The following is a 52,800-nucleotide window of genomic DNA, read 5'->3' on the forward strand; positions in this document are numbered from 1 at the left end:
ATGAGGCGGATAACTGCACGGCTTCCCCGGTGGTAGCTTTTGTGAGTGATGTGAGTGATGGGAATACTTGTCCGGAGCTTATCACGCGGACCTATAGTGTGACCGATGATTGTGGTAACCAGATCCTGGTTACCCAGACCATCACCGTCGATGATGATACACCTCCGGATTTAACATGCCCATCCGATATAACTCAAGAATGTGGTGATAAGGATCCAGTTATTAAGATCCCGGTTGCAACGGATAATTGTGATGAAGATGTGAAAGTGACCTGGACCAGATCTGATGGATTGTCCTCTGCTGCACTTGATGACATAAATTCAACATTTGAAGTAGGTGAAACTACGATTACCTTCATTGCTAATGATGATTGTGGAAACAAATCTACATGTACAATACTGGTGACAGTTATCCCTTGTGATGCTTCGTATTGTACATATACGCAAGGATTTTATGGAAATGAGGGAGGTTTAACCTGCGATGGAATGACAGCTCAGGACTTAATGGAGAATGCTTTCGATATGTGGACAGATGATTTTGTAGAATTTGGAGATGCTGATAACGATAAAGTGTTCACCTTGACACTTGATGATATTTTGAATGGGAACATATTCAAAATGCTACCGGGTGAAGGACCTTCAGCTGCTTTAAAAGGCGATGCCACTTACAGCGATTCGAATACTTGGTTATATGTACCGATATCGAACAAAGGGACCATCAAGAATAATCTTCTTGCACAAACCATGACATTGTGGTTTAGCTTAGCGAATGATCCGGCTCTAGGTAATCTAGAGATTGATGACAGATATATCATTACTGCCGAAAGTGAAACCTGTGGGTCCGAAATTCCTGTGATAGGGACGGAATGGTATACGGAGATACCTCAGAGTATTTTTGAATACTTTGGTGAGGAGGAATTTACGGTGAATGAACTGCTCGAGCTGGCAAATCAGGCTCTTGGAGATGTGATCAGTAAGGATGACATTTCATTCGCGGATATTACGGAAGCGTTGGATGCAATTAATAATGCCTTTGATGAGTGCAGAATTCTTATGAGCTTTGAAGAGGCTGAGCCTCTTGATATTCCAAGGACAGGTTCTGATCTTGAGGAGGATTTAAGTTTTGTGACCCAGTTGCCATTGTACGGTACTCCGGTTATGGATATTGATTACAAGGTCTATCCAAATCCATTCAAACATAAGGTATTCTTTGACATAAAAGCCAATGAAAATACCTCACTGAAGCTTGTGATCATTACTTCAACGGGTCAGCTTGTGGAGGTGCTCTATGATGGAGAAGTCTTGGATGGGACCGAATATAAATTCGTGTTTGATAGTAAGTCTTACACGGATGCCATGTTCCTTTTCAGGATCATCACTGATCACAGTGATTCAACTGGTCAACTGATAAAAGCGAGATAGATTAATTGATTTAAGTTGAAACGGGGTGCTTTTTTCGGGCACCCCGTTTCTTGTTTATTTAAGGTTAACCTTAGTTAAACCAATACGACAGCTTCAGCACGATGCCGCGGTTCTTGGTGCGCAGACCGGTGGGGTAGGCATTCTCGGTATAGACGATATAAAGGTCCGAAACCGGGGCGAAACGCCACTGGAAGCGCATGTTCACATTCAAATTGTCAATCTGGTTGTTGTACTGTACAAAGGTGGTGAAGAAGAGCTTCTCGGTGAAGGTGATGTCCAGTTTGGGTCCTACCAGGACCAGGTCCATGCTGGTGTAGGGCTCAGGGAGCAGCACCCTGTTGAAGGAGGTAACCAGGGAGAGGCTTCCGTAGGGCTGGACCCGGTAATTCATCTCGGTCTCCAAACTGGCCCGTGTGCCGCCAAAAAAGCCCCCGTAGCGTCCCTCCACAGTAAAGGTAAAAAGCCTTCTCATGGTGGAGAGATAGGAGAGGGAGACTTCGGTCCATTTAAATTCAGTGCCTTCCGGAATCATTTCACCTCCCGTGTTGGTGGGGTCAAAGGGATCCAGCAGTTTCAGGTAAGCAGATTCCACTCCGGCCCTGATCATACTGCGGTCCGCCCAGGTCAGGGAGTAACTCAGGTCCACCTCCCGGTCGGTTAGAGAAAGATCAGGTTCAAAAAAGAGATCTGTTTCGAGCGAGGGGCCATGACTGGTTATCCTTTTCGAATTGGGGTAAAACTGATAGCCGATGGACGGGGTGGTCTGGTGAAAGCCGGTACGCCTTACAAATCCCATTTCGGCCAGGTAGTTCCCTCCCACGTAAGCCTGGTTAAGACCGGCTGTAAACTTCCGGGTAGAATATTTGATCAACCCGGCTGTGGCAAAACGACTACCCTCCTGGACCGGGTTGAAACTCTGGTGATAAAAGACCTTCCCGGTCCAGTTGTTATCGGTGCTGGCAAAGTTAAATTCGGTTCCTGCCACACGGTTAAACTGGTTTCCGCTGTATTCGGGATTATCGGGGGTGGCAATGACCTCTTTGTTGGTCATGAATACACCAATGTTGGAACGGCTCAGGATTTTGCGCTGCAATACCGCCACACTGAAATTATCGGCCGAGTTCAGTCCATCCACGGCAGTCTGCATATTCATCAGTCCGATCCTCCAGTTCTCTCCTGCATTCCCACTGAGGCGGGCCCCTGCAATCACCGGAGAATTCAGTCCGATTCTCCGGGAGAAAAAGGGTCTGACGGTCTGGGTCCCCAGGTTGGCAAAGAGATCGCTGTTTTCCAGGAAGAACTTTCTCTTTTCGGGGAAGTAGAGTTCGAAGCGGTCCAGGTTAGTAACCTGCCGGTCCACCTCCACCTGCGAATAGTCGGGGTTGATGGTTACATCCAGGTTCATGGAGGTGGATAAGATAACCTTGGCATCCAATCCCGCATTCCCGGTGAAACCGATGGGGTCGCCGGCTTCCTTTTCATGGGTTGCCTGTCCCAGCACATAAGGGATCACAGAAAATCTGACCCCTGATTTAGGAAGAGGAGTTTCCCAGACCAGCGTTCCGGTGAAGGCCAGAGTGGCCGATGCGAACTGCCTGGGCACCGGGGCCCAGGATGATTTCTCATTGGTCTTGAGGTCCAGACGGCTGAAGTTAATGCCCCATTCGGTATCTCCTTCCTTGTATCTGATGGTCCTGAATGGGATCTTAAATTCTGCCACCCAGGCATCCTCGTTATTCTGAACAGCCGAATACCATTTTCCGTCCCACTCATTGGCCACCACGCCACCATTGGCCTGCATGCCGTCCCACTGGCCTCCTACGGCATTCACTCCAAAGGCAAAACCATTGGTCTGGTCGTTATAGGTATCAATGGCTGCAAAAAAGTTATCGTTCTTATTGAAGCTCCAGTCCCTGCGATAAGATTCAGCGGGACGTTTCCCGGGGCTTGGATCATAATTGATGATGCCCATGTATATATAGCTGTCATCATAGGCGACCATCACCTCGGTCTGTGCTTTGGCGTACCCCGTATCCACGGGTTGGATCCGGAAAAAGGGGGTGGTTTTTTCAGCCTTTGCCCAAATGGCCTCATCCAGAATACCATCGATGGTCACCGGCTGATCTGTTTTCGAAGCATGAAGCCTGTAACCGGCCCGGTTCACAGGTGTATTTTGTCCGTAGGACACAATAGAGATGGCGATTAGCAATAGCAGCAGGGTGGGGATTCTTGTATTCATCTTTCTTATTTTGAGCTTGGCCTAAGGGTCTCAGGATTCCAAGCTGCAAAGATAATCAAGAAACTGATACATTAATTCCTGGTTGCTTTCAAAGTAGCCCTGTTCGGCAAGAATCTCCTTTTCCGTCTGAATATGGGGGCCCTCCACCAGTTCGTCCCGGCAGTTTTCCACCAGTTCCTTTATCGCTTCCGGATTCATTTCCAGATGGAACTGAAGGGCTATTACCTGTTGGCCGTAAATGAAGCCCTGGTGGGGATAGGCCTGGGAGCTGGCTATCCGGATGGCCCCCGGGGAATGTCGAAGGTGTCGCCATGCCAGTGAAAGACCTTGTGTGCGGCAGGCAGGGCCTCGAATATTTTATAGTTACCCAGGGAGGGAAGGAACTGCAGGTTGTGCCAGCCGATCTCCCGGTGTGGACCCGGGTAAACCTCCTCACCCAGGGCAGAGGCGATGATCTGGGCCCCCAGGCAGATCCCCAGAACTGGTTTGCCGGTCTGAATATAATCCCTCACCCACTCAATTTCATCGCCCATCCAGGAGTGGATATGGTAATCAAAAACGTCCATGGGGCCACCCATAATAATCAGCATATCCGCCCTTGAAGCTTCCGGTAATTCATGGCCCAGGTAGAACCTGGTATAATGGAGTAGGTGTCCCTTTTGCCCGATCCAGTCCGCTATCACACCCGGCCCTTCGTAGGGCACGTGCATAAAGCATTCTATGTTTTTTACGGAGACCATTAACACTTCTCTTTGGTAAAGCGGCAGAGCATTTCCCGCACTATTTCCACGCTGTCTATATAGAACTTTGCCTTGGTGGTTTTTGTTCCCACCTTGATGGTGTAGGCTTCCTTAGGCATCGCTTCGAATGTAAATTCATCGGTCCAGTCATCACCCACAGCCAGGATGAAATCGAAGGAACCATCCCCCAGTTTATGGGAGGCAGCCCTTCCTTTGTTAATCCCGGAGTATTTAATCTCCAGCACCTTGTCGCCATCCATGATCTCCAGGTTCAGATTGGAGGTCAGGGTACGCAGTTCATCCTTCAGCTCCCAGGCACGCTGCATACCCAGGTCCGGGTCCGAATTACGGTAATGCCACACCAGGGAGAAGTTTTTGTACTCGATAAATGAACGGGGAGTCTGGTCCACATAGTATTCCAGCAAAGGCTCCACAGATTCCCTCCAATCGTTATTGATCTGTTCCATCATATGCCATTCCCCACCGGGCTCCCGGAACCAGACACCATGTTCGGCCACAAAATGGATGTCCCATTTTTCATCGAACCACTTGCCCAGGGTCTCTTTATCCCGGCCACTGATGATTACAACGGTATTTTTGGGATCGCCGGAGAGCCGTTGCAGGATCTCATATAGCTGTTCATCGGGTCTGGCATCTTCCGGATTCTTTGTAAACCAGGCCAGGGTCCCGTCATAGTCGAGAAAGAGGATCCGTTTCCCGGTTTCCTTGTAACAATCATTAATATAATGCAGGCGGGTGGTGTTGATCTTTTTGGTCAGGGTAAACTCCTGGATCTCTTTGACGCCCTCCAGGCTTTTGATAAACTCACTGGCCCAGCGTCCCACCGTGTAGCGGTGCAGGCGCATCATCATGACTTTATTCCTCCGGATCTGCTCTTCTTCAGGCATCTCAATGGCTTCCCTGATGGCCTCAGCGATAGCATCCAGGTCATTGGGGTTGACCAGCAGGGCCTCGTGCAGCTCTTTGGAAGCACCGGCAAGCTCGCTCAAAATCAGTACCCCGGTGCCATCGTGACGCGAGGCGACAAACTCTTTGGAGACCAGGTTCATGCCGTCCCGGAGGGGAAGGATCAGAGCGATGTCAGAGAGAGAATACAGATCGATCCGTTCATCCATGGTGAAGGTCTGGTTCAGGTATCTCACCGGGGTCCAGGTAATGGTTCCGTAATTGCCATTGATTCGTCCCACCAGTTCGTCCACCTGGCTTTTCAGGTTGAAGAACGATTCGCTGGTTTCGCCCGACGGAATGGCCTGCACAATCATACTGATGCGTCCATTGTATTCGGGGTAGGTCTGCAGAAAGCGCTCAAAGGCCCGGATGCGCTGTGGAATGCCTTTGGTATAGTCCAGTTTATCGATAGAGATAATAAGCTTCTCTGTTTGTCCCGACTTCTTGAATAACTTCATATCCTTCTGGATCTTCGAGGGCCTGGGATGATCGCTATGGATCTCAAGAGCCTTGTTTCGGAAGCGTTCATAATTGATCCCCTTGGGAAAGACATCCACCTTCAGAGTGCGTTCTCCGATGGAAATCCTGTTAAAGACCGAATCCACCCCGGTAAGACGACGCACCGAACTCATAAAGTGCCTTACGTTATCGTAGGTCTGGAACCCGATCAGATCGGCACCCAGCATTCCTTCGATAATCTCCAGTCTCCAGGGAAGCAGCCGGAACAGCTCAAACGAGGGGAAGGGAATATGAATGAACAAACCAATGGAAACACCCGGTTTTTCTTCCCGTATCATCTGCGGAAGCATTAAAAGATGATAGTCATGTACCCAGAGAATATCTCCTTCATTAATGGTATCCAGGATTTTCTCCGCATACAAACGGTTGATTTTCATGTAGGCTTTCCAGGCGACCTCGCTGTAGCTTACATGCTCGGTGAAATAATGAAACAGGGGCCAGAGGGTGTTACGGGCAAAACCATGAAGGTGCAGGTTCCCGTCCCGGGGCCGGGGAAATATGGGTATACAATTAAATGGTTTCAGCGCGGCTTCCAGGGAGCGGACCTCGTTGGCCTTGAATTCATGGTTCTCAAATCCGGTCATGCCCACCCATTCGGGTTCGAAACCGCCATAGAAGTTCTTCAGTCCTGAGATAGTGGTCTCTTCCGCTCTTTCAATCTGGTACTTGCCTTCCTTCCAGTTGATATGTACGGGGAGCAGATTGGAGGCGAGGATGAGACGTTTCATAGCAGAAATTTTTAGCAATAATGATTTGAACGCTTCTATAAATTTAGATACCTTGATCCTCATTACAAAATATATAAATACACATTATGACATTTCAACCCAAGTTTGATGCAGTGATTTTTGACCTGGATGGCGTGATTACAAAGACAGCTCTTGTTCATGCGGCTTCCTGGAAACGTATGTTTGATGAATACATGAGGAGCCGGGAGGAACGTTTCGGAGAAGCCTTCAGGGAATTTACTCATGCAGGGGACTACCTTCCCTACGTGGATGGAAAGCCACGTTATAAGGGTGTCCAATCTTTCCTGGAGTCCAGGGGAATCGATATTCCTATCGGAGATCCATCCGATGAACCGGATATGGAGACAGTCTGCGGACTGGGGAACAAGAAGAACATCATGTTCAACAAGGTGCTGGAGGACGAGGGCGTGGAAGTGTATGAAAGTTCGGTGGAAATGCTGGAGGGACTGAAGGCAGCCGGAGTCCGGATCGGGGTGGCATCATCCAGTAAGAATTGCAAAGCAGTGCTGGAAACGGCCGGACTTCTTCACTATTTTGAAACCCGTGTGGATGGGGTGGTGTCGGCCGAAATCGGACTGCAAGGGAAACCGGAACCTGATATTTTCACCACTGCCTGCGATAACCTGGGAGTGGAGTATCACCGGTCCGTGGTTGTGGAGGATGCCGTGTCCGGGGTGATGGCCGGGCACAAAGGAAATTTCGGATTGACCCTGGGGCTGGCCCGGGAAGATAACATCAGGGAGCTGCTGGCAGGGGGTGCCGATATTGTGGTGGAGGACCTGGATGAAATCGGACTGGAAGGAATCAATAAATGGTTCGAACGGGGAATGGAGGAGGATGCCTGGCTCTTGAAGTATCACGATTATAGCCAGGAGAAGGAACGATCCCGGGAGGCCCTTCTGGCGGTAGGGAACGGCTATTTTGGCACCCGTGGTGCCCTGGAAGAGAGCAGCGCCAATCAGGTCAACTATCCCGGCACCTACATGACAGGCCTGTTTAACAGGCTGACATCAAAAGTAGGGGAGAGGGACATTGAAAATGAAGATTTTGTCAATGCAAGTAACTGGCTCCCGGTCACTTTTCGGATCGACGGAGGGCCCTGGCTTGAATTTAAACCGGAGCCTACTTTTAGTATAATCGAAATGCACAGGACCCTGGATATGCGTTCCGGCGGATTGCATAAGGAGATGGTGGTGGAAGACCAGGAGGGGAGGCTGACCCGAGTTCATTCATCGCGCTTTGCCGGTATGGCCGATCCTCACCGGGCCGGATTACGCTACACGCTTTGTCCGCTAAATTATGAGGGGACCATTGAAATACGCTCCGGTTTGCACGGCGATCATCGCAACTCCGGGGTCGAACGATACAACTCCCTGGAGCAGAAGCACCTGGAAGCGGTCAGCGAGGGATCTTCGGGCAGGATTGTCGAACTGCTTGTTAAGACCACTCAGTCGGATATTCTCATCGCCATGTGTGCCTCCTTTACCCTGAACAGGGAGGCTGAAGAAAAGATTCTTTCCGGAGCGGGCCGGATCGACAAGCATTTTTCACTGGATGTGAAGAAGGATCAGGAGGTGGTCCTCGATAAGATGTTGAGTATCTTTACTTCCAGGGATCCGGAAGTGGAAGATCCCCTGGAGGAAGCACGCGATACTCTGGAGGCCATGTCTGGCTACCAGGAAGAGATGAAGCTCTCAGAGGGGCGATGGAAGGAGCTCTGGAACCGGATGGATGTAGTTATAAGGGGGGACAGGGAAGCTCAGAAGCTGGTCAGGCTCCATCTTTTCCATATGATGGTTTCTGCTTCACCGCACCATGCCGGACTGGATTCGGGTATTCCGCCACGCGGACTTCACGGGGAGGCCTATCGCGGCCATATTTTCTGGGACGAATTATATATTCTGCCTCTCTTCAATCTTCATTTTCCGGAGGTGGTTAAATCGGTGCTGATGTACCGTTACAGGAGGCTGGATGCTGCCAGGGCCTATGCCAGGGAATATGGCTATGAAGGGGCTATGTTTCCATGGCAGAGCGGGAGCGATGGCCGGGAAGAGACCCAGATCATCCACCTGAACCCTCTTTCCGGGGAGTGGGGGGATGATTACAGTTCCTTGCAGAGGCACATATCTCTTGCCATTGCCTATAATATCTGGAACTATTACCAGGTGACAGGCGACCGGGAATTTATGGAGCAGTATGGAGCTGAAATCTTGCTGGATATCTGTAAATTCTGGGTAAGTAAATCGGAGCCGGGCCAGGACGGAAGGTTTCATATCCACCAGGTGATGGGACCCGATGAATTTCATGAGACCCTGCCCGGATCGGGTGTGGGCGGACTGACCGACAATGCCTACACGAATATCATGGTCAGCTGGATGATAGAGAAGGCTTTCAGAATGCTCGAAGAAATTGATCCCCTGCAGAAGGACCGGATACTGGATGAGCTTGCTATCACTGGGGAGAAGCTGGAACGTTGGGAAAAAATCATGCATGGAGTAGCCCTGCATATTTCAAATGATGGAGTGGTGGAACAGTTTAAGGGTTACTTCGGGCTGGAGGAGCTGGATTGGGAACACTACCGCCGGAAATACGGGGATATTCACCGGCTCGACCGGATCCTGAAATCAGAAGGGAAGTCGCCCGATGACTACAAGCTGGCCAAGCAGGCCGATTTTTTGATGAGTTTCTATAATCTGGGGACAGCCGGTGTGAAGGAAACCCTGGCAGGATTGGGCTATACAGTTCCGGAGCATTTTGCCAGGCGGAACTTCGAGTATTACATCGCCCGGACCTCTCACGGCTCCACACTCAGCCGCCTGGTGCATGCCCGCCTGGCCTGGGAGATGGGAATGGCCGACACGGGATGGGAACTCTTCATGGATGCCCTGAGAAGCGACCTGGTCGACATTCAGGGGGGAACAACCGGGGAAGGAGTTCATTGTGGAGTTATGGCCGGTACTGTATACGATGTTCTGGTCAGTTATGCCGGGCTGGACCTCCGGGGAGATACTCCCGTGCTTCATCCGAAATTGCCTGCACACTGGAAAGGCCTGGATTTTCACTTTACCTTCAGGGGGACGGCATTTTTAGTCTCCATTATTGGTCAACAGATCAAAATCTCCGGGAAAAACATGGGAAAGGAGCAGATAAAATTTCATATTTGTGGAGAAGAATGCACACTCTCTGAAGGAAATGCAGCTTCAGCAACCCTAAAATAAAATTCAGATTCAATGCTAGGAGATATTCTGTTAATCAATGATATGCATAAGGAGGCCGCCCAGGCTATTTGTGAGAAGGTCATGGCCGACAGGGAGACCAAGGAGGAGCGTTACCGTTATATTGTGGGGATATCGGGTGAATCAGGGTCCGGAAAATCTGAACTGGCCCATGCCCTGGGCACCTGCCTGAAGCATCACCATATCCGGGTCAAGGTGATCCATACCGACAATTATTACCGGATACAGCCTCTCTTAAGAGAAGAGTGGCGCCGGAACAAGGGTTTTGATAAGATAGGGATCAATGAGTATGACTGGGTTAAGATCAGGAAGACTATCAGGGACTTCAGAGAAGAGCAGGAGTGTATGATCCCTTGTATTGATCTGATTCCGGAACAGGTGGATAAACTGATTACGGATTTCAGCAAGATTGATTTGCTTATTGTGGACGGACTTTATGCCATCAAGGCGGAGACTGTTGATATCAGGGTCTTTATAGACCTGACCTACCACGAAACCAAGATCAACCAGATTATCCGGATGAAAGAGGCCATGAGCGACTTCCGCCTTAGTATCCTGGAAAAGGAGCATCAGGCTGTGAGCACCCTGAAGCCTCTGGCCGATCTGATCGTTGATAAATCTTATCAGGTGGTGACCATGGAGGATTACCTGAAAGAATAGGGATCGCCACGTAAAAGATTTTCCAGATAGTTTATTTCCAGGGGAGTCTGAACTGTACTTGAACAAGAATTAAGGCTTTTTAATAAGCGAGATATCACGGATCAACACCTTTTTTTTGAGGTACTGGCCTTTATCTGGAAGTCCCTGGATAGCTCTGGCCACATCCATTCCGGAGACAAGCTTTCCAAATGCGGCGAAGCCCTGCAGGTCCGGATTCCTTTCACCCCCGTAATCGAGAGCCGGCTGATCGCCGATACAGATAAAGAATTCCGTGGAGGCGCTTCCGGGTTCATTTCTGGCCATGGAGATCACTCCGTCTGTATGCAGGATCCCGGTTTCCCTGGTGGATTCATGGATAATTGGACGGATGGAATCCACCACTTCATCATAGAACAAACCACCCTGGATCACTTCGATCTTCACCTGGTTCCGGCTTTGGTTATCCATACGAACCACCCGGTAAAACATACTGTTTTTGTAGTCTCCGTTTTCTACATGTCGAAGGAAATTAGCCGCAGTTACGGGTGCTTTCTCCGGGTATATCTCCACGGTCATATCGCCCAGGTCGGTGCAGATAAGCAACATGGTGGCCGGCCGGTCACAGGAGACCGGCCGGACCAGCATGATGATTATAAGCAAACAGAGCTTGTCAGGCCAGTTTATGTTTCTGAACAAATTCATCAAGTACACCATTCAAATCGGGTTCTCCGATTTCCTGCAGATCGTAGTATACCCGGGTATTTGGTTTCTGAATATCGATCAAGCGATTCAGATCAATGGGAGTCCCTATGATCACTGAATCGCAGTCAGAGTTATTAATGGTTGTTTCCAGATCCTTTAACTGCTGTTCTCCATAACCCATGGCCGGGAGAAGGGTCCCGATCTCCGGATAGATCTCGAAGGTCTCGGTCAGTTTGCCCACCGTAAAAGGTCGTGGGTCCACCAGTCCGGCAGCCCCGTATTTCCTGGCGGCCACTACTCCTGCACCAATCTTCATTTCTCCGTGGGTGAGCGTGGGCCCGTCTTCCACTACCAGAACTCTTTTCCCTTTAATCACCGCGGGATTATCCACCCGGATTGGTGAGGCTCCGTCGATCACCGTGGCAGAAGGGTTTACTTTCTCGATGCTCTCCCGGACCGTCTGGATACCCTCCGGCGAGGCAGAGTCCATTTTATTGATCACCACGACATCCGAGGTCCGCAGTACCACCTCTCCCGGGTAGTAGCCTAATTCATGTCCGGGCCTGTGCGGATCCACCACACCAATGGTCAGATCCGGCTTGTAAAATGAGAAGTCATTGTTACCCCCGTCCCAGAGAATCACATCACATGCGGCAGGATCCTCTTCCGCAGCACGTACTATGGCTTCATAATCGACCCCGGCATAGATCACATTCCCCCTGACTACATGGGGTTCGTATTCTTCCATTTCTTCGATCGTACATTTATGCTTTTTCAGGTCAGCCACGCTGGCAAAGCGTTGAACTTTCTGTGCTTCCAGGTCCCCATAAGGCATGGGATGTCTGATGGCAACCACTTTCAGACCTTTTTGCATCAGCAGTTCGATGACCCTTCGGGAGGTCTGACTTTTTCCGCACCCGGTTCTGACCGCACAGACGGAGATCACCGGCTTCTTGCTCTTGATCATGGTATCCCTGGTCCCCAGAAGCATAAAATTTGCTCCGGCTGAATTTACAAGGGCGCTGATGGCCATTACCTTCTCATAAGGGAGGTCGCTGTATGAAAATACACAGGTTTTGACCTGCAGTTCCTCAATCAGTTGAGGTAGCTGGTCCTCCGAATATATGGGGATTCCTTTCGGGTAGAGCTTTCCAGCCAGCCCGGCCGGGTATTTTCTTCCATCAATATCGGGGATTTGAGCAGCTGTAAATGCCACTACCTTGTATTCCTCCTGGTCCCTGAAACAGGTGTTAAAATTATGGAAATCCCTTCCTGCAGCTCCAATAATAATAATATTCTTTCTAGTCATTTGTAGTGTTGTTAAATGTTCAATCTGTTAAATGTATAGGATTATTTTGCTGGGTATACCGAATATGCTATATAATAGAAATTTGATGATCATAAATAGAACAACTTGCTTACAAATGTGTAATATTATATATTGGAATTTTTCGAATATTTTTTTCGAAATTCGAAAAAAGTTTAATGACAGATGAATTTTCTGGCCCATACCTACCTCTCCGGATGCAATGAGGAGATCATTGTAGGCAATTTTATGGGCGATTATGTGAAGGGTAAAAGCTACCTGGATTACCCCGAACAGGTCATGAAGGGGATCCTGATCCACCGGGATATAGACTCCTTCACCGATATGCACCAGATCACCAGGATCAGCAAACAAAGAGTTGCTTCCAGGTATCATAAGTATGCCGGCATTATCACGGATATTTTTTACGATCATTTCCTGGCCTCTCTCTGGGATAACTATTCCAATTTAGCCCTTCGCGATTTTGTGAACCGGACCTATGACCTTCTGAAAAGAAATTACAAAGTACTTCCCGATGCCATCAAAAGATGGTTCCCCACTTTCCTGGAGAATAACTGGATGATGGCATATACCACGGTGGATGGCATTGAGCTGGTTCTGGAGCGGATGTCGGCCAATACTTCCCTTCCGGACCATTCGGCTTTCGCAGTGGAGGTACTAAGGGACCAGTACTCTCTGTTTATGGATGATTTCCTGCAATTCTTTCCGCTGATTATTGAGTTCCTGGAGGAGAAGTATAAAATTGAGATCACCTCCGGCAGGGAAGATTATCCGAACAGCTAAGCGTACTGCTTATTATCCGTGGAGAGCCTGTGACCGGGAAGTTTATCTACCTTCAGGAGCTTTTTATATTCTTTTTCATAGAAAAACTCCTTCTCTCCGAAAGCCGGAACAAGGTCGTCCAGCCATTGTACTTCCGGATCGAAAGCGGCAAAGAAAGGCTGTCCCACCCATTTGGGATTGCGGCCCTGTAAAAAATCCAGCACGAATACTTTCTCCCCCCGGATTTCACTGATGCCTGCGATCCGCACTTTACCCGGACCGGCCGACATACTCGGCCCCCTGACGGTGCGGCCGATGCCGCTTATGTGCTGATAGGCCCCGTTAAAAATCTGGTGTGCACGTTCCAGGCTGAGCCCGAAATAGGCCTGTGCCCCGGTATCTCTTGCTACGAACATGTAGTAAGGAATAATTCCCAGGTTAAGCTGCAGCTTCCACATCCTGGTCCAGATGGCCGGATCGTCATTGATATGTTTCAGTACGGGAGACTGACTACGGATGATAGTTCCCGTTTCCCTGATCCGTGCTACAGCCTCCCTGACTGCATCTGTTTCCAGTTCCCGCGGATGATTTATATGGGCCATCAGCGCCACATGGATCCCTTTCTCGTTTACTTTCCGAAGGAGATCCAGCAGCTGGCCGGAATCCGGGTCAGTCAGGTACCGGTAAGGCCAGAAAGAGAGCGATTTTGTGCCAATACGGATGGTATTCAACTGTGGCAGATCCGCAGTCAAAAAGGCATCGATATATCTTTCCAGCACCTCCGTTTTCATGACCATGGGATCCCCCCCGGTGATCAGGATATCGGTGATCGAAGGATTTTCTTTCAGGTAGGCAACCACCAGGCTGGCCTGCTTCATGGCGAACTTAAGCTCATTCAGACCAGTGAACTGCGGCCACCTGAAACAGAAGGTGCAGTAAGCATGGCAGGTCTGTCCCTGGGTGGGAAAGAAGAGCATTGTTTCGCGGTATTTATGCTGAATTCCGGTCAAAACCCTGCCCTTGAGGGTGGGAACATTGTGTTCCAGCTGTCCGGCCGGATGGGGATTGAGGTCAAGCCTCATTTCATGGACATATTCGGCCAGATCGGCTTTACTGCTATTGCTTTCCACCATTTCAGTGAGAGCCCGGTACTGAGAAGGCCTGAGCATCTCTTTTTGTGGGAAATTCAATATATAGATGGGATCCTCCAGATAGTTATTCCAGTCGATCAGCTCCTTTACAACATAGTTGTTGGTCTTAAATGGGAGCACCTCGGAAACCACTCTGATGGATTGGACCTGCTCCTTGCTCAGCTTTCCGAAATGGGGTATTTTTTTTAGATTATGTCTCGCGTATACCTGATATTTCATGTTAGCTTATTCTGGGATTTGCCGGGGAAATATTCCCGTAAAACTACAAGTTACAAAAATTTGAGGAGAATTAAAAGTGAGCCCCGGGCGAAAGGCAGGTCATCATCCTGACAGCTTGCAGTTTACCTCAATAATTCGAGCCTGCTGGCATCCAGCCGGAGAAAGATAAACAGGAACATGGTAAAGGTCCACAGCGAGGATCCTCCGTAACTGAAAAAAGGTAAAGGGATCCCGATCACCGGAAGCAGGCCTATGGTCATCCCGATGTTGACTATGAAGTGCAGCATCAACACAGAGATAAAGCCATATCCGAATATTCTGCTGAATGAGGAGCGCTGTCGCTCTGCCAGGAAAATCATCCGTAAAAGGAACCCCACATAGAGCAGGATCACAAAGGAAGTACCCAGAAATCCCCACTCTTCTCCGACCGTACAGAAAATAAAATCGGTGCTCTGCTCAGGAACAAAATGGAGCTTGGTCTGTGTGCCATTCAGGTAACCTTTGCCGGAAAAGCCCCCCGATCCGATCGCAATTTTAGATTGGTTTACATTATATCCCACCCCCTGCGGGTCATCTTCTATTCCAATGGTCACATGGATCCTATGCTGCTGGTGCGGCTTCAGGACCTTGTTCATGGCAAAGTCCACCGATATAATAAAGAAGATGGAAATAAGAAATCCGGACAGGATTTTTATCTGGACGTATTCCCGCAGACGGAATCCCCTGACGATGATGATCAGCGTCACCGGAATCATGGCAGCCAGGCCTGTTTGAAACAGGGAGAATTCTGCTTTCAGGAGATAATTAATTCCATACAGGATCGCGAAAACCAGGGCAATGATCAGGCCCGGGACCGCTCCCTTCCTGAACGAACGGACAACCACCATGTAAATAATAAGGCTGAGGATTACCAGGATGAGAAGAATCCAGGATTTCTCAAGCAGAAGGGTGGCGAGAAACAGCAATCCCAGGGCAGCCAGCATCATCATACTGTTGGCCGAAAAGCCCTCCCTGAAAAGGACCAGGAGGAAGGCAGAGAAGATCAGTACAGAACCGAGATCGGGCTGAAGCAAAATAAGCAGAGGAGGAGCCGCAATAATGCCAAAGGCCACTGCCAGGTTCCGGAACTTTTTTATATTGTAATTGTGAGAACTAAGCAGGCTGGCAAGTGCCAGTGCGGTTACGGGTTTGGCAAATTCAGCCGGCTGAATTTGGAATCCCCCGATAACAAACCAGCTTTTGGCCCCGTTGATCTCCGTTCCAAACACGAGGACCCCAAGCAGAATTCCCAGCAACAACAGGTAAAGAAGATAGGAGAAGTAGATATAGAACTTTGCATCCAGTACCAGCAGCAGCAAGGCCAGAAGAAGGGAGGCACCGATCCAGATCAATTGTTTGCCAAATCGCTGAGAAAAGTCGAAAACCCCGCCATCGGCCTCCATGATATTTGCCGAATAGATATTCATCCAGCCGAAACCGATCATAATCAGCCAGAGCAGGAGAGAGAGCCAGTCCAGGTTTGCAAATACCCTATTCCTCTGTACCATCATCTCTTTGATTTATTGATACGGTATCGCTCACCGCAGTATCTGTGTTTCTGGAAGGGGCCACCGGTTGAACGAGCTGCATGACCCAGTTTTCGTACCAGGTTCTTTTCACTTCCCGGGTCAGGTATTTTTCAATCATCAGACTGGCTATAGGAGCGGCATAGGTAGTCCCAAAGCCCTGGTTTTCCACGTAGACGGCGATGGCAATCCTGGGGTTTTCCTTGGGCGCAAAGGCAATAAAAATGGAGTGGTCGTTGCCATGAGGATTCTCCGCAGTACCGGTTTTTCCACAAAGGGTAATTCCCTCTATTCTGGCGTTTCTGGCCGTGGATCCTTTATCACCGTTTACTACCAGATCCATACCATCTACAATGGGGCCGTAGTTCGAAGAGTCTATGGTGGTATAGTGTTTCTCCAGCAGGGCCTCATCTATATGCTCTTCTCCTTCTATTTTACGCACCAGATGTGGGGTGATGTAGTATCCGCGGTTGGCGATGGTGGCTGTCATATTTGCCATCTGGATGGGGGTCACCAGCAGCTCGCCCTGTCCGATTGCGAGGGAACGAACGGTGAGATAGTTCCAGTGGTTCTCCCCGTATATCTGATTGAAATAGCCCGAATTCGGCACATTACCGTCAAGTTCATTGGTCAATTCAATACCCAGGGGCGCCGAGAACCCCATGGAAAGCAGGTGCCTGCGCCAGTTTTCATAGGCTTCCGCCGTACTGGAAAACTTAACATCCTGCAGAATGCTTTTCAGCACATTGATAAAGTAGGTGTTGCAGGAATTCTGAATGGCTTCTATCAGGTTCAGAGGTGTCTCATGTAGGTGACATCCGGTATGAATATTTCCCACATAAAAGCCATAATAGCAGTGGTGTTCGGTGCGGGTAGAGATTACTTTCTCCTGCAGACCGATAAGCCCCATCAGAGTCTTAAAGGTGGACCCCGGCGGATACTGCGCCATCAGGGCCCTGTTAAACAGGGGGTTCAGTGTGTCTTCTGCCAGTTTTCCGAATTCAACTCCCAGGCTTCTGCCCACCAGTAAATCGGGAGAATAAGTGGGAGCACTCACCAGGGCAAGTACCTCCCCGGTGGAGGGTTCCAGGGCTACCACACTTCCCACATAAGGAGACATCAGCTTTTCCCCGTACTCCTGGAGCTCCATGTCGAGCGTGGAAGTCAGGTTTTGTCCCACTTCAACAGTCACATCCAGCCGGCCGGCCTGGTACGACTCAATGGTCTGGTTATGTACATCCTTCAGGAACACATTCTTGCCTTTATTTCCCCTCAGGTACTCTTCATAGGCTTTCTCAATACCGGAGACACCCATATAGTCACCCAGCTGGTAATAGGGGTCTTTATCCAGGATGTCCTGGCCCACCTCCCCCACATAGCCCAGTGCATGGGAGGCAATGGGACTGGCGTACTCGCGGAGGGTACGTGTCTGAACATAGAAACCGGGAAACTGAAACATCTTCTCCTGCAACAGGGCGGCATTTTCGTAACTAAGCTGTTTCATGAAGACTGAGGGGACCCGGCTGGAGTATGCCCTGGCCGATTCCAGCCTTTCCCTGACACTTTCACGGCTTATCTGCAGTATCCGGCACAACAGGGTGGTATCGAAGGGCTCCATCAGCCGGGGGGTAACCATGATATCGTAGGCAGCCTTATTATAGACCATGATTTCACCGTTCCGGTCATATATCAAACCTCTGGCCGGGTAAATGACCCTGACGCTCTGGGCATTGCTCAGGGCATACTGTTCATAGGATTTATCGATTATCTGTATATGGAAAAGACGGATCATAAACAGCAAACCAACAAGGATGATTGCTGCAGCAAAAACATACCTTCTGTCTGTATACTGGTTCATCTATTTTCGGAATACAAAATACTGACTGAGTACAATGGTTGAGGCGGAGAGAAGCGAACTCAGTATCACGCGCAGCAAGGTACTGAAAAAAGCCTGTATCTGGAACACTTCCAGGTAGAAGAGCGACAGATGATGAATCACCACAATGATCAGGGTATATTTCAGGAACCAGTTAAAGCCATTGTAATATATCCTTGGGAAGGTATCGGGTTCATAACCATCTCTCGGAGCCAGAAGGCCAAGCAGGTAAGGCCGGACAAATGCAGCCAGGACGGTGGCGGCAGTATGCATCCCGGCAGTGCCCGAGAACAGATCCATGGCCAGCCCAAGAGCAAAACCGGAAAGAAGCTGGATCCCTCTGGGTGTCTCGAAAGGCAATAAGAGGATGAAGAGAAGATAGATATATGGTATCATATATCCATGGATCATTACGTTGTCCATGACCAGGACCTGGAACAGGATCACCACAACAAAGCGGAAGATATTTCTGGCAATGATATACATTATCTGTTTTGATTTTCCAGGTTCAACTGCTCTTCCTGCCGGTAGTTACGGATCACATTCACATGATACAGGCGCTGAAAATCAGTAGACAGCTTCACTCTGATATCATAGAAGTTCCCTTTTTCCAGTGAAAAGGATTCAATAGAGCCCACTATAATTCCTTCCGGGAAGATGGAAGAAAAGCCGCTGCTTACGATGGTATCCCCCTCTGTCAGCCGGGCATGAAAGGGTATCTCGGTGAGCAGGGCGAACTGTGGAGAAGCACCATCCCACTGCAGAATTCCTGCATGGTTGCTGGATATGATCTTTGCACTTAATCTGAAGTCCAGGTTGATGACCGGGATGACCGTGGCATAATTTGCAGAGCTCTCGAGGATGATGCCTACCAGGCCCTGATCTGAAATCACCCCCATATCCCGGAATACACCCTGATTCTTTCCCTTGTTAATGGTCAGGTAGTTTAGCTGTTTGTATACGCTGTTGTGTACGATTCTGGCATGAACAAAAGAATAGCGGTATTCCCCCTTTACTTCGCTTACAACAGTAGCACTGTCCAGACTGGAGGAAATCAGATCAAGCCTGTTTCTTAAATCCTTATTCTCAAGCGCAAGTTGTTCGTTAGCCTCCTTCAGAGAGAAATACTCCCTGGCGCCATCCACTTTGTTATAGATGTAACCTGTCACCTGACGGTTCAGCCCCATGAGCCTGGATCTCTGATAACTGCTGTCCTGGATCATAAAGGCAATGGCGATTGCCTCCAGCAGCAGAAACAGGAGCAGGTTGGAATAGTTCTGAAAAAACCTTAGCAGTGTCCTCACTTCAAAATACGCAATCAATCGATGAATCCCCGCGGTAAGCAGCAGGGTGAATCAAATCCCAATTTTATCTCATCAGGAAGGGGTACTTGTCGACATTTCTGAGGGCGATCCCGGTTCCCCTTGCAACAGCCTGCAGTGGGTCTTCTGCCACATGGAAGGGGATGGATATCTTTTCTGCCAGTCTTTTGTCCAGACCCCTGAGCAATGCTCCGCCTCCTGCCAGATAGATACCTTTGGTAACGATGTCTGCATAGAGCTCCGGCGGAGTCTGTTCCAGGACGGACAGGATGGCAGTTTCGATTTTTGAGATAGATTTATCCAGGCAGTGCCCGATCTCCTGGTAAGAGATCGGAATCTCGATGGGCAGGGCGGTCATCAGGTTTGGCCCCCTGACATAAAAATCCTGTGGAGCATCATCCAGTTCAGGAAGGGCCGATCCCACATTAATTTTTATTTCTTCGGCAGTCCGTTCCCCGATCTTGATGTTATGCTGGTGTCTCATGTAAGTCTGGATATCGCTGGTAAATCCGTCTCCGGCCACCCGGATGGACTGGTTACAAACAATGCCCCCCAGTGCAATCACAGCAATCTCAGTGGTCCCTCCGCCGATATCCACGACCATACATCCTTCTGGAGCTTCCACGTCCAATCCGATACCAATGGCTGCCGCCATGGGCTCAAAGATCATGTAGACATCTCGCCCGCCGGCATGTTCAGCTGAATCGCGTACAGCACGGCGTTCCACCTCCGTACTTCCTGACGGAATGCAGACTACCATCTTCAGGGAAGGTGTAAATAGTCTGCGTTTGGTATTTATCATTTTTATCATCCCCCTGATCATCAACTCCGCAGCCTGGAAATCGGCAATGACACCATCCCGCAGGGGGCGTATGGTTTTGATATCATCATGGGTTTTTCCATGCATCTGCCTCGCTTTTTCACCGATGGCGATCAGTTTCCCGGTGTGTTGCTCAATGGCAACAATGGAGGGCTCATTCACAACAACTTTATCATTGTGAATAATTATCGTATTGGCAGTTCCCAGGTCTATGGCGAGTTCCTGCTGGAATGAAAACAATCCCATATATTTTCTCTATTAGTGGTTTAATGTTTAAAATGTCTGCTTCCGGTGAAAACCATGGCCATGCCATGAGCATCGCAATAGTCAATGGAATCCTGGTCACGCACGGAACCTCCTGGCTGGACCACGGCCTTAACTCCCGCTGCATCTGCAATTTCCACGCTATCAGCAAAAGGGAAGAAGGCATCGGAGGCCATCACAGCTCCCTCCAGGTCAAATTTAAAGTGCCGGGCTTTTTCAATACTCTGTTTCAGCGCATCCACCCGGGAAGTCTGTCCGACTCCCGAGGCCAGGAGCTGCTGGTTCCGGACCAGCACAATGGCATTTGATTTGGTATGTTTTACTATTTTATTTGCAAATATCAGGTCGGCCAGCTGTTCCAGACTTGCGGCAGTTTTCGTAACCTGCTTCATCTGGATCTCCTGCTCGGTTGAGAGATCGCGGTCCTGCACCAGTACTCCGTTAAGAACGGTACGTAAGGTTACATCCGCTGTTTTGCTGCTCTTCTGGATCAGAATAATCCTGTTTTTTTTCTGCTGAAGCACTTTCAGGGCTTCCGGCTTATAAGATGGCGCGATGGAGACCTCGAAAAAGATTTTGTTCATCTCTTCGGCAGTCTCCAGGTCAATTTCCCTGTTGGTAATCAATACTCCACCGAAGGCCGAGACGGGATCGCCCGCCAGGGCCTCCGTCCATGCATCGACCAGCTTATCCCTGCTGGCAAGTCCGCAGGCATTGTTATGCTTCATAATGGCGAAGCTGCACTGGTCAAATTCGCCGATCAATCCAACTGCCGCATCGATATCCAGCAGGTTGTTGTAAGAGATCTCTTTCCCGTGAAGCTGTTCGAACATCTTATCCAAATCTCCGAAGAAGAGACCCTTTTGGTGAGGATTTTCCCCGTAACGCAGCTTCCTGGAGGAAGGTTCACTTATTTTCAGAGCCCTCATTTCTCCTCCGTCGAAAAACTTAAAAATTTCCGAATCGTAATGGGATGAAACATGGAATGCCTGGCTTGCAAATGCTTTTCTGTCTTCCAGGCTGGTGATCCCCTGTTCCGCCTCCAGAAGGGTATAGAGCGGTTCGTACTCTTCCCGGGATGCCACCACCATCACATCCTGGTAATTTTTTGCAGCAGCCCTGATCAGCGAGATTCCCCCGATATCAATTTTTTCAATAATTTCTGGTTCCGGCGCACCAGAACGAAGCGTATCTTCAAAAGGATAGAGGTCCACGATAACCAGGTCAATTTCAGGAATCTGGTACTCCTCCAGTTGCTTCAGGTCACTTTCCAGGTTTCTACGGGCCAGGATCCCCCCGAAAACATTGGGATGAAGGGTTTTAACACGACCACCCAGGATAGATGGATAGGAGGTAAGCTCTTCCACTTTTATCACCGGAATACCAAACCCGGCTATAAATTTCTCAGTCCCCCCTGTGGAATAGATAGTTACTGAGAGATCGTGGAGTTTTTTAACGATACGATCCAGACCCTCTTTGGAGTACACTGAAATTAGCGCACTGCGGATTGGTTTATTGGTGCTCATTGGTTTTTATGGATAGTTCTTCCTACTTTTAACTTTCTTTGCAAAAGAAACAGTTTCCAATGACATAATGAAGTCAAAACGCAACAATTTATAAATGGTTATCATAAGGTTAGTGTGGGAGAGTTTAATCATGGCCATTCAGTCGGTTGTGGTAAACCGTTTAAGGGCCATGTTGTCCCTGCTTGGAATCACGATCGGCATATTTGCCATTATTGCTGTATTCACTATTGTGGACTCCCTGGAATCCAATATCAGGGAGAGTGTCAACAGCCTGGGGAGTGACCTGATCTATGTTGAGAAATGGCCCTGGGCACCTGATGAGAACGGGGAGTTTGCCTGGTGGAAATATATGAACAGGCCCCTGGCCACCCTGGATGAATTTGAATACATCAAGGAGCATGCAAAAGGGGCAAAAAATACATGTTTTGTGTCTTATGTGGGACGCAGGATCGAGTATGGCAATAACAATATCGAAGGAGCCGGTATTATTGGTGTCACCGAGCAGTTCAAAGATATCAGGTCCTTTGAACTGGAAGACGGGAGATATTTCTCTCCCATGGAACTCCGGGCCGGAAGGAATATTGCAGTAATCGGGTATACCATTGCGAAGGATCTGTTCGAGGGAGCGAACCCTTTGGGAAAGTATATCGAAGTTTTTGGACGTAAGGTCCTGGTGATTGGAGTGGTGGAAAAGGAGGGGAGGGGTACTTTCAGTGGACAAATTCTGGATGATGTGGCCATCATGCCACTGGGGTTTTATATGAACTTTGTGGATGTCCGGAGAGACTATGCCAGTCCACAAATCTGGGTGCAGGCCAAACCCCGGGTAGGCGTGGAGGAGCTTACCTACGAAATAACCCAGTTGCTTCGCTCATACAGGAGGCTTCAGCCCTTTGAAGAGGATAATTTTGCCCTAAATCAGACCAGCATCATTAACAACCAGCTGGATCAGTTATTTGCAGTACTGAAGATTGCCGGTTTTTTCATTGGGATATTTTCCATTATTGTTGGAGGATTCGGGATCGCTAACATCATGTTTGTTTCAGTCAAGGAACGGACTCATATTATCGGAATCCAGAAGGCTCTGGGAGCAAAGAAGTATTTCATACTGTTGCAGTTCCTTTTTGAATCGGTGATGTTGTCGGTGGCCGGAGGGATTATCGGACTGCTGATTGTATTTATAGGAGCCTCCCTGATTAGCATGTCGGGTGATTTTGCAGTTACCCTGACCCTGGATAATATCATCCTGGGGGTAGGTATTTCCAGCCTGATTGGCCTGATAAGCGGTATTTTCCCTGCATGGCAGGGTGCCAGAATGGATCCGGTAGTGGCAATAAACAGCTCTTTCTGATTGCGGTTCAGATAAATATACCATAGAGGAGCCTCCCCATCAGGAAATAGATAAAGAGCCCCATGATATCATTCATCGTGGTGATAAAGGGCCCGGTGGCCAGGGCGGGATCTATTTTCATACGGTGCAGTATCAGGGGAATCATGGTCCCGAACAGGGCGGCAAAAATAATCACTACAAACAGGGAGGAGCTCACCGTAAAGGTGAGGGCCAGGTTCTGACTGAAAAAGTAGTTGTAGAGAAAAAGGATTCCCGAAAGGATCAGTCCATTCATCAGCGACACAATCAGTTCTTTCCCCAGTTTTCTGACAGTGCTCTCCAGGCCGAGACTGTTGCTGGCGATGCCCTGCACAATGATGGCCGATGACTGGATTCCCACATTTCCTGCCATGGCAGCGATAAGCGGGATAAAAAAGGCCATTTCCGGATTGATCTGGATATCATTTTCGAAACGTCCGATCACTGCAGCCACTATAATTCCACCCAGGAGCCCGATAATCAGCCAGGGCAGCCTGGCCCGGGACATCCGTGCAGGCGAGTCGGTGGTTTCCACATCCGTGGTAATACCAGATGCCAGCTGGTAATCCTTTTCGGCTTCATCCCGGATCACATCCACCACATCGTCGATGGTTATCCGGCCCATCAGGCGGCCAATGGAATCGGTTACTGGCAGTACAATCAGGTCGTATTTTTCCATGATCTGGGCAACCTCCTCCGAGTCGGTATCTGTCTGAACACTTCGCACCTCTGCATCGTAAATATCCTTCACCTTGGTGGAGGCACTGGCCAGAAGAAGCGCTTTAAGCGAGAGTATTCCCAGCAGAACATTTTCATCGCTGACCACATAGATGTAGTAGATTTCATCGAGATCCTCGGCCTGTTTGCGCATTTCCCTGATACAGGTGGCCACCCCCCAGTTTTCATTTACGCGAATCAGCTCCTTGGCCATCAGTCCCCCTGCTGTATCTTCATGGTAACTGAGCAGATCCACAATGTCACCGGCCTGTTCCACATCGTCGATATGGAGCAGAACCTCTTGCTTTTTCTCCTCTTCCAGGTCACCAATCACATCGGCTGCATCGTCCGATTCCATATGATCGATAAACTGGCTGGCAATCACGTGAGAGGGAAGGGCTTTCAGGACGGATTCGCGCTCGTCCTCCTCCAGTTCCACCAGCACATCGGAGGCTTTCTCCGGATCCAGAAGCAGGAAGAGATAGGTAGCCTCCTCCAGGGAAAGGTTTTCGTACATCTCTGCGATATCGGCAGGGTGGAGCTGATCCAGCATCTCCAGTATAGCGCTTTCGTCCTTCCTTTCGAAGACGGACTTCAGGTTATTGATGTACTCGCGGGTCAGTTTATTACTCATTGCTCTGCCGTTTGCTGTGAATCAATCCAGTTCGTAAGCTCAATAAATTCCGAAACTCCAAGTTGTTCCGGTCGTTTGGTCAGAAGCTCAAAATCGCCTTCCAAATTTAACAAAATAGATTTGATTGAGTTTCTGATCATTTTCCGCCGTTGATTAAAGGTGGTTTTGACCACCTTGAAAAACAGCTGTTCACTGCAGGGCAGTATCCTGGTTTGGTTTCTGGATAGCTTAATGACCCCCGAGTTGACTTTGGGAGCAGGAAAGAACGATCCGGATTTTACAGTAAACAGGTAGGAGATCTCATAATAAGCCTGTAACAGGACACTCAGTATCCCGTATTCCCTGGAGCCAGGTGGAGAGGCGATACGCATGGCCACCTCCTTCTGTATCATACAGACCACCGAAGGAATTTGTTGCCGGTATTGAAGCACCCTGAAAAAGATCTGACTGGAGATGTTGTAAGGAAAGTTTCCAATCAGATGGAAGGGACCGGTCATATGATCTTCCATATTCATTTTCAGAAAATCCTCTTCAATTATCTGAGCAGCCAGTCCGGGCCAATGTTGCTTGAGGTATACCACCGACTCACCATCGATCTCGACAGGCAGCAGGCGGATATTTTTCTCCAAAAGCAAGCTGGTTAGGATTCCGGTGCCCGGACCAATCTCTACCACGGTGTCGCCCGGCCGGGTATGCAAGGCTTCAACAATTCTGGCTGCAATGGAGGGATCGGTCAAAAAATGCTGACCCAGATGTTTTTTAGGGCGTACCATCGTTATTCAAAGTTAAAATGATTTAGGTATTTTTGCCTATTAATCTCAAAAGGACATGATCAGACTTAAAAACCCCTATGCCGAATTTCCGGGGTACAGCTGTTTCGGATGCAGCCCTACCAATCCATCCGGTCTTCATATGGAGTTTTATAAGGAGGGGGAGGAACTTTTGTGCAGGTGGGATCCAAGTGAACATTATCAAGGATTTCACAATATTCTTCATGGAGGGATACAGGCCACCATGATGGATGAAATCGCCAGCTGGGTGGTTTTTATTATGCTCGATACGGCCGGAGTAACCTACCAGCTGAATTCACGGTTCCGCCAGCCGGTCCTGATCTCTAAAGGTGTTGTCACCCTTCGGGCAAGCCTGCTTAGCCAGCAGAAGCGGCTTGCTGAAATTGAGGCGCGCCTCTATGATGGAGAGGGAGTGCTCTGTGCGGAGAGCCAGGCCAGTTATTTTGTATTTCCGCGTGAAAAAGCAGTTAGTGAAATGCATTTCCCGGGCAGAGACGCCTTTTTGAATCAGGATTAAATGAAATACGATTTTGATACCATCATCGACCGGACAGGCACAAACAGTGTCAAATATGATCTGAGGGAGAAACTATTTGGCAGCAAGGATGTGCTTCCCTTTTGGGTGGCCGACATGGACTTCGCTGTTGCTGATTTTATTCTCGATGCCATCAGGGAACGGCTCGAACATCCTGTTTTGGGCTATACCTTTCGATCGGACAGTTTTTCACAAAGCGTGTCCTTATGGCTGGAGCGCAGGCATCGCTGGCAAATTAGCACACATGCCATTGGATTCAGCCCGGGAATCGTACCGGCTCTTAATATGTGTGTGATGGAATTTACCAGTCCGGGTGACCGGGTGGTGGTGCAGCCCCCTGTTTACTTCCCGTTTTTTTCCGCCGTTACCAATCATGACAGGGAGCTGGTATATAACCAGCTGGTAAAAAGAGACGGAAGGTATGAAATGGACCTGGATCATCTGGAGGAACTTTTCAAAAAAGGGGTGAAGCTCTTTTTACTCTGTAATCCGCATAATCCCGTTGGAAGGGCCTGGTCCATGGCTGAGCTTAAAAAGCTGGCCGGACTTTGTGTTAAATATGGCGTTCTTGTGATCAGTGATGAGATCCATTCCGATTTGCTTCTGTTCGGGCATTCTCATATACCCTTTGCCTCCCTGGGGGATGATGTAGCCGACCTGACCCTGACCTGTATGGCCCCCAGCAAAACATTTAACCTGGCCGGGCTTTATACCTCGGTTATGATTGTTACTAATCCAAGGCTGAAGAAGAGGTATGAAAAGATCCTGGATGTGGTGCATGTAGGAGGGGATAATATACTGGGACAAGTCGCGCTGGAAGCTGCCTATACTCATGGGGCTGACTGGCTGGACCAGCTGCTTGCTTACCTGGAAAATAATTACACAGCCTTCGTTTCTTACTTCCGGAAGGCCTTGCCGGATCTTCATATTTCTCCCCTGGAGGCGACCTATCTGGCCTGGCTCGATTTTTCCTTTCTGCAGCTGGACGACCAAGGCCTGAATCATTTTATAATTCAAAAGGCCGGACTTGGTCTGAACGATGGTCCCATGTTCGGTCCGGGCGGATCGCAGCATCAGCGTCTGAATCTGGCTACTCCCAAAAGTATCCTTTTGGAGGGAGCCGGCCGTTTGGCAGCAGCAGTGCAGAAGGCCTGATCTTTTTGTATATTTAGAAGTTAAAAGGGATCGTTAATTGCTTGCAGATGAGAGTCAGGTTTTCTTTCACTTTTAAAATCCTGATGCCATATTTGGTACTTGCTCTTATTTTCCTTCTGGTTTTTCTGGGGGCCAGTAAGAAGGGTCATTTGGCGGAACAGTGCTTATCTCTTTCCGGCATGGCAGTATCCATTGGCCTGGGGCTTGTTCATTTATGCTGGTTGATTAAAGCACTGAGTCGGCTCAATCATCTTGCAGAGCAGTTGATCAGGGGAAATATACCCGATTTCAAAGCCGTCAGGACAGGGATGAGATAGGCGATTTGGAAAGAAGCCTGGAGAAGCATGTTAGCAAGCTCAAAAATATTGCTGCGTTTTCAAGATCCATGGCCACCGGCGAATTTACCGGACAATATGAGAAGCTAAGCGGGGAGGACGAATTGGGGGATGCTATTAATAAGCTGAAAAAGAGCCTGATGAAAACCTTGGAGGAGAGCGAGTCCCGGCGGAGGGAAGAGGAGAACCGCATCTGGGCAGCTCAGGGCCTGGCCAAGTTCAGTTCGCTGTTCAGAGAAGTGGAGGATGATCTCCAGGAACTGGCCACCCTGCTGATGAAAGAACTGGTAGACTATACGGAGGCTGATATGGGAGCACTTTTTATCTCCGTAGAGAAGGAGGGTAAGGAAGAACCTTATCTCGAACTTGCAGGCAGTAATGCCTTTGACCGGCAGAGACAGATCGATGCCCCTTTCAGGTTCGGAGAGGGCCTCGTGGGGAGAACGGCCCTGGAGAAAGAGCTGATCTATCTGACGGAGCTGCCTTCCGATTATATAAAGGTTCGTTCCGGACTTGGAGAGGATAGCCCTTCATCCATCCTTCTGGTCCCCGTAATGCTGGATCAACAGGTGCTTGGTGTTATGGAGCTGGCTTCCCTGGGAGAGCTTCCGCCGCATCAGATCGATTTTGTCAGGCATCTGGCCGATGCCCTGGCAACCACCCTGGCCAAAGTTAAAGCCAGCCTGCGGAACAAGGTATTATATGAGCAGACCAGAAAACAGGCGGAAGCACTTTCCTCCCAGGAACAGGTGTACAGACAAGATATGGAGCGACTTGAAAAAGCGGTCGAGCGTTCCCGGAACAGAGAAGCAGAATTGATGGAAGCGATAGAGAAACTTCGAAAAGGATCGTCCTGATCCTCCCGCTATAAGCATATTGTCAGCTCCTTCGAAGAGAATAATGACATAATGACATGCTAATCCTGGGTGAAAGCGACAAAATGACATTATCCTGAATCATTTGAGCTTTGGTATATGCTTTGAACTATACGGGTCAGAATAATATACTCAAAAAATAACAAAACAAACAGGAGGAAAGAAAATGTTAGCAAGAATCAACAGAAACTATGCTCCCGCTTACTGGGACGATTTTTTCAACGACAATTTTTTCAAGCACTTGAACCAAACAAACTGTGACGAAAGCAGGCCGGCCGTTAATGTATCTGAGAACGACCATGGATACACCATTGAACTGGCTGCCCCCGGAATCGACAGGAAAGCGTTCAATCTTGAAATTGAGGATAATGTACTGACCATCTCTTCAGAGAACAAGGAGAGCAAGGATGAGCAGAAGAGGAATTACCTTCGGAGAGAATTCAGTTTTCAGTCATTTAAACGCAGTTTCCAGCTTCCTGAAACGGTCGACCAGGATCAGATTTCTGCCACTCATGAGGCTGGTATTCTGAAACTGACTCTGCCCAAAAAGGAGGAGATGATTCAAAAAGCTCCCAGGCAGATTGCTGTTAAATAGGATGTTGAGGTAAATCAGGCAGGGACCCGGACGGGTTCCTGCCTGATTTTTTGTATTTCATCTTCCCCCAGGTCATCACGATGACTCCCGCGATGGTCACCAGTCCCCCGATCAATTGAAGCATTTCAGGTAAAATGGACAGATAGATTAGTGAACCTGCCAGCACGAACAGGCTTCGTGTTGCCTGGATAATCATGGTCCGTGAAGCTTCAATGTATTTCAGAGCTGAATACTAGGCAAGTCCAGTGATAAAAGGTCCCAGCAATGAACCAATAGCCATGTTCATGGCTGCCGTTCCCGAAATGATAAAACTCTCCCTCCGGATGATCATGGCTCCCACTGCAAACAGGAAAAGGAAGGCAACCCGGTTCAGCGTAAGAATTCCCGGATGGATATCCTTGATCCTGCTCTTGGCAGTAATAATGCTGATGGATGAGAAGACTGAAGAAACCAGGATCCATCCGGAGCCTGAGCCAAAGAATTCGGCAATACTTGTATCCCTGGTATAGGTGATCAGGATCACCCCTCCGATGGTCAGTACGATTCCAATGGCCTCCACATTGTTAAATCGTTCACCCAGGAAGCGGATCCCCAGGATGGTTACAAAAATAGGGGTCAGGTTGGAGAGGAAGGAGATGGTGGTGGGATTCTCCGCCTGTTGAATGGCCAGAAAGAGCAAGCTGGCAGCCCCCAGTTCGAGGAAGCCGATAATGACCAGTGTTCTATTGGAAGCCCTGGTTAATCCGGGTATTTTCCTGATCATTCCTGTTATGGTCAGGAAAGGAAGGATCCATATCAGGGCGAAACCAAACCAGTAGAACTGGAACTGATAGTAGTTTACCTCAAGCAGGGCAGCTTTGGAGAAGACATATACATTGGCCATGCCAAGGGTTGCCAGGAAAGCCAGGGAAATGCCCTTTACCGTGGGATTGATCTTGGAGAAAATATCGTTCAAAAGTAATTATGGACGTTTCACAGGAATAAAAAAAACCGGGGGATTCCCCGGTCTTTTAACAGCAAATAGAATAAATTGTTTACAAGCTGGATTTAATCTGTTCTGTTTCCTTTTCGAAGCCTGGTTTTTCAAGCAGGGCAAACATGTTCTTTTTATAAGCTTCCACACCTGGCTGATTAAATGGATTTATACCCAGCATATAAGCGCTGATACCGCAGGCATTTTCGAAAAAATAGAGCAGCTGTCCCAGCCACCGTGCATTCAGTGCCGGCATGGAGATGCGAATATTGGGAACACCCCCGTCCAGGTGAGCCAGGATAGTGCCCAGCTCTGCCATTTTATTTACATGGTCGATATTCCTTCCTTCCAGATAGTTAAGCTGGTCCAGATTGGCAGGATCCCCGGGAATTTTTACCTGGTGATTTGTATGTTCCACACTGATCACAGTTTCGAAGAGGCTTCTTTCACCTTCCTGGATATATTGTCCCATGGAGTGAAGATCGGTGGAGTTATCCACAGCTGCAGGGAAAATTCCTTTCCCCTCTTTCCCTTCACTCTCTCCGTACAGTTGCTTCCACCATTCCGAAACATAATGGAGTTTATTATGATAGTTCACCAAAAGCTCAATTTTCTTACCGGAACGATAGAGTGCATTTCGTGTGGCAGCATAAAGGGCCGCAGGATTCTCTTCCAGGTCCAGGGAGGGATCGCAGCGACGGCTCATCTCCGCGGCACCTGAAATAAATTTTCTGATGTCCACCCCGCATATGGCCAGCGGGATCAGTCCCACCGGGGTAAATACCGAAAATCTTCCCCCCACATTATCCGGGATTACGTAGATGCGGTAGCCCTCTTCACCGGCCAGTTGCCTGAGGGCTCCCTTGCCGGAGTCGGTTACAGCAATAATGCGGTCACGGGCTTCCTTTTTTCCCACCTTGTTTTCCAGGTGATTTTTAAGGATCCGGAAGGCCAGGGCTGGCTCGGTAGTGGTTCCGGATTTGGAGATGACCACCATGGAGTAGCTCTTTTCATCCAACAGTTCCAACAACTCATACATATAATCCTCCCCGATGTTCTGCCCGGCAAAAAGCATATGAGGAGCTTTCTGGTCTTTCTTCAGATGTGCAAAATTATGGGCGAGGGCATCATAAACGGCACGAGCCCCCAGGTAGGAACCACCGATTCCCACAACCACCAGGATTTCGCTTTTCTCCTTTAAACCTGCGACAGCCTGTTCTATCTTTTCGATTTGCTCCTGGCTGATTTCCGAGGGAAGATGGAGCCATCCCAGGTAATCATTTCCCTTTCCATTTCCCTGGTAAAGAGTAAGTTGTGCTGATATTACTTCCGGGGAAAGCTGTTTGATCTCCTTTTCCGGGATAAATTTATAAACCCTTGAACTATCCAGATTGATTTGTTCCATGGTCTTTGCTTCTTGTATGAGTGTATAATATTGCTCAAAAGTAAGTAAAAAACTTTTTTACATCTTCATTTGATTCGTGAAGGATTTTTGGGTTACTTATATGATAAATGAAATGAAATGACAGAGATTGAAAAACTGGACAGAATTGCCATCAACGTCAGGTCGCGTAAATTGCTCTACCAGCTTCTGGACGAGAATCCGGAATTTGAGGGCATCCTCAGAAATTCCAAGAATGAAACCGAAGTGGTTGTGGGAGTGCGGGAATGGATCGAACGAAGCTTCAGGGACCGGGAGGATGCGTTCAGGTTTTATCATGCCAGGCATTCAGGAACAGAACTCTTTGACAATCTGGAATGGCGCGACTATGCTATCATACGGATACTCGATTACATTGATCATGCAAGTATCGAATACCCCGATCTGAATCTGCGTGGTGAGCTTGCAGTTAGCAATCCCCTGAGGTTGATCTGGCTGGCAGTTCATAAAGGCACCGGTGGAGCCAAGCCCGATTTTTTCATCGACATGATCATGTTGTTCAGGCAGCTTCGTGGAGAAAGTGAGCAACCGGTATTTTCGCCTGAAAATGTAGCCACCTGGATGGATCGTTATCCCTCGGGCCTGGATCAGCGAATAGTCAGACTCCGGGAAGAAAACAGACAGAGGATAATCCGGATCCTGGCGGAGCAGATTGACAGGGGAAAGATTATTAGCCAGAGGTATTACTTTGAACCCGGCCTGGATTTGTCCGGAAAGGTGAAAAAGATGGAAGTGTGGTGGCAGGATTACCGCTTCCACCTCCGTTTTTCCATTCGTTCCCCGGACCTGCTCAATGAGCTGCTGGATCATTCGCTTGATCCTGACACCATGAAGATCCTGAAGGATGCCGAGAAGGCCGGGATTCCTTTCTTTGTGAATCCCTACTACCTTTCCCTGCTGCATGTCAGGGTCCCCTATTTTGCTGTGGGAGCAGATCTTGCAATCAGGTATTATGTCTTGTACAGCAAGCAGCTTGTGGAAGAATTCGGGAAAATCGTTGCCTGGGAGAAGGAGGACCAGGTGAAGCCCGGCTTGCCAAATGCAGCAGGCTGGTTGCTTCCCGAGGGGCATAATATCCACCGGCGTTACCCGGAGGTGGCCATCCTGATACCTGATACCATGGGAAGGGCCTGTGGAGGATTGTGCTCATCCTGTCAGCGGATGTATGATTTTCAGGGTGGAAGGCTCAATTTTGATCTGGACAAACTGAAGCCCGGCGAAAAGTGGGGCGACAAGCTGAAAAAACTGATGGCCTATTTTGAGAAGGATGCGCAGCTGAGAGATATCCTGATTACCGGGGGTGACGGACTGATGAGTTCCGATAAGTCACTTCATCTGCTTCTGGATGAGATTTACAACATGGCACTCAGGAAAATCCACCGGAATGAATCGCTTCCCGAAGGAGAGAAACTGGCAGAGCTGGTCAGAATCAGGATCGGGACCCGCTTGCCGGTATATTTGCCACAGCGGATCAACCAGAATCTTATGACTATCCTCCGAGAGTTTAAGGAGAAAGCTGTAACTGCCGGGATCCAGCAGTTCCTGATCCAGACCCATTTTGTATCGCCAATGGAAGTAACACCGGAATCGAGCAAAGCTGTCCGGATGCTGATATCGGCCGGCTGGACGGTCACTAATCAGCTGGTTTTTACAGCGGCAGCTTCCCGGAGGGGCCATTCCGCGAAATTGCGAAAGGTGCTGAACGATATTGGGGTACTGCCTTATTATACGTTTACTGTGAAGGGATATATGGAGAATAATTCAGGATTTACACCCAATGCTCGGATCGTCCAGGAACAGCTTGAAGAAAAGGCAGCAGGAAAGATTTCCCCGGAACATGAGGATATCATCAGGAAGTTTCCCGAGGAGACCGGCACCATGGTCGAGAATATCGAGGCCCTCAGAAAATCTGCCGGTTTGCCTTTTCTGGCCACTGACCGGAACGTACTTAATCTTCCCGGGGTAGGTAAGAGCATGACGTATAGAGTGATAGGTATTACACGCTATGGTCGTAGAATCCTGGAATTCGATCATGATAAAACGAGGCGTCACAGTCCCATCATTGAGAAAATGGGTAAGGTCATTATTATCGAGTCGAAATCGATCCATGAATACCTCAGTCAATTGGAGGATCTGGGTGAGGACAGGGAGGACTATAAGGGATTATACGGGTATTCCCTGGGTCAGACCGAACAGCGTAGCCCGGTATATGAGTACCCGGAGTATACTCTTCAGATCACCGGCGAGATGACTAACCTGCAATTATAAGCAGACCCGGTTTAGCTAAATGTTGCTATCATACATGCTTTATCAAATTAGCCTAATGATGAAACAATTCCGATATGTCATTGCTTTCCTGTTTGTTATCTTTAGTGTTCAACCTTTGCGGGCCCAGAAGACTGGGCTGGAATCCATAAACATCAACGATCTGAAGCGGCATATGCAGTTTTTGGCTTCCGATGAACTGGAAGGACGCGAAACCGGTTCGCCAGGTCTGCAGGTGGCAGCGCGTTATCTGGCGGTGCAGGCAGAATCGCTGGGTCTCCTGCCCCTTGATAAAGATAAGGATTACATGCAGCCCTACCTGATCCGCGAGCGGGCTTATGATCGTGAAAACAGCAGCATCACCATCTCCGCAGCTGACAGTGTAAGTGTAAGCTGCACCGAACCTTTCTATTTCCTTCCTGCGCCCGGAGCGGACCATACTGTAATTGAAGGAGAGCTGGTCTTTGCTGGTTACGGAATCAATTCGGAGGAACATGGCTATAATGATTTTGCGAACATCGATATTCAGGACAAGGTGGTATTGATCATGAACCGGGCTCCAATGAACGAAGAGGGTACGGAGTCGCAGTTTGATCATGGCAAATGGACGGGGATGCAGAATTTTCAGTATAAAATGCCTTATATCTTTTCCCGGCAGCCCAGGGCTGTACTGATCGTGATGGACCCCAAGTCGGGAATGGAATCCATTGAAGATGTGAATCCTGCAGTGGCCAGGTATCTCAGCAAGTCAAGGGTGCTTTACACTGAAGATGTTGAGCAGGAGGGCACCAGTTCGGTGAACCGGCCGGGAATGGTAATGATTCATCGCCGGGTGGCCGATCAGCTTCTGGCTAAGGCAGGAAAGAATCTCGGGGACCTGCAAATGGAGATAGACCAGAATTTTTCCCCGCAATCATTTTACCTGGAAGGGACCAGGGTAAAGATCGAATTAAATATGGAGACCCGTGACCGGGAGGTGTTCAATGTATTTGGTCTGATCGAGGGGAGTAATCTGGTCCAGAAGGATGAGGTGGTGATTTATATGGCACATTACGACCATGTGGGAACCGATGGCCAGGGAGCCGTGTTTAATGGTGCCGACGATAATGCATCGGGAACTGTAGCGCTTCTTGAGATTGCTGAAGCTTTCCTGAAGGAAACGAAAAGACCTGGCAGGAGAATCGGGATTCTCTGGGTATCGGCCGAGGAGATTGGTCTTTATGGTTCACAGTATTTTGCAGAACATCCCCTGGTGCCAGGTGAGAAAATTGCCGCCGTGATTAATCTGGATATGGTGGGCAGGACCAAAATGAAAGAGGATGAGCTTAGCACCCGTTCAGGACTGACCATCCAGGGGGGCGATTCGGTGAAGGTTATCGGAGGCTTGCAGAGTAAAGTATTAATGAAGATCAACAGGCAGACACTGGCAGAAGCCGGACTGGTGGGCAATTATCAGTACAATAACCTGACCGATCCCAATCGCTATTTCTTCCGCAGCGACCATATTAGCTTTGCCCGGAAGGATATTCCTGTACTGTTCTATTCAACCGGAACCCAGAGGGATTATCATTTGATAAGCGATGTAGAGGAAGTCATCGATTACGAAAAATTCCTGAAAATGACCAAGTTTTGCTACCGGACAGGATTCAATGTGGCTCAGTACAAAGGACCCATAAAGGTCGACAATCCAATGACTTCGTGGTAAAGGCTTACAGCGGCTGCAAATAGATATTCCGGAATTGCATGGGGCCACCTTCCGACTGTATAGCGATATTACCCTCTGTCAGGCTCATGCCGGTTCCTTTATTTTGCAGAACGCCATTCACATATAATTCAAGGCTTCCATTCAGGGAGGTGATATCGTAACTGTTCCATTGGCCGGCAGCTTTTTCACTGCTCTCCTCGAATTTGGGAATTGCCAGGTAGCGGCGATCCTCAGAGGTGACAAGATAGGTGGAGTCCATGACGGTAATTGCAGCACCTTTGCCCATCAGTACGATGTCGCCCGCTTTGCCGTGCATTAACTGGGCTTCCACGCAATGGGGAAAGATAAGTTCCCTGCCCTGGACATTAATCAGCACGCCACTGTTGGAGGGTTCTTCGGTCCATCGCCATTCCAGGTGAAGTTTGTAATTACTGTAGGTTTCTTTGGTCCGGATATAGCCAAAGGGATCCCCAAGAGTATTCAACAGGCCATCTTCCACAAAGAAGAGATCCCCGGGTTCTCCATCGTCGCTATCCACAATGATATTCCAGTTGTCCAGGTCCTGTCCGTTAAACAGCTCGATCTTCTTTTCTGTGCTGCAGGATAGTATCCCCAGTGAGAGTGTCAGTAAGAGGGCTGACTTCAGTAATGTTTTCATAAGAGTTGATTTCGGATTATATGGGTTTAAGCAATCGCAAGTTATAAATTTTAAAATACCTCCGGAATAAAAGTCTGATCGGAAAGCGGAGGCCTGATATACCCCTCCTTGATGATGGGAGGGAGGTTGATTTTTTTATGCCTGATCTCCTCATAGGGGATCATGGTGAGCAGATGGTGAATGGTGTTCAGCCTGGCTCGCCGCTTGTCATCGGCGTTGACAACAAACCAGGGAGATGTTTTGGTGTCCGTGTAGGAGAACATCTCATCTTTGGCCTTACTGTACTCTATCCATCTGCTCCTTGACTGCAGGTCCATGGGGCTGAATTTCCAGCGCTTCAGGGGATCATTGATTCGTTCACGGAAACGGTGCTCCTGCTCTTCATCGCTTACGGAGAACCAGTATTTGACCAGGATGATTCCGGAGTGTATCAGCATTTCTTCAAAACGGGGACAGGAACGCAGGAAATCCCAGTACTCCTCTTCCGAACAGAACCCCATCACATGTTCCACCCCGGCCCGGTTGTACCAGCTGCGGTCAAAAAGAACAATTTCACCTTCAGCTGGAAGTTGGGCCACATATCGCTGGAAGTACCATTGGGTTTTTTCGCGCTCCGTGGGCACCCCCAGGGCTACTACCCGGCAGATTCTGGGATTCAGGCGCTGAGTAATACGCTTAATCACTCCTCCCTTACCGGCAGCATCGCGGCCTTCGAAAACAACGACCACCCGCAGGTTCTTTGCCTTTACCCACTCATGCATTTTTACCAGTTCCAGCTGCAGGCGCTCCAGTTCGCTGAAATATTTTTTTTTATTTAGTCTCTTTGCTTGGGAAGTCAGAACAGCATCCACGGACTGTTTCTGCTTGTGGCTTTTAGTCATATCGGACAGGGTGTATGGGTAAATTTAGCAAAAATAGCTAATACTATCACCCGCGTTCAGCAGTTCTGCAGCCTTTTCAGAGCCTTCATGTTCCACCTGGAAAATCATTGGTCCCGAACAGGCGGTCGCCCGCGTCTCCCAGACCGGGAACAATATACCCGAACTCATTCAGTCCATCATCCAGGGCAGCCAGGAATATTTCTACTTCGGGATGGTCCTTCGAGATCCGTTCAAGCCCTTCCGGAGCGCCTACAATGCAAACGAGTTTCAAATTGCCTGCTCCTTCTCTCTTTAATATGTCAAGAGTGGCACTGGCACTTCCCCCTGTTGCCAGCATGGGATCCAGGACCAGAACCACTGCCTTTTTCATCCGGTAGGGAAACTTGGCATAATAGCTCTTCGGTTCCAGGGTCTTATGATCACGGTACATGCCCACGTGGCCAATTTTTGCAGTGGGGATCAAGCCGGTGATGCCATCCACCATTCCAAGCCCTGCGCGGAGCACCGGTATGAGCACGATATCCCTGGAGAGTACACTGGTAACACATTTTTTCATCGGGGTTTCTGTTTCCGTTTTTCGTAATGGGATATCCCGGGTGATCTCATAGGCCATCAGCCCGGCAATCTCATTGAGGTTTTCACGGAACTCCTTGGTGCCGGTGTACTTATTTCTGATATGGGTCAGTTTATGCTGTATAAGGGGGTGATCAACGATATGATACATGGATCAGTTATTTAAAGACAGAGGGGTCTGTTTCTCTCTGATCGCCACGGAAAGCGGCTACAAATGCCTGGGCGAATCCTGAACTTAAACATTTATTTTTGAAATTATTTGCGTCTTTTACAGAGTCGAATGCACCCACTGTGATCCGGTATGAACCCTTGTAAAAATATTCAAAAGTCTGGTAGCTCTTACCGTCAATCAGAACGGTCGGAAAGCTATCCGGATTCAAACTGGAAATGATCTGTACCCGGAATACCACCCCGTTGGGGTCCGCTTGCACCCCGAGCACAGGTTCTGAAAGAATTTCGGGCTCCGGGGTAAATGCAGGCTCTGCCTGAATTAGGGATTCTGCGGCAACGGCGGGCCCGGCGATTTGCTGAATAACCAGGGAGATGTCTTTATTGGATGAGCTATCCGGGAGAGAAATTCTAATGGCTTTACCTTCAGGTCCCGACGACTCCGTCCGGGAGAAAAGTGCCGCCCGGTTCCGGGGATGTATGGACATTCCCAGTTCGTCCAGAGGACCATTGATTGATTTGCCCAGGTTCCTGGGGTGCTCCCAGTCTTTTCCGTTATAGGGACAGATAAAAATATCATAGCCTCCGTATCCTGAATGACCGCTGGAAGAATACCAGAGATTATTCCGGCCATCCAGAAAGGGGTACCATTCATGACCACTTGAGTTGATGGATCTGCCAAGATGAAGAGGTTCCGACCAGCCCTCAGCTGTTTTTCGCGTGACAAAGAGGTCCAGCCCACCACAGGTGGGAAGGCGATCTGAAGAAAAGACCATCATCGATCCGTCGGAAGAGATCGCCGGGTGCAGGTAACGGGATGAATCTCCGGCAAAGGGAAGTTGACGGATTTCGGAGACTTCATTATTGACAATGGACATTTCATATATCTTTTCCATGGCCGGATGATCGGTAAGCACTATTCTTTTGCTGTAATATCCCCTGCGCTTGTCACTGGAAAAAGAGAATGCAGCCGGGGAGCAGGAGAATTCCTTATTGGCAAAAAGTGGCCGGCTGATTTCCGGATCTGGGCGGTCCATCTCTGTCAGGTAAGCTGTTTCATCTCCGGTTTTAATGAAAATGATTCCATCCTGGTAAAAGGCTACATCGAAGCAGGGTCCGTTTATTTGAAGATCCAGGGTGTCGAACAATAAGCCCTCTGCAGTTTGTAAGGTTTCTGCCAGGGAAGTATGCGAAGGGGGGCAGGCCGGGTACAGGATCGAACAAATCGCAATCAGGTTAAAGGAAAGCAGGTTCATTTGAACAAGATAATTACTGTTGTGTTATCTGAAATAGAATGAAGGCATTATCAAAGATAGGAGATTTTATATTTTCCGATCAATTAAATAGTTAAGAAAGTGTATTTTTTATTCACTGCACTTTTTCCTAAATTGTAAGCCTAAATAAAAACAAATTAAATCCTTTCAACATGAAAAAGGCACTGTATCAACAATCAAAGTTTTTTGTAATCGGACTGATTACCACTACTTTGATTCTTTTCTCCGGATGTAAGCAAACTCAAAAAAAGCTGGAAAAGGAGACTCCGGCCGTTGAGGAACTAAAGCCCAGGGGGGATGTGGTAGAGGAGCTTTCCGGTTATGAGGTTCCCACTTCCTACGATATCACAAAAGGTATTTACCAGGCAGGAGCACCCTATATACTTTCTCTTTCCAACGGCCCTGAAAAAGCCAGTGAGTATATCACACAGCGGGATAAAGTGCTTAATCTGGGTGTTTATGCCACCGACCTGGCTTATGCGACCACCTATATGATGAAGCAGGGGACCATGAACTACCTGGAGGCATCAAAAACTTTAATCGACGATCTGGGGATTTCCACCACCTTTAATACTTCCTATGCCGAGCGTATTGAGAAGAATATTGATGATCGTGATTCCCTGATACAGATTGTCACAGAATCTTTTAATGACACATGGAATTATCTGGTTGAAAATGAGCAGGATGTTTTAGCAAGGCTGGTCGTTGTCGGCAGCTGGATCGAAGGGGTTTATATCACCACCAATGTAGCAAAGAAAGCCATTGACAATACCTCTTTGCTGGAGGCTCTGGCCAAGCAGAAGAAGTCACTGAATGAGCTGGTGGATCTGCTGGAGTCGGTCAAGAATGTGGACGAAGTTAAGGACTTGTATAAGAGCCTTTCTGAAATTCAGGAACTGTTTGAGGGAGTAGGAGATCTTATGACAGAGGAGCAGCTGAAAGTTATTTCAGAATCCATAGCTGCATTGCGGAACAGTATCGTGTAGTACAGAATCAGCCTCCACGGGTTGATCAGACATAATGAAAGAGGCCGTATTAAATGCGCTGTTACAGCTGTTTGCAATAATAGCTAACGTATCAGAAGATGGTGTTTCTTTCAAAGCCAGGGCAATCGTAAAGTCTTTTCTCAGGCAACACCTGAAAACCAACCTGATCAATAAGTATCTGGTTGTTTTTGATAATTACCTGGAAATACACCATCCCCTTCTGTTTGGCGGTGGTATCGTACATCAGCGACAGACCCATTCCGATACAGAGAAGCTGAGATATATTACCGGGGAGATCAATAGCAGCCTGCTGCAAAGAGAGAAATTCATTGTTTTCCTCAGGCTGGTTGAATTCATCAATGAAGATGATGTGATGACGGATAAGGAATTGGCCTTCATCAGGACTATTGCCGATTCATTCAATATCTCCAGGACGGAGCACGATAATACCAAGAATTTTGTGCTGAATACCTGTGATGCCATTGAAAAGGAAAGGATCTTGATCATCGACAGCATGAAGTCCCCCTTTATTGAGGGAATCAGACATTTAAGAGAGAAGGGTCTGGAGGGAAGGATTTCGATCCTGCACCATGTAAGTACTGATACCTTTGTGTTCCGCTACGTGGGAAATATGAATCTTTTCCTGAACAGCCAGCCTATCATTCCCGACAGGATCGAGCTGCTGGAACATGGATCCTTGATCACGGGATCCCTGATCAGCCCTGTTTATTACAGTGATATCTCCAGAAATTTCCATCATGCCAAGGAGTTCGCAAAAATCTCCTTTCAGGCTCAGAATATTGAGTACAGGTTTAAGAATAGCAGCAAAGGAATACGAAAATTCAGCTTCAGCAAAGAATCAGGCAACCTGATTGGAATTATGGGAGGAAGTGGGGCGGGGAAATCCACCCTGCTTAATATACTATGTGGAAAACTGAAACCGCAGTCGGGTACAATAGCCATCAATGGCTATGATATTCATAAAGATGTGTCTGACATAGAGGGGATCATCGGATTTGTCCCTCAGGATGACCTGCTCCTGGAAGAGCTGACCGTGTTTACTAACCTCTATCTGAATGCAAAACTCTGTTTAAGTAACCTTTCGGAAGTGGAGCTGCGCAAGAGGGTGAACCAGGTTTTGGTGGATCTGGATCTGGAGGAGATCAAACATCTGAAAGTTGGGAATCCATTAAATAAATATATCAGCGGGGGACAGAGAAAACGATTGAATATTGCCCTGGAGCTGATCAGGGAGCCAGCCGTGCTCTTTGTGGATGAACCAACTTCCGGCCTTTCATCCGTAGGATCAGAGAAGGTGATGTTTCTTTTGAAGGAGCAGGCTCTGAAAGGGAAACTGGTGATTGTGAATATCCATCAACCCCATTCTGAGATCTACAAGCTGTTCGACAGGTTTTTGGTGATAGATAAAGAGGGTCATGTTATATATAAAGGAAATCCCATTGATGCCATCACTTACTTTAAGGAGCTAAGTAATTATGTGAATGCCGATGTGGGTCATTGTGCAAGCTGCGGAAATGTAATGCCGGAGCAGATTCTTAAGATGGTAGAAGCCAAGCAGATCGATGAATATGGCAAGGTGACCAGCGAACGGAAGGTTTCTCCGGAGGAGTGGTATGATATTTATTTGGACAGGATTGAATCGAAGCAGAAGATCAAAACCAAGAAGAAGCCTCTGCCTGCCAGGGATTTTCAAATACCGGGCACTTTTGAGCAGTTTACCATTTTCCTGAGAAGGAATATACTCCGTAAACTGACTAACCGGCAGTATATACTGATCAATTTCCTGGAGGCGCCCTTACTCGCCCTGGTCACGGCATGGTTTACCCGTTTTACGGATGATGAATCCTCTACTGCTGCCTATGTTTTCCGTGAAAATATGAATTTGCCCGTTTATATGTTTATCGGGGTTATTGTCGCCATGTTCATGGGATTGATGGTGAGTGCAAGGGAAATCTTTATGGACAGGAAGATACAGGAACGGGAGTCTTTTCTTCATCTCAGTCGTCTCAGTTACCTCCATTCGAAAATCCTTGTATTGTTTCTGATTTCTGCCATCCAGACCTTTTCATTTGTGCTGGTGGGAAATTTGATTCTGGAGATCAGCGGGATGTTCTTTCACTATTGGGCTGTTTTCTTCACCGTTTCCTGCCTGGCCAATATTATTGGCTTGAATATTTCGGCAGGTCTCAATTCGGTATCCACAGCCTTTATTGTGATTCCCTTTATCCTGGTTCCGCAATTGCTCTTCAGTGGGGTGCTGATTCCTTTTGACAGCTTGAATAAGCTGTACGATAATCCTGAGTATGTTCCTGTTATAGGGGAGCTGATGCCCTCCAAGTGGGCCTATGAGGCTGTGGCCGTGCATCAGTTCAAGGGAAACCGGTTTACCCGTGAGTTTTTTGAGATTGACCAGGCCAGGGTCAATGCATCCTACCAGGCCGCCCTGGTTAATGAAGTGAAACAGAGGCTCAATATCATCTGGTATCATTCTCCGGGTGGAGTTGTTCCCGAATTGCATGCTGAGGATTTGGAACTGGTCCGGAACGAATTGACCGGGTTAAGTAAGCTGGGGGCAGTCGCATCATTTGGACCGGTGGAAGGTTTTAGTTTAAAAGGGTTTACAGAGGAGGTGTATGCGGCGGCCATGGATTCCCTGGAAAGGGCCAGGCAAGTTTTTATGAGGCAGAAAAGTGAAGCAGATCGTTTGAAGGATCAGCGCGCCCTGGACCTGATGGAAGAGTGGGGTGGTGAGGAGGCGTTTAATTATATGAGAAAGAAATACACCAATAAAAGACTTGAGGATCTGCTGATGGACAATACCCGCTTGCTTACAGAGTGGAACAATCACCTGGTCCGAAAAATTGCCCCCATTTACCAGGTTCCAAAGTCCAGGGCAGGACGGGCACATCTGTTTGCCCCTGTAAAGAGGATGGGCCCCCTGTCCATGGATTCTTATTGGTTCAACCTAATTGCTATCTGGTTGTCGGCAGTTTTTTTCTATATGACACTGGTCTATGACCTGTTGCGAAGATTTGTAAACTGGAACCAGATCCGGAAATTACGCAAGGGTCTCTGAAATTTGCATGGATCATATAAATCGAATACTATGAAGAAGCAGATCGTTCTTATTTTTGCCATCGGAATTCTATTCCTGGCTTTCCAGTCATTCAGTCCGGAAGGTCTATCAGAAAATGCTTTCCCGGATGAAATCACAACCATCCTGAAAACGTCCTGTTATGATTGCCACTACACTGGTGCTAATGCAGAAAAGGCTCTGAAGGCTGTTAATTTTGAAGAGTGGGAAGGCTTCAGGGTGACCAGGAAGATTGCTTTGCTTGGAGAAATATGCAAGGTAGTGGAAGAGGGGAAGATGCCACCTCAAAAATACCTGGAGCAAAAACCGGACAACAAGCTTACAGAGGAACAGAAAAAGTTGCTGTGTGAATGGACCGGGCAGGAGTTGGAGAAACTGATTCAGGGTAACTAAAGGTGAGGAGTTTGAAGATTTTTGGGACAGGATTGATTGTCTTGCTGGTAGTCCTGCAGTTTTTCAGACCAGAACTTAATCAGAAAGCTTTCGAGCCGGAAAAGGATTTGCTTTCTGTGGTATCGGCCCCTGAAAATATCGCGACCCTGCTCAGGAATGCCTGTTATGACTGTCATTCCAATCAGACGGCTTATCCGTGGTACCAGAAGATCTCCCCGGTGTCATGGTATCTGAACGGGCATATAAATAGGGGTAAGGCAGATTTGAATTTCAGTGAATACGGTACTATGGGCAAAGCCGACCGGATCGGTCTCCTGGTAAAGACCTGTGAGGTTGTGGAGGCTGGAAGCATGCCTCTTCCAAGCTATCAGATCTTGCACAGGGAAGCCAGGCTTAAAAAGAAAGACCTCGATATCCTTTGCAACTGGACAGAAGAGGAGGCCCTGAAAGTGATGCGTGAGTAGTAAAAATACGCTTGAAGTAATATGTTAATTGTTTGACTGCAGGTTGTTTTGAGATTACATTTATCGAATAGAAACCAATACGAAATATTATGAGAAACGCGGTAGGAATATTTTTACTGATTGTGCTGACAGTCGGCCTGAGCTCCTGCGAAAAGATCAAGGGTTGGTTTGATGTGGAAGTCGATACTACCATTGAAGGTGAGCTCTCCATTCTTACGGATCAGAATGAACTGAAATCTGCGGAAGATTATGGATTCAATGAATCTGTTACCGTCCAGCTTTTAAATGATGATCTCTATGACTATGAAGACGAGATCACCGGCTTCAGAACCTCTAATGTGACTTTTGAGGTGTTGGCGGTAGACTCTTCAGATGTTATACTCCGGGCAGGAACAGAATTTCTGATTTACAATGAGGAGAATCCCGGCCTGGTCATTTCGATCCCTTCAGACTGGGTTGTTGAAGTGGGCGCTGCTCTGACCCTTGACGAAGCTGCCCTGGATGTGCTGGATGATATTCTGGATGATATGATTGAATTTACGATTTCTGCAACTGGTTCCTGTAATAAGGGGAATGTGACCATTGAACTCAGATATGGTTTTGAAACCACAGCTATAGCCAATCCCCTCTAAAGATCCTGAACGGAAGTTTATATAAATCTGGCTTTTATGAAAAAGTACATCAAAAGATTACTATGGATCCTTTTAATCGCCTTGATCCTTGTACTAAGCTGGTTTGCCTGGCCCAGGCTGCCAATAATAACGGCTTTTGCAGCCAAAGGGATGTGCTCCAGTGTGTTCCTGGCAGATAAAAGCCCCGGACGGGTAGCTTTGGAGGATTTATCCTTTTTCCCCATCAGCCTGGCCAGATGTAAGATCGATTATGAGGAGAAATCGGTTACTGCCCGGGTGTTTGGCCTGGCCATGCGTAAGGCCGTTTTCAGAGAAGGACTGGGAGCTGTGATAGTTCTGGAGAAGCCGGAAGAGGAGCTGATGGCAGATTCATTTAAGATTCCGGATCCGGGTTACAGCCAGGATACCATTCCCTGGCCCCTGGGTGATGTATTGCGCGAAAACAGTCCGGAAGGGGTAGATTATGAAAGATTAAGCGAAATACTTGATAAAGCCATTGATGATCCGGGAGAGGAGCCATTCAAAAAAACACTGGGTGTTGCGGTGGTATATGATAATGCACTGATCGGGGAGAACTATCTGGAGGGCTATGATGCCTGGACCAGGTTTCATGGCTGGTCGATGACCAAAACAGTCATCGGAGCCATGACGGGGGCCCTGGTGCAGGAGGGCAGAATGGACATTCACAAACCTGCAGGCATCCCTGAGTGGGCCGGAGATGAAAGGAAAGAAATTAGTGTGGAGAACATCCTTCATATGAGCAGCGGGCTGGAGTGGGTGGAAAATTACTTCACCATTTCTGATGCCACCGTGATGCTGATGCAAAGCGATGATATGTATTCTTCGGTGCTTAACAGTGAACTGGCCCATAAGCCAGGCAGTTACTGGAACTATTCATCGGGGGATGCCAACCTGCTTTCAGGCCTGATCAGAGATGCTATCGGGGATTTGGATGAATACCATGGTTATGCCTATACCAGGCTTTTTCACCGCATAGGAATGCTGAATACCGTGGTGGAGACCGATGCCAGTGGATTGTTTGTGGCCTCCTCCTATAGTTATGGTTCTACAAGGGACTGGGCCCGTTTTGGAATGCTCTTCCTGAATCAGGGTATCTTTGAAGGGGATACGGTTCTGACCCCGGAGTGGGTCGAATATATGACAACAGCTGCACCAGCATCGGATGGACAGTATGCGGGGACTTTCTGGCTGAAGGAACCGGATCAAGAGAATGCCCTGGTGGATGTTCCGGATGATCTGTTTTTTGCAGATGGATTCCTGGGGCAGCGGGTCTATGTGATTCCATCCAAAAAACTGGTTGTGGTGCGCATGGGATTTAGCCTGGGCAATTTTTCGCTGAATGATTTCCTGAGGGATATCATTGCCACACTGCCAGCCTGATCTTACAATCAGCCCTGGTTTCTGTCCAGGATGTCCTCGACTTCCTTAAGCAGAACAAAATTCTTATGATCGTAATAGGCTCTCAGGCTCCAGGATTTCTGAAGGACCTCCCTGGCTTTCTCATACTCCTTACGTTTATAGAGTCCCAGCCCGTAAGTGTACTGGTATGATGCATTTTCCGGATACTCTTCCACCAGGGGCATGATGAGGTTCATGCCTTCCTCCAACTTAATATCCCGGGCGATCAGGAAGTGTGCAAACTCGCCTATGACCATGGGATTATCTGATCTCATTGAATAAGCCTTCCGGTGGTAATACTCCGCTTGTTCATAGGATCCGGCCCAATCGTAAACACCTGCATACCAGAGCCAAAGGTTAGCCTCGGGCCAGCCCTGTTGTTCTGTCATTTTCCGGATCTCGTCCAGATAGAATTTTGCCCGGATGCTGTCGCCCCGCGAAGTGGCACAAACGGCCTGCCAGTAATCGAAGGTGGATTTTTGCTGTGGCCAGAGCTCTCTCCCCTTTTCATAGATCCTTTGTTCTTTCTTATGTGCCCCAACATAGTGATAGGCATTGCCCAGCAAAGAATAGGTCCAGGACCAGGACAGCACCTCCTGTTTTTGTGCCAGTTCCAGGCATTTTTCAAAAGCATGAATCGCTTCTTTCCACTCTTCCATATTAAATTTGACCCATCCCAGCTGGTAATGCTTGATCATGGCCTGGGGATGGATAGCCAGGTATTCTTCCAGGTAATAAACCTGTTCTACGGGTTTTTTTTCTACAGTGGCAATAAGAGCGTTTACCTGTAATTGCATATCAGGAGTTAGCCGGAGGATCTGTTCATTGGCTTTGTAGGCCCACTCTTTTGACCGTACCGCCTGCCGGGTGTCCCCGTAGCAGTAGGCTATTTTTAACATGGCCGAGACAAATCCGCTGTCTGTTTCCAGGGCTTTACTGAAGTATTCAATAGCCTCCGGATAATCAAGCCGTGCATAGGCATTTGCCCCCAGGAGATAAAGTCTATATGCCTCGGGCGATTGTGTAAAAACGCTTTTTAATTCATAATGGGTTGCACTTTTCAGACTCCTTATCTCCAGAAAGTCCTTGATCAGATGTGAAAGAGAATCGGCCAGGACAAAAAAATCATTTTCCCTTGCCCCCTGCAGTTCAAAAGATTTATAAATCTCCTCAGATTCTGGATTCATAATGTTTGAGGTGACCCTGATCTTATCTCCCGACTTGTACATGTTTCCAATAATGACTGTATTGGCTTCAGCTTTACGTGCAGCCTCGCCCGCCACGGCGGGTGTGAGAGATGCATAGTTTAATCCGGCTTCTTCTCCAAGAATGTTGTACATGGTTTCATACTGACGCACCGACAAGGCCTCTGAATTTGACAGCGAAGTAATCAGAAGGTTCTGAAGGCCGCCCTGCCACAGGTTGTAAAGAGTGTCGCCTGTCATGTTTTTAAAGGGCAACACGGCTATGGAAATTCCTCCTCGTTCAGGCTTTGAACGGCCCTTGCCAAAAAACTTCGGGTATACTAAAACCAGCACTATACCCAGAAGCAGCACAATCACCACATCACTCAGCCTGAGCTTTCTTCTCCCGGGTACTCCGGAAGCCCGGGTGATTTCCTGTTCCTCAAGCTTTGGAGTTTTGACCAGGCCTTGCGGAGTGATATCAAATACCCAGGACAGCACAAAAGCTACTGGGAGGCCTGCAATAAGCAGAATAATGATAAAAGTGACAGTCCAGTCAGGAAGTCCGAGCCTGGGAAACATGATATCCGCTGCTTCCATAATTATAAAAGCAGTGGCAGCATACATGGTCAGGACCCTGAGTACTCCGCGCCGCTTTAGTTCTTTCCAGAAGCGGAATGGCTGATTCGAGTGCCGTTTCATTCAAGCAGAGGAGTTAGTCATCTGCAATTTACGATAAGAAAGGCCATAAGTCAAATGCACCTTGCAGGCGGGTGCATATTTGCTTATTTTGCAGCATGGAAACAAGTGAATTTAAATAGCTGTAATGAGACCAAATAATCTTTCCCTCATTAAAGTGCTTGTCATTGTTTCTGTTCTTACTCTTTTATCCTGTGTCAGGCATGCGGGGAGCGACTGTTTTCGGGATGCCGATTTCAATGCCGGTTGGTATTTCCATATGGGCGATATCAGTGATCCCTTTGCCGGAGGGGATGAACCGGGGTGGGTTCCGGTACATCTTCCACACGACTGGAGCATCCTTGATTATGAGCTTCAGGACTCCCTGCACGAGGGTCCGTTTTATAAGAATCTGCCGGGAGGGGTGGATGTGGGGTACCTCCGGAACGGGACAGCCTGGTACAGAAAGGAATTTGTAAGTCCCGGGGACAGCGGGGATAAACAGATCATGCTTTCTTTTGATGGGGTACAGTCCCACATGGAATTATGGGTCAACGGCATTTTTATCGGGGAACATGTCTATGGATATACCCCATTTCTCTTTGATATCGCTCCGGCTTTGAAGCCCCCGGGGGAGAAGAATGTGATTGCGGTAAAGACAGTAAATCCGGGGGAGAACTCCAGATGGTTCAGCGGAGCGGGTATTTACCGTTCTGTGAAATTGTCGGTACTTCACTCTCTCGCTATGGCCCCATGGGGGGTGTATGTGACCACCCCGGAAGTGTCAGCTGACCGGGCTTCCATTCATATGGAGATAGAGGTTTCCAATCGCAGAGGGACCGGGGCGGAGGTTAGCGGAGAGATCCTGATTCATTCGCCCGATAACAGAGAATTTGTTTGGAAAACCGATACACTTATTGTTGGTCCGGGCCTGAAAGAGACTCTTATTGCCTCTGGCTTTCTGGATCAGCCATACCTGTGGACCATCGATGAACCCTGTTTGTATCAGGTTGAGGTAAGTTTGCTGGAAGCTGGCCAAGAGACTGATTCTTATAGCACCCGCTTTGGAATCAGGTCCATCGCTTACAGCGCGAATGATGGATTTCTGCTAAATGGAGAGGAGCTCCTGATGAAAGGAGCCTGCATGCACCACGACAATGGACTGCTGGGTGCGGCGGCATTTAAAGACGCCGAATACCGGAGGGTGAAGCGGATGAAGGAGAACGGGTATAATGCCATCCGTACCAGCCACAATCCGCCTTCTGAGTTTTTTCTGGACGCCTGCGACGAGCTGGGAGTGGTGGTGATTGATGAATCGTTCGATCAATGGGAGGAAGCAAAACGTCCCAACGACTACTCCAATTATTTTAAGGAGTGGCATATCAGGGATATTCAGGCCATGGTGTATCGCGACCGGAACCATCCCAGTGTGGTGATGTGGAGTTTTGGTAATGAGGTTAGGGAGCGGGCCGACCCGGAAGGCATAGAGATCGGGAAAATCCTCTCTGAGGCCATCCGGGAAGTGGATGATACCCGGCCCCTTACCCAGGCGGTTTGTGCTTTCTGGGACCAGCCCGGCAGAGAATGGGACTATTCTGAAGGAGCTTTCAGTATGCTGGATATCAGCGGTTATAATTATCAGTTCACGGAATATGAACCCGATCATGCGAAGTTTCCAGAACGTATAATATATGGTTCAGAAACCTTTCCAAAGTATGCCTGGGAAAACTGGGAACTGGTGAAGCGGCATCCCTGGGTTACAGGAGATTTTGTCTGGACCGGCATGGACTATATCGGTGAATCGGGAATAGGACATGATTATTTCTTTGATCCGGATATGGAAAGGGAACCTACCTTTCTGATGCCCTGGCCCTGGTATGTTTCCTGGTGTGGAGATCTGGACATTCTTGGCAATAAAAAGCCTCAGTCGCTTTACAGGGATGTGCTCTGGGGTGAAAGCAAACTGGAGATACTGGTTTCGACGCCTGTTCCGGAAGGGCAGGAACCCTGGCTTAGTAACTGGGGCTGGCATGATGAGTTGCCTCACTGGAACTGGAAGGGGCATGAAGGCAAGGCTTTCAGAGTAAAAGTCTACTCTTCCTTCCCGGAAGTTAGACTGGAACTGAACGGAGTAATTATTGGGAGCAAAACCCTTGACTCGGCAGATCGCTACACAGCAGAATTTGAATTGCCCTATGCTTCCGGCGAACTAAAGGCCATTGGTATTCAGGGAGGGAAGGAGATGGAGACCAAAATACTGCTTACTTCGGGGGATGCCAGTGAATTGTTTCTGGAGGCTGAAAAGGATCAGATTGCTGCAAACAGGAATTCCCTGGTATTTATAAATGTAAGCTCTCTGGATGTTAAAGGCCAGTCGGTTCTTAATCATGAACCGGAGCTCAGGGTGGATGTCGCCGGTCCGGTCTTCCTGATGGCAGCAGGCAATGCCAGTCCAGAACACCAGGGAAGTTTTACCGACGAGGTTTTTGACCTGTTCAGAGGTAAAGGCATGGTGATACTCCGATCGACCGGCAAGCCCGGAGAAATTGTGGTGGAAGTCTCATCGGAAGATCTGAAGCCAGCCAGGCTCACTCTGCATGCAGAGTAAAGCAATGATTACAAATCGGAAAATCCCTCATTTATCCATTGGCTCATCCACTGGATCTGCTCAGGGTTCCATAGTTGTTTATGAAGCATGGTCCGTTTGGACCGAAATGCAGGAATTCTGCCCGGATACCTGGATTCTCTGGCAAAGCCATGCATAAAATTTGCTTTCAATACGAATTATGCTCTACCTTTATCATTGTATCAATACCACCATTATGAAAAAAGTAACAACAATTCTTGTTCTGTTTTTGGCAGTGTGAGCCATGTATGGGCAGGATATCATTGGAACCTGGAATGGAGCATTCACAGTTGAGCCTCCTCAGGGCGATGCAATAACATTAAGGATTGTATTCCATATTGAGGCTGCAGACGACGGCTTCAACACTACCCTGGATAGTCCTGATCAGAACGCCTTTGGGATAGCGACTGATGCCACTACCTTTTCAGAGAAGGAGTTAAGCAATAAAATAGGGGAACTTGATTTTGTATTTACGGGAAAACTCACTGATGCCGGGAGCATCGATGGTTCATTTACCCAGATAGGACAAACCTTTGATCTGGATTTGACCAGGCAGGATGAGTAGCCGGCATTGCTTCATCATTCAGAAAAATTATTTTTGCATAAATCTCTTTTGAAGAGCTTATGCGGGAAGCTATTACCTGAACTTTCTGCCACCGGGAGAAGTCAACTTTGAGGGCTATGGATAATTATGATGTGCTCGTGGTGGGGGCTGGCCCTGCCGGTTTGCTGGCTGCAGGCAGTGCGGCCCAGAGAGGTTCCAGGGTGCTTGTGCTGGAGAAAATGAGGCAGGAGGGCAGAAAGCTTTTAATAAGCGGGAAGGGCCGGTGCAATATTACCAACGATGCAGAAGTCACGGAGTTTGTCAGGCATGTCCATCCTTCCGGCCGCTTTCTTCGTCCTGCTTTCGGACAATTTTTTTCTAAAGAGATTCTGGAGCTGCTTCATCAATATGGAGTGGAGACTATTTGCGAACGTGGAGGTCGATACTTTCCTGCCAGTAACCATTCCTCAGATGTGTTATCGGCGCTTCTGAGATGGTTAAAGGAGCTGAATGTGGAAATCCGTTGTGGGCACAGGGTCGAAAAACTGATTTTGGTAAACCGGGTCATTCAGGGTGTTCAGTCCGACGGTCAGGAATTCCGGGCCCCCAGGGTGATCCTGGCCACCGGAGGGAAATCCTATCCGGCCACCGGATCGAATGGGGAAGGATATGAACTGGCACGTTCAGCGGGGCATACACTTACGCCGGTCAGACCAGCCCTGGTTCCTCTCGAAACTACAGGGGATATGGCCCGGAAGCTTCAGGGCCTTACCCTGAAAAATGTAAGGGCCACGGTTTGGGTGAATGATAAGAAAAGAGCAGAAGATTTCGGAGAGATGATCTTTACTCATTTCGGACTCTCGGGCCCTGTTATACTTACGCTCAGCAGGATGGTGGTTGATGCATTGCGTGAGGAGAGTCAGGTGGAGGTATCAATCGATCTGAAGCCCGCTCTGGATGAGCAAAAACTGGATACGCGCCTGCTTCGGGATCTGAATGCTTCAGGGAAAAAATTAATTACCAATCTCTTTCGAAACTGGCTGCCGGCCTCCATGATTCCGGTTTTTTTGGATACCCTTGGAATTGATCCGGCCAAGGAGGGTCATCAGATCTCATCGGGAGAGCGAAAGGCGATCCGGAACCTGATGAAGGACCTGCGGTTTAAAATCCAGGCACATCGTTCGTTTAAAGAAGCCATTATTACCGCAGGTGGTATTCCAACAGCCGAGATATCCTCAAAAACCATGGAATCCAGGTTGGTGCAGGGACTCTATTTTGCAGGAGAGATGATCGATCTGGATGCCGAAACGGGTGGATATAACCTGCAGATTGCCTACTCTACCGGATGGCTGGCCGGAAGGTCGTCCTCCGGATTATAGTTGTAACTCCACCTTTTTTCTGGAATAATTTTTATACTGAATCAACAATCCCATACATCCGATTTTATCTTTGATCTCCTCATCGGTGGACAATCTGGCTATTGCGTTTACCCGGATGGTTATCGGCTTGGCAACATCAAATCCCAGCCCGATTGATTCCAGATACTTGTCCTGCTCGTTATTATACAGCACATCCCTGGTCTGCTCGTCGATCAGGACAAAGTGCAGGGGATACAGGTTTTTATGGGTGCAGAAGGAAAGTACATAATCCGTAACTAATCAGTCTATTCTCAAAAATAGGTGGTTATAAACAATTTTCCGTGGTTTTACACGAATTTAACTGTGATGCATCTGTGGATTTCTCAGATTCAGTGGATATCAACAAAATCA

The 52,800-nt window shown here is 48.3% G+C and carries 43 protein-coding genes; 20 read left to right on the plus strand and 23 right to left on the minus strand.

The features are described 5' to 3' along the window. Window positions 1-1,421 (plus strand): HYR domain-containing protein (locus P1P86_12390; protein MDF1575977.1); only part of this gene is annotated, 1,421 nt, incomplete at its 5' end. A gap of 70 nt (window positions 1,422-1,491) precedes the next feature. Here the strand turns inward: P1P86_12390 and P1P86_12395 are convergent. The 4 genes from P1P86_12395 to P1P86_12410 form a co-directional block, all read right to left on the minus strand. Continuing rightward, window positions 1,492-3,660, minus strand: coding sequence for a DUF5916 domain-containing protein (locus P1P86_12395; GenBank protein ID MDF1575978.1), 2,169 nt, complete (start codon window positions 3,658-3,660; stop codon window positions 1,492-1,494). A 30-nt stretch (window positions 3,661-3,690) separates the two neighbouring features. Beyond that, on the minus strand, window positions 3,691-3,858 hold the full coding sequence (locus tag P1P86_12400) for a hypothetical protein (GenBank protein ID MDF1575979.1): 168 nt from the start codon (window positions 3,856-3,858) through the stop codon (window positions 3,691-3,693). A 74-nt stretch (window positions 3,859-3,932) separates the two neighbouring features. After that, entirely contained in the window at window positions 3,933-4,400 is a 468-nt protein-coding gene (locus P1P86_12405; GenBank protein MDF1575980.1) for a gamma-glutamyl-gamma-aminobutyrate hydrolase family protein, read from the minus strand. Then, window positions 4,400-6,616, minus strand: coding sequence for a bifunctional alpha,alpha-trehalose-phosphate synthase (UDP-forming)/trehalose-phosphatase (locus P1P86_12410; protein MDF1575981.1), 2,217 nt, complete (start codon window positions 6,614-6,616; stop codon window positions 4,400-4,402). Before P1P86_12410 ends, P1P86_12405 begins: the two co-directional genes overlap by 1 nt. 86 nt (window positions 6,617-6,702) lie before the next feature. Here P1P86_12410 and P1P86_12415 point away from each other — a divergent pair, with 86 nt between their 5' ends. Both P1P86_12415 and P1P86_12420 read left to right on the plus strand, forming a co-directional pair. After that, window positions 6,703-9,855, plus strand: coding sequence for a beta-phosphoglucomutase family hydrolase (locus P1P86_12415; GenBank protein MDF1575982.1), 3,153 nt, complete (start codon window positions 6,703-6,705; stop codon window positions 9,853-9,855). Between the two features lie 12 nt (window positions 9,856-9,867). Then, a complete protein-coding gene (locus P1P86_12420; GenBank protein ID MDF1575983.1) occupies window positions 9,868-10,533 on the plus strand; it encodes a hypothetical protein in 666 nt (221 codons plus the stop codon). Between the two features lie 69 nt (window positions 10,534-10,602). Here P1P86_12420 and P1P86_12425 read toward each other — a convergent pair whose 3' ends face one another. Next, entirely contained in the window at window positions 10,603-11,172 is a 570-nt protein-coding gene (locus tag P1P86_12425; protein MDF1575984.1) for a peptidylprolyl isomerase, read from the minus strand. Window positions 11,173-11,182: 10 nt separating this feature from the next. After that, on the minus strand, window positions 11,183-12,523 hold the full coding sequence (locus tag P1P86_12430) for a cyclic 2,3-diphosphoglycerate synthase (protein MDF1575985.1): 1,341 nt from the start codon (window positions 12,521-12,523) through the stop codon (window positions 11,183-11,185). 183 nt (window positions 12,524-12,706) lie between these two features. Here P1P86_12430 and P1P86_12435 point away from each other — a divergent pair, with 183 nt between their 5' ends. Then, a complete protein-coding gene (locus P1P86_12435) occupies window positions 12,707-13,324 on the plus strand; it encodes an ACP phosphodiesterase (protein ID MDF1575986.1) in 618 nt (205 codons plus the stop codon). On the opposite strand, the gene P1P86_12440 is transcribed toward P1P86_12435, so the two are convergent. The 7 genes from P1P86_12440 to purH all read right to left on the minus strand — a co-directional run bounded on the left by P1P86_12440 (window position 13,321) and on the right by purH (window position 22,046). Then, the gene (locus P1P86_12440; protein MDF1575987.1) at window positions 13,321-14,673 is read right to left on the minus strand and encodes a lysine 2,3-aminomutase; all 1,353 of its coding nucleotides are present in this window, start codon (window positions 14,671-14,673) and stop codon (window positions 13,321-13,323) included. The two genes, P1P86_12435 and P1P86_12440, sit on opposite strands and share 4 nt — an antisense overlap. 122 nt (window positions 14,674-14,795) lie before the next feature. Further along, the gene (gene rodA / locus P1P86_12445; GenBank protein ID MDF1575988.1) at window positions 14,796-16,220 is read right to left on the minus strand and encodes a rod shape-determining protein RodA; all 1,425 of its coding nucleotides are present in this window, start codon (window positions 16,218-16,220) and stop codon (window positions 14,796-14,798) included. Continuing rightward, the gene (locus P1P86_12450) at window positions 16,204-18,096 is read right to left on the minus strand and encodes a penicillin-binding transpeptidase domain-containing protein (GenBank protein MDF1575989.1); all 1,893 of its coding nucleotides are present in this window, start codon (window positions 18,094-18,096) and stop codon (window positions 16,204-16,206) included. Before P1P86_12450 ends, rodA begins: the two co-directional genes overlap by 17 nt. Continuing rightward, the gene (locus P1P86_12455) at window positions 18,097-18,600 is read right to left on the minus strand and encodes a rod shape-determining protein MreD (protein ID MDF1575990.1); all 504 of its coding nucleotides are present in this window, start codon (window positions 18,598-18,600) and stop codon (window positions 18,097-18,099) included. It lies immediately after the preceding gene. Next, on the minus strand, window positions 18,600-19,418 hold the full coding sequence (gene mreC, locus P1P86_12460; GenBank protein ID MDF1575991.1) for a rod shape-determining protein MreC: 819 nt from the start codon (window positions 19,416-19,418) through the stop codon (window positions 18,600-18,602). The genes P1P86_12455 and mreC overlap by 1 nt, the downstream gene beginning before the upstream one ends. A gap of 64 nt (window positions 19,419-19,482) precedes the next feature. Then, complete coding sequence (locus P1P86_12465) at window positions 19,483-20,502, minus strand: rod shape-determining protein (protein ID MDF1575992.1); 1,020 nt, start codon at window positions 20,500-20,502, stop codon at window positions 19,483-19,485. Window positions 20,503-20,522: 20 nt separating this feature from the next. Next, window positions 20,523-22,046 (minus strand): bifunctional phosphoribosylaminoimidazolecarboxamide formyltransferase/IMP cyclohydrolase, encoded by a 1,524-nt coding sequence (gene purH, locus P1P86_12470; protein MDF1575993.1) that lies wholly within the window; start codon window positions 22,044-22,046, stop codon window positions 20,523-20,525. A 112-nt stretch (window positions 22,047-22,158) separates the two neighbouring features. Between purH and P1P86_12475 the strand changes: the two genes are divergently transcribed. Beyond that, window positions 22,159-23,397, plus strand: coding sequence for an ABC transporter permease (locus P1P86_12475; GenBank protein ID MDF1575994.1), 1,239 nt, complete (start codon window positions 22,159-22,161; stop codon window positions 23,395-23,397). A 7-nt stretch (window positions 23,398-23,404) separates the two neighbouring features. Here P1P86_12475 and mgtE read toward each other — a convergent pair whose 3' ends face one another. Both mgtE and rsmA read right to left on the minus strand, forming a co-directional pair. Beyond that, window positions 23,405-24,766 (minus strand): magnesium transporter, encoded by a 1,362-nt coding sequence (gene mgtE, locus P1P86_12480; protein ID MDF1575995.1) that lies wholly within the window; start codon window positions 24,764-24,766, stop codon window positions 23,405-23,407. Further along, window positions 24,763-25,545, minus strand: coding sequence for a 16S rRNA (adenine(1518)-N(6)/adenine(1519)-N(6))-dimethyltransferase RsmA (gene rsmA / locus P1P86_12485; protein ID MDF1575996.1), 783 nt, complete (start codon window positions 25,543-25,545; stop codon window positions 24,763-24,765). Before rsmA ends, mgtE begins: the two co-directional genes overlap by 4 nt. Before the next feature lie 49 nt (window positions 25,546-25,594). On the opposite strand from rsmA, the gene P1P86_12490 reads away from it, so the two are divergent. The 4 genes from P1P86_12490 to P1P86_12505 all read left to right on the plus strand — a co-directional run bounded on the left by P1P86_12490 (window position 25,595) and on the right by P1P86_12505 (window position 29,052). Beyond that, complete coding sequence (locus P1P86_12490) at window positions 25,595-26,074, plus strand: PaaI family thioesterase (protein MDF1575997.1); 480 nt, start codon at window positions 25,595-25,597, stop codon at window positions 26,072-26,074. After that, window positions 26,075-27,247: a PatB family C-S lyase gene (locus P1P86_12495; protein MDF1575998.1), complete on the plus strand. Its 1,173-nt coding sequence runs from the start codon at window positions 26,075-26,077 to the stop codon at window positions 27,245-27,247. 322 nt (window positions 27,248-27,569) lie between these two features. Then, entirely contained in the window at window positions 27,570-28,439 is an 870-nt protein-coding gene (locus P1P86_12500; protein ID MDF1575999.1) for a GAF domain-containing protein, read from the plus strand. 184 nt (window positions 28,440-28,623) lie between these two features. Next, window positions 28,624-29,052, plus strand: a complete 429-nt coding sequence (locus P1P86_12505) for an Hsp20/alpha crystallin family protein (GenBank protein ID MDF1576000.1) — start codon at window positions 28,624-28,626, stop codon at window positions 29,050-29,052. Here P1P86_12505 and P1P86_12510 read toward each other — a convergent pair. The 3 genes from P1P86_12510 to P1P86_12520 all read right to left on the minus strand — a co-directional run bounded on the left by P1P86_12510 (window position 29,045) and on the right by P1P86_12520 (window position 31,430). Beyond that, window positions 29,045-29,248: a hypothetical protein gene (locus tag P1P86_12510; GenBank protein MDF1576001.1), complete on the minus strand. Its 204-nt coding sequence runs from the start codon at window positions 29,246-29,248 to the stop codon at window positions 29,045-29,047. The genes P1P86_12505 and P1P86_12510 overlap by 8 nt on opposite strands. Before the next feature lie 36 nt (window positions 29,249-29,284). Next, window positions 29,285-30,007: a DMT family transporter gene (locus P1P86_12515; protein ID MDF1576002.1), complete on the minus strand. Its 723-nt coding sequence runs from the start codon at window positions 30,005-30,007 to the stop codon at window positions 29,285-29,287. A 79-nt stretch (window positions 30,008-30,086) separates the two neighbouring features. Further along, window positions 30,087-31,430, minus strand: a complete 1,344-nt coding sequence (locus P1P86_12520) for a glucose-6-phosphate isomerase (GenBank protein ID MDF1576003.1) — start codon at window positions 31,428-31,430, stop codon at window positions 30,087-30,089. Window positions 31,431-31,547: 117 nt separating this feature from the next. On the opposite strand from P1P86_12520, the gene P1P86_12525 reads away from it, so the two are divergent. Both P1P86_12525 and P1P86_12530 read left to right on the plus strand, forming a co-directional pair. Then, complete coding sequence (locus tag P1P86_12525) at window positions 31,548-33,734, plus strand: KamA family protein (GenBank protein ID MDF1576004.1); 2,187 nt, start codon at window positions 31,548-31,550, stop codon at window positions 33,732-33,734. A gap of 58 nt (window positions 33,735-33,792) precedes the next feature. Next, window positions 33,793-35,436: a M20/M25/M40 family metallo-hydrolase gene (locus P1P86_12530; GenBank protein MDF1576005.1), complete on the plus strand. Its 1,644-nt coding sequence runs from the start codon at window positions 33,793-33,795 to the stop codon at window positions 35,434-35,436. Window positions 35,437-35,440: 4 nt separating this feature from the next. On the opposite strand, the gene P1P86_12535 is transcribed toward P1P86_12530, so the two are convergent. The 4 genes from P1P86_12535 to P1P86_12550 all read right to left on the minus strand — a co-directional run bounded on the left by P1P86_12535 (window position 35,441) and on the right by P1P86_12550 (window position 38,972). Continuing rightward, window positions 35,441-36,094: a DUF1080 domain-containing protein gene (locus P1P86_12535; GenBank protein ID MDF1576006.1), complete on the minus strand. Its 654-nt coding sequence runs from the start codon at window positions 36,092-36,094 to the stop codon at window positions 35,441-35,443. A gap of 50 nt (window positions 36,095-36,144) precedes the next feature. Further along, complete coding sequence (ppk2, locus tag P1P86_12540) at window positions 36,145-36,975, minus strand: polyphosphate kinase 2 (protein ID MDF1576007.1); 831 nt, start codon at window positions 36,973-36,975, stop codon at window positions 36,145-36,147. An 85-nt stretch (window positions 36,976-37,060) separates the two neighbouring features. Further along, window positions 37,061-37,699 carry a uracil phosphoribosyltransferase gene (upp, locus tag P1P86_12545; protein MDF1576008.1) on the minus strand — a complete coding sequence of 213 codons (639 nt, stop codon included), beginning with the start codon at window positions 37,697-37,699 and terminating at the stop codon, window positions 37,061-37,063. A 7-nt stretch (window positions 37,700-37,706) separates the two neighbouring features. Next, window positions 37,707-38,972, minus strand: a complete 1,266-nt coding sequence (locus P1P86_12550; protein ID MDF1576009.1) for a hypothetical protein — start codon at window positions 38,970-38,972, stop codon at window positions 37,707-37,709. A 170-nt stretch (window positions 38,973-39,142) separates the two neighbouring features. Here P1P86_12550 and P1P86_12555 point away from each other — a divergent pair, with 170 nt between their 5' ends. The 6 genes from P1P86_12555 to P1P86_12580 all read left to right on the plus strand — a co-directional run bounded on the left by P1P86_12555 (window position 39,143) and on the right by P1P86_12580 (window position 45,981). Continuing rightward, the gene (locus P1P86_12555; GenBank protein ID MDF1576010.1) at window positions 39,143-39,976 is read left to right on the plus strand and encodes a hypothetical protein; all 834 of its coding nucleotides are present in this window, start codon (window positions 39,143-39,145) and stop codon (window positions 39,974-39,976) included. A gap of 34 nt (window positions 39,977-40,010) precedes the next feature. Beyond that, window positions 40,011-43,073, plus strand: coding sequence for an ATP-binding cassette domain-containing protein (locus P1P86_12560; protein ID MDF1576011.1), 3,063 nt, complete (start codon window positions 40,011-40,013; stop codon window positions 43,071-43,073). A gap of 30 nt (window positions 43,074-43,103) precedes the next feature. Beyond that, complete coding sequence (locus P1P86_12565) at window positions 43,104-43,484, plus strand: heme-binding domain-containing protein (protein ID MDF1576012.1); 381 nt, start codon at window positions 43,104-43,106, stop codon at window positions 43,482-43,484. A gap of 11 nt (window positions 43,485-43,495) precedes the next feature. Beyond that, window positions 43,496-43,948 carry a heme-binding domain-containing protein gene (locus tag P1P86_12570; GenBank protein MDF1576013.1) on the plus strand — a complete coding sequence of 151 codons (453 nt, stop codon included), beginning with the start codon at window positions 43,496-43,498 and terminating at the stop codon, window positions 43,946-43,948. An 89-nt stretch (window positions 43,949-44,037) separates the two neighbouring features. Next, a complete protein-coding gene (locus tag P1P86_12575; GenBank protein MDF1576014.1) occupies window positions 44,038-44,580 on the plus strand; it encodes a hypothetical protein in 543 nt (180 codons plus the stop codon). 36 nt (window positions 44,581-44,616) lie between these two features. After that, window positions 44,617-45,981 (plus strand): serine hydrolase, encoded by a 1,365-nt coding sequence (locus tag P1P86_12580; protein MDF1576015.1) that lies wholly within the window; start codon window positions 44,617-44,619, stop codon window positions 45,979-45,981. Window positions 45,982-45,989: 8 nt separating this feature from the next. Here the strand turns inward: P1P86_12580 and P1P86_12585 are convergent, their stop codons facing one another. After that, window positions 45,990-47,885, minus strand: a complete 1,896-nt coding sequence (locus P1P86_12585) for a hypothetical protein (protein MDF1576016.1) — start codon at window positions 47,883-47,885, stop codon at window positions 45,990-45,992. Between the two features lie 124 nt (window positions 47,886-48,009). Between P1P86_12585 and P1P86_12590 the strand changes: the two genes are divergently transcribed. The 3 genes from P1P86_12590 (at window position 48,010) to P1P86_12600 (ending at window position 52,410) form a co-directional block, all read left to right on the plus strand. Then, a complete protein-coding gene (locus P1P86_12590; GenBank protein MDF1576017.1) occupies window positions 48,010-50,469 on the plus strand; it encodes a glycoside hydrolase family 2 TIM barrel-domain containing protein in 2,460 nt (819 codons plus the stop codon). A 262-nt stretch (window positions 50,470-50,731) separates the two neighbouring features. Beyond that, complete coding sequence (locus P1P86_12595; protein ID MDF1576018.1) at window positions 50,732-51,052, plus strand: hypothetical protein; 321 nt, start codon at window positions 50,732-50,734, stop codon at window positions 51,050-51,052. A gap of 116 nt (window positions 51,053-51,168) precedes the next feature. After that, window positions 51,169-52,410: an NAD(P)/FAD-dependent oxidoreductase gene (locus P1P86_12600; protein ID MDF1576019.1), complete on the plus strand. Its 1,242-nt coding sequence runs from the start codon at window positions 51,169-51,171 to the stop codon at window positions 52,408-52,410. The last annotated feature ends 390 nt before the right edge of the window (window positions 52,411-52,800 follow it).

This window comes from Bacteroidales bacterium (genome assembly GCA_029210725.1).
Taxonomy (GTDB): domain Bacteria; phylum Bacteroidota; class Bacteroidia; order Bacteroidales.

Excerpts from the sequence above, each read along its gene's own strand:
- P1P86_12420 (MDF1575983.1), top strand. The coding sequence starts at position 9,868 with ATGCTAGGAGATATTCTGTTAATCAATGATATGCATAAGGAGGCCGCC.
- P1P86_12430 (MDF1575985.1), bottom strand. The coding sequence starts at position 12,523 with ATGACTAGAAAGAATATTATTATTATTGGAGCTGCAGGAAGGGATTTC.
- P1P86_12415 (MDF1575982.1), top strand. The coding sequence starts at position 6,703 with ATGACATTTCAACCCAAGTTTGATGCAGTGATTTTTGACCTGGATGGC.
- P1P86_12450 (MDF1575989.1), bottom strand. The coding sequence starts at position 18,096 with ATGAACCAGTATACAGACAGAAGGTATGTTTTTGCTGCAGCAATCATC.
- P1P86_12535 (MDF1576006.1), bottom strand. The coding sequence starts at position 36,094 with ATGAAAACATTACTGAAGTCAGCCCTCTTACTGACACTCTCACTGGGG.
- P1P86_12520 (MDF1576003.1), bottom strand. The coding sequence starts at position 31,430 with ATGGAACAAATCAATCTGGATAGTTCAAGGGTTTATAAATTTATCCCG.
- P1P86_12495 (MDF1575998.1), top strand. The coding sequence starts at position 26,075 with ATGAAATACGATTTTGATACCATCATCGACCGGACAGGCACAAACAGT.
- P1P86_12440 (MDF1575987.1), bottom strand. The coding sequence starts at position 14,673 with ATGAAATATCAGGTATACGCGAGACATAATCTAAAAAAAATACCCCAT.
- ppk2 (MDF1576007.1), bottom strand. The coding sequence starts at position 36,975 with ATGACTAAAAGCCACAAGCAGAAACAGTCCGTGGATGCTGTTCTGACT.
- P1P86_12505 (MDF1576000.1), top strand. The coding sequence starts at position 28,624 with ATGTTAGCAAGAATCAACAGAAACTATGCTCCCGCTTACTGGGACGAT.
- P1P86_12410 (MDF1575981.1), bottom strand. The coding sequence starts at position 6,616 with ATGAAACGTCTCATCCTCGCCTCCAATCTGCTCCCCGTACATATCAAC.
- P1P86_12510 (MDF1576001.1), bottom strand. The coding sequence starts at position 29,248 with ATGATTATCCAGGCAACACGAAGCCTGTTCGTGCTGGCAGGTTCACTA.
- P1P86_12400 (MDF1575979.1), bottom strand. The coding sequence starts at position 3,858 with ATGAATCCGGAAGCGATAAAGGAACTGGTGGAAAACTGCCGGGACGAA.
- upp (MDF1576008.1), bottom strand. The coding sequence starts at position 37,699 with ATGTATCATATCGTTGATCACCCCCTTATACAGCATAAACTGACCCAT.
- P1P86_12585 (MDF1576016.1), bottom strand. The coding sequence starts at position 47,885 with ATGAAACGGCACTCGAATCAGCCATTCCGCTTCTGGAAAGAACTAAAG.
- purH (MDF1575993.1), bottom strand. The coding sequence starts at position 22,046 with ATGAGCACCAATAAACCAATCCGCAGTGCGCTAATTTCAGTGTACTCC.
- rodA (MDF1575988.1), bottom strand. The coding sequence starts at position 16,220 with ATGGTACAGAGGAATAGGGTATTTGCAAACCTGGACTGGCTCTCTCTC.
- P1P86_12555 (MDF1576010.1), top strand. The coding sequence starts at position 39,143 with ATGAAAAAGGCACTGTATCAACAATCAAAGTTTTTTGTAATCGGACTG.
- P1P86_12435 (MDF1575986.1), top strand. The coding sequence starts at position 12,707 with ATGAATTTTCTGGCCCATACCTACCTCTCCGGATGCAATGAGGAGATC.
- P1P86_12600 (MDF1576019.1), top strand. The coding sequence starts at position 51,169 with ATGGATAATTATGATGTGCTCGTGGTGGGGGCTGGCCCTGCCGGTTTG.
- P1P86_12590 (MDF1576017.1), top strand. The coding sequence starts at position 48,010 with ATGAGACCAAATAATCTTTCCCTCATTAAAGTGCTTGTCATTGTTTCT.
- P1P86_12580 (MDF1576015.1), top strand. The coding sequence starts at position 44,617 with ATGAAAAAGTACATCAAAAGATTACTATGGATCCTTTTAATCGCCTTG.
- P1P86_12550 (MDF1576009.1), bottom strand. The coding sequence starts at position 38,972 with ATGAACCTGCTTTCCTTTAACCTGATTGCGATTTGTTCGATCCTGTAC.
- P1P86_12530 (MDF1576005.1), top strand. The coding sequence starts at position 33,793 with ATGAAACAATTCCGATATGTCATTGCTTTCCTGTTTGTTATCTTTAGT.
- P1P86_12595 (MDF1576018.1), top strand. The coding sequence starts at position 50,732 with ATGTATGGGCAGGATATCATTGGAACCTGGAATGGAGCATTCACAGTT.
- P1P86_12560 (MDF1576011.1), top strand. The coding sequence starts at position 40,011 with ATGAAAGAGGCCGTATTAAATGCGCTGTTACAGCTGTTTGCAATAATA.
- P1P86_12455 (MDF1575990.1), bottom strand. The coding sequence starts at position 18,600 with ATGTATATCATTGCCAGAAATATCTTCCGCTTTGTTGTGGTGATCCTG.
- mgtE (MDF1575995.1), bottom strand. The coding sequence starts at position 24,766 with ATGAGTAATAAACTGACCCGCGAGTACATCAATAACCTGAAGTCCGTC.
- P1P86_12565 (MDF1576012.1), top strand. The coding sequence starts at position 43,104 with ATGAAGAAGCAGATCGTTCTTATTTTTGCCATCGGAATTCTATTCCTG.
- P1P86_12575 (MDF1576014.1), top strand. The coding sequence starts at position 44,038 with ATGAGAAACGCGGTAGGAATATTTTTACTGATTGTGCTGACAGTCGGC.
- P1P86_12490 (MDF1575997.1), top strand. The coding sequence starts at position 25,595 with ATGATCAGACTTAAAAACCCCTATGCCGAATTTCCGGGGTACAGCTGT.
- P1P86_12525 (MDF1576004.1), top strand. The coding sequence starts at position 31,548 with ATGACAGAGATTGAAAAACTGGACAGAATTGCCATCAACGTCAGGTCG.
- P1P86_12395 (MDF1575978.1), bottom strand. The coding sequence starts at position 3,660 with ATGAATACAAGAATCCCCACCCTGCTGCTATTGCTAATCGCCATCTCT.
- P1P86_12405 (MDF1575980.1), bottom strand. The coding sequence starts at position 4,400 with ATGGTCTCCGTAAAAAACATAGAATGCTTTATGCACGTGCCCTACGAA.
- P1P86_12465 (MDF1575992.1), bottom strand. The coding sequence starts at position 20,502 with ATGGGATTGTTTTCATTCCAGCAGGAACTCGCCATAGACCTGGGAACT.